The following is a 57,671-nucleotide window of genomic DNA, read 5'->3' as shown; positions in this document are numbered from 1 at the left end:
TGTCTATAAAAAACATTCGATTAGAAGTGATGCAGTTTTTGGAAAAAAACGTTGACAGCTTCGTTGAACAATATTTAATTCCGGTGGAAAAAATTTGGCAGCCGTCTGATTTCCTACCTAATTCTGAAGGAGAAAACTTCTTTGAGGAGGTAAAGGAACTACGCGAAATTGCTAAAGAATTACCATACGATTTCTGGGTAACGCTTGTAGGTGATACTATTACCGAAGAAGCTTTGCCAACATATGAGTCCTGGTTAATGGATGTAGAAGGAGTAGATCAAGTAGAGAACGGTGGTAATGGATGGTCTAAATGGATTAGACAATGGACCGGAGAAGAAAACCGTCACGGTGATCTTTTAAATAAATATTTGTATTTGTCTGGTCGTGTTAATATGCGTGAAATTGAAATGACAACACAGCATTTAATTAACGACGGTTTTGATATTGGAACTGGAACTGATCCGTACAAAAACTTTGTATACACCAGTTTTCAGGAATTAGCAACTTATGTTTCTCACAACCGCGTATCGCAGATCGCAAAGAAATTTGGAGATAATAAGCTGTCTAAAATGTGTAAAATGATTGCGGGTGATGAAATGCGTCATCACCATGCTTACAGCGAATTTGTAACTAGAATTTTTCAGGTTGACCCTAGCGAAATGATGCTTGCTTTTCAGTATATGATGAAGCAGAAAATCGTTATGCCGGCTCACTTCCTGAGAGAATCTGGTCAAAAAATCAGTTCTGCTTTTGAACAGTTTTCTGATTCTGCACAACGTATTGGGGTTTATACAGCTACTGATTATGTTGAAATTATGCAGAAATTAATCAATAAATGGGAAATTGATAAAATTTCAAATTTAACTGACGAAGCAGAGAAAGCACGTGATTACTTAATGAAATTACCGGCTCGTATGGCTAAAATTTCTGAGAGAATTGTAATTCCACAAGAGTCACATATCTTTAAATGGGTTGAACCGGCTAGATTGTAGATTTTTGATTTCAGAAAGTAGATTTTAGATCGATATTGTAATTGATGTTTGATATTGCAATTGAAAATTGATATTGAAAATATTGTTGATTGTTAGAGTTTTAAAGCTTTAGCAATCAACATTTTTTATTTAAACTATAAAAACTTCGGCGTAAATCATTTTGATGCTTTAAATCAACGTGTCATTTCACCACAAACCAAATGCATTTATGAATAATCCTGAACTAATAAATAAAACAATCGCTTTTGTAAAAGAAAAATTAAACGATGCAGAAGGCGGACATGACTGGTTTCATATAGAACGTGTTTATAAAAATGCACTTTTAATCGCAAACGATACAAACTGCGATCTTACTGTTGTCCAGCTAGGAGCATTACTTCATGATATAGCCGACAGCAAATTTCATAACGGCGATGAAACCATTGGGCCAAAAACAGCGCGTTTGTTTTTAGAATCAGAAAATGTTTCAGAAGACACTATTCAGCATGTGGTAAATATTATCGAAAACATCTCGTATAAAGGCGGAAATTTCGAAAAAAAGTTTACGTCTGTAGAATTAGATATTGTTCAGGATGCTGATCGCTTAGATGCTATTGGTGCCATTGGAGTTGCCAGAGCTTTTAATTATGGAGGATTTAAAAACAGAACGCTTTACAATCCCGAAATTGCTCCAATAACAAATATGACAAAAGAGGAGTATAAAAAGAACAACGCTCCAACAATTAATCATTTTTATGAAAAACTGCTGCTTTTAAAAGACAAAATGAATACTGAAAAAGGAAAAGAAATCGCTGCCGAAAGACATCGTTTCATGGAATTATTTCTTGCTCAGTTTTATGCTGAATGGGAAGGGGTGAAATAAGGAGTTTTCAGTCTCAGTTTTCTTTTGAACAAGAATAGGAACTTTGACTGTCTCACTTTTGGAATATCGAGAAATCTATTTATGCGTCATAAAGTAATTAATAATTACAGCACATAAAAAACCTAATGTAAACCATAATAATCTTGCTACTCTGTTATCTCTTACGATTTCCATTCTATCTTCTTCTGACATTTTTTTGCGGATTTAAATTTATCAAAAATACTGTCTTTATAATTGATAAAGAGGAAGTAAACGTTTTTAAAGCAGCAAAAAAAGACAAATTTCATTCGATTAAAATTTAAAAAGCTTCAAAGGAATTTCAAATTCCTTTGAAGCTTTTTAATAAATATTTAAAAACTTAGAGTCTTAGAATCTCACAAACTTAGTAACTTAAAAAGGATCTATGAACATCCGCAGTTTCCGTCTCCACAGTCTTTTTTCTTTTTAGATTTCCAGAAGAACTTTCTAACCAAAAAACCAACCGCAACTAGTAGTATGGCAAAGGCAATAATTTCTTGTATCATGATCTTTTACTTTAAAAATTGGTAAGCTATAAGCGCCGAAATGTAAGCCAGACCACTCATAAAAACAAGCTGCATAACAGGCCATTTCCATGAATTGGTTTCTTTTTTTGTAATGGCTAATGTACTGGCACACTGCATTGCAAAGGCGTAAAATAGTAATAACGAAATACCAGTCGCAAAGTTAAAGATCTTTTCACCCGTTTCTGGATTTACTTCTTTCTGCATTCTGCTTTTAATGGTCGATTCATTATCGCTGTCTCCAACACTGTAAATTGTGGCCAATGTTCCAACCAAAACTTCACGTGCAGCAAACGAACTGATAATGGCAATTCCTATTTTCCAGTCGTAACCCAAAGGAGAAATTACAGGCTCAATAGTTTTACCCATAATTCCAATATATGAATTCTCTATTTTTTGAGAAGCGACTTCATTTTCAAACTGAGTTTCATCTAAAGGCGTATTTGCAAATCTTTCTTTTACGATAGTCTCTGCGTCGTTAAATTCTTTTCCGGGTCCGAAAGAAGCCAAAAACCATAAAATAACCGATATTGCTAATATGATTTTACCTGCGCCTAAAACAAAAGCTTTGGTTTTTTCAACAACATTGATTCCAACATTCTTCAAAAGCGGTAATTTATAACTTGGCATTTCGACTACGAAATACGATTTTGAATTTAATTTTAAAACTTTATTTAGAATATAAGCAGAGATTATGGCCGCTAAAAATCCTAACAAGTACAACAGCATTAATGATAATCCCTGCAGATTTAAAAATCCAAGAACGCGTTTATTAGGAATTACCAGCGAAATCATAATTGCATAAACCGGTAATCTGGCAGAACAAGTTGTAAACGGAGTTACTAAAATGGTGATTAAACGTTCTTTCCAGTTTTCAATATTTCGTGTTGCCATAATCGCCGGAATTGCACAGGCAGTTCCTGAAATTAAAGGCACGACGCTTTTTCCGGAAAGACCAAACTTGCGCATAATTTTGTCCATTAAAAAAACAACACGACTCATATAACCGCTTTCTTCTAAAAGGGAAATAAACAAAAACAAGAAAGCAATCTGCGGAATAAAAATAATAACACCGCCAATTCCCGGAATAATTCCCTGCGAAAGCAAATCGGTTAAAATACCGCTAGGAAGCTGTTCTGCTGTCCAGCTGCTTAAAGAAGCAAAAGTACTGTCAATGAAATCCATAGGAATTGTTGACCAGCTGAAAATGGACTGGAAAATAACAAATAAGATTCCTAAGAAAATAGCGTAACCCCAAAATTTGTGGGTTAATATGCGGTCTAGTTTTGCTCTAAAATCAGTAGCAGCTTCCGTATTAACTTTTAAACCTTCTTTTAAAACATCATTTATAAACTGATATCTTTTTATGGTTTCTTTTTGCTGTAAGCGTTTTAATTCTGAATGTGATTTAGTAAAAGTGCTTCGAACTTCGTTTCGGTCCAGATTTGAAAAGTTAACATCCTGCGTAATAACCAGCCACAACTTGTACATTAACTGATTTGGAAATGCGTGCTGTAATTTTTCAAAATATTCAGGATCAATTACAGAAGCATTTAAGCAAGGTTCGTGCGTTATATTTTTATAAGAAACAATCAGCTCTTTTAATTCTTCAATTCCTAAACCTTTGCGCGAACTTACTAAAGCAATTTTAGTTTTTAGTTTTTCTTCCAGATACGGAATATCAAGGGTAATTCCTTTTCTTTCCATACGATCAGACATATTAATAACTAGAATCGTTGGAATTTCAAGGTCTTTTATCTGAGTGTAAATCAGTAAATTTCTTTTTAGATTTTCAACATCAGTTACTACAACAGCAACATCCGGATATAATTTGTCGTTTTTATTCAGCAAAAGTTCAATAACCACACTTTCGTCCATCGAACTTGCGTTTAAGCTGTATGTTCCGGGTAAGTCCAGAATATTAGCCTTAACGTTATGAGGTAATTTACAAAAACCGATTTTTTTCTCTACTGTAATTCCGGGATAATTTCCAACTTGTTGGTTTAAACCGGTTAACTGATTAAAAACAGAAGTTTTTCCTGTGTTTGGGTTTCCAATAAGGGCAACATTGATATTCTGAATGCTCATTATAAATTGTTTTGGATAAGTTCAACTTCAATTTCACGAGCAGTTTCAACACGAATAGCAACATGCGAACCATTTATGTCTAAATATAGAGGATCTCCAAAAGGAGCAATTTGAAGCAGTTCGACTAAGCTGCCAGGCAGACAACCCATTTCTAATAATTTTAAAGGAATTAAATCGATATCAAAATCTTTGATAATGGCTTTATCGCCTTTTTTCAGGGTATGGATTGTATTCTGCAAAGCTTATTTAGATTGAGTTTAGATTGCAAAAATAGGCAATAATTATTTATTTTAAAGCAATATTCGCTTTTCAAAATGCTAAATCTTTCTAAAAATAAGGGATTTTACTCTTTTGATAAGAATTCGATGTCTTCTAACAGGCGTTGAATTTCTTCTTTTTTGGTTCCGTCATAAAAACCGCGAACACGTCTTTTTTGATCTACCAAAACAAAATTCTCAGTATGCACCATATCATAAAGCTGATCCGGTCTTCCAAGTTTTACCGCCAGGTATGATTTTCTGGCCATAGTGTAAATCTCTTTTTTGTCGCCCGTAACCAAATTCCACTTGCTGTCAACCACGCCATATTTTACAGCATACGCTTTTAAAACCGAAACACTGTCGACTTCGGGAAAAACAGTATGAGAAAGCAGTTTTACTTTTGGGTTATTTAAAACCGCTTTTTGAACATCGGCCAGATTCGTTGACATTTTTGGGCAGATAGAACCGCAGGTTGTAAAGAAGAAATCAGCAACATAAATTTTGCCGTCATAATCTTTTTGAGTAATCGTATCGCCGTTTTGGTTTACAAACTTAAAATCTGAAATGGTATGATATTTACTTTTGTACTGAATGGTACTATCTACCAATTCCGGATTTACATCTGAGGGATTGTAAATAGGAAGTGTTTTTTGAGGTTTTAATGCCGAGTAAAATAAAGATATAGTGACTACAGAAAATACAATTAATACAATGAAGAATTTGCGGTATTTGTAAAGAAGCGATTTCATAAAAATAATTTGGCGCAAAAATACGAAAACGCCATTTTAAAAGGCACAATTATAACGCTTTTTAACAATGTGGAAGTTTAGAAAATATGAGTCTCAATCTCGATAAATAATTCAAGGAGATATACTTATTATTATTGCCATAATTTTAACATAGAGTTTCAAATATTAACAATATGTTTGTATTTACACTCAAAATCTATATATTAATGAAAAAACAACTAAGTAAACCTTTGTTTTGTGCCTTTTATGTAATGTTTTCACTTGCAGCAGTAAATGCACAAAGTAAACAAGAAAAAGAACCCGGCATTAATGTTTCGTATATGAATACGAAAATCAGCCCTACGGAGGATTTTTTTAAGTATGTAAACGGAACCTGGCTTGATCAGACAGAAATTCCAAGCGACAGAACTTCTTGGGGAAGTTTTAATGAATTGCGTCAGAAAACAGACGACAACGCATTGGCTATTTTAAAAGAGGCTTCAAAAGATCCAAAGTACAAATCAAATACAGATCAGGGTAAAGCCATTGCTTTATTCAACACCATTTTAGATACTGTTGGAAGAAACAAGCAAGGCGTAAAACCGCTTCAGCCGACATTAAAAAAAATTGATGCGATTAAAAACGTAGCCGATTTACAAAACTTCCTAACAGAGTCGCAATCTCAGGGCAGCAGTCTTGGATTCTTTGGAGTTTATGTAGGTGCCGATGCTAAAAACAGTAACAAAAACTCAGTAACATTAAATGTGGGAGGTTTAGGATTATCTGATAAGGATTATTACAATTCTGATGATAAAGATTCTAAAGAAAAACGTGAAAAGTATGAAGTTCACGTTGCCAGAATGTTACAATATATTGGCGAATCTCCAGCAAAAGCAAAAGAAAGCGCTAAACAAATTTTGGCTCTTGAAATCGAAATGTCTGCGCCAAGACTGGATCGTGTTGAAAGAAGAGACCGCAGAAAACAATACAATCCAACTGCGATTGCTGATTTAAAAAAGAATACACCGTCAATTCAGTGGGAAAAATATTTCACAGGAATTGGAATGACAAAGTTAGACACTGTAAATGTTGCACAGCCGCGTTACATGACCGCTTTGGAAAAAATATTTACAGAGAAAAAAGTTGAAGCCTGGAAAGAATATTTAAAATGGTCATTATTAAACCGTACGGCATCAACTTTAAGCACAGAAATTGAAAATGCTAATTTTGATTTCTACGGAAAAACATTAACAGGAGCTTTAAAACAACGTCCGCGTCAAGAAGTAGCGCTGCAAGTTATTAACGGAGCAACAGGTGAAGCACTTGGAAAACTGTATGTTGAGAAATTATTTCCGGCCGAAGCTAAAGAAAAAGCAAAGAAAATGATTTCTAATGTAATGCTGGCTTATGAAAACAGAATTAATGCATTGCCTTGGATGTCTGCAGAAACAAAGACAAAAGCAATTGAGAAATTAAAAAAACTAACCGTTAAAATAGGATATCCTGATAAATGGAAAGATTACTCAGCTTTAGTTCTTAAAAATGTAAACGAAGGCGGAACTTATTTTGATAATATGAAAAACATATCAAAATGGTCTTATGCTCAAAGTTTAGATAAATTAGGGAAACCAGTTGATAAAACAGAGTGGGGAATGTCTCCACAGACTGTAAATGCTTACTTTAATCCATCATATAACGAAATTGTATTTCCTGCTGCTATTTTACAGCCGCCGTTTTACAATTACCAGGCAGATGAAGCTGTAAATTACGGTGGAATTGGCGCTGTAATTGGACATGAAATTTCTCATGGTTTTGATGATTCGGGTGCAAGATATAATGCTGATGGAAATCTGGTTGACTGGTGGACAGCAGATGATTTAAAACAATTTACTGCACTTGGCGGTGAACTTGCTGCTCAATACAGCGCTCTTGAACCATTACCGGGAATTTTTGTTGATGGTAAATTTACTTTAGGAGAAAACATTGGAGATTTAGGCGGAATTAACGCTGCTTATGACGGACTTCAGTTATATTTAAAAGAAAACGGAAATCCGGGCTTAATTGACGGATTTACTCCAGAGCAGCGATTCTTTATTTCCTGGGCTACGGTTTGGAGAACAAAATCCAGAGATGAAGCCATTAAGAGTCAGGTAAAAACAGATCCGCACTCACCGGGAATGTACAGAGCAGTTGTTCCAATTCAGAATGTTGATGCTTTTTACAATGCTTTCGGAATTAAAAAAGGAGACAAAATGTATGTGGAACCAGATAAACGAGTTAAAATCTGGTAATCAATAAATTATAATACTAAAAAAGGCGCTTGATAAAAGCGCCTTTTTTTATTGCAACTAAATTGCGATATAAATTTCTACTTCTGCATCACTCGGATTTTGGGCTTTTTCTCCGTAAATTTCAAAATCGGCAGTAAAGGTTCTATGCATATCAGAGTTCCAAATTTTTAGCCATTCGTTAAAAACAATTCCCTCAGCAAGATTGCCTTTTGCTGTAAATTTTTGATAATGATTTCCTTCAATAGTTGTTCCAATCATTCCGTTCGGAATTTCATCCAGATTTTCTACGGCACAACCTAAAATTGTAGTGTAAGGTCGAGTATGGTCTTTCTCATAATCGGTATAAATGCAGTAAATGTCGTTGCTAATTTTGTTTGAAATTTTTGTGCTGATTTCTTCTTTTAGAAATTGATTCCAAAGCGCAGGAATGTCTTTACTCGATTGCTCATTTTCATTAGTCGTTCTTACTGAAATCCCAATTACACTAAATTTTTTAATGTCCATTTGTTTAAAATATTTGTTGAGTCGTAAAATTAAATATAAAAATCTTACAAAAACAATCTTGATATAATTATAAAGTACAAAAAAAAGACGCTTATAAAGCGCCGTTTTTTTATTTATATTAATAAGTCATTTATTTTAAATGACTGTAAATGTACGTTTCAATAGCTTCTAACTCTTCGTCAGACATTGCTTTTGTTACACCAAAATTAGTCTGCATTACCGAAAACTGACTTGGATCAACAATTGGATCTGCGTTTCCTTTTAAGAAAGTTACAATATCAGCATTTTTGTCTTTGTAGATTTTTGCGATTTCTTTTATGCTCGGTCCAATGATTTTTTGATCCGGCTGATGACATGCTGTGCAGTTTCCTTTTCCTTCAAAAAGCTGTTTTCCTAATGCTTGCGGAGTTGCCGCTTTCGCTGTTTCTCCTTCAGAATACGATTCTGTTGTTTGATCGGTATTTTCAGAAACTTCTTTTTTGCACGAAGCAAATGCTAAAACAGCAGACAAGAATAATACTTTTTTCATTTTTATTTGTTTAAAAGTATTGCCGCTTCTTTAGCAAAATAAGTAGAAATTAAACTTGCGCCGGCACGCTTGATACACATTAACTGCTCCATCATAATTTTGTCATTATCAAGCCATCCTCTTTCTGCAGCCGCTTTAATCATGGCATATTCTCCAGAAACATGATAAACCGTTACCGGAACATTTACCGCATTTTTAACTTCGCGAACAATATCAAGATACGCAATTCCCGGTTTTACCATAACCATATCTGCACCTTCTTCTACATCGTATAGAGTTTCTTTAATAGCCTCTATGCGGTTGGCATAATCCATTTGATACGTTTTTTTATCCTTTGGAACAACAACATCAGCTTCTTTTGGAGCAGAATCTAAAGCATCTCTAAACGGACCATAAAATGCCGAAGCATATTTAGCCGAATAACTCATAATTCCCACATTGTGAAATCCGGCAGCATCAAGACCTTCGCGAAGGCGCAAAACTCTTCCGTCCATCATGTCGCTTGGCGCCACAAAATCGGCTCCGGCTTCTGCATGCGAAACAGCCATTTTTATTAATGCTTCAACAGTACTGTCATTTTCTACATCACCGTTTTTGATGATTCCGTCGTGGCCATAAACAGAATATGGATCTAAAGCAACATCCGGCATTACAATCATTTCAGGGCAGGCTGCTTTAATGGCACGAATGGCTTGCTGCATTAAACCGTCTTTGTTCCAGGCTTCTTTTCCGGTATTGTCTTTTAAATTTTCGCTTACTTTTACATATATATTTACGGCGCGGATTCCTAAAGCAAAGATTTCTTTTACTTCTTCAACAGTCAAATCGATAGATCTGCGAAAGATTCCCGGCATTGAAGGAATTTCTGCTTTATAATTTTCTCCTTCTGCGATAAACATTGGAAACATAAAATCGGATGGACTTAAACTGGTTTCGCGGACTAATGAGCGGATTGATTCGTTTACTCTTAACCTTCTGCCTCTGTGTAATGGGAACATATCATTTTAGATTTTAGATTTTAGAATTCAGATTGATAAATCGTGGTTTCTAAAACCGTAGTTGTTTTTTATTTTTCTTGAAGATGTGTTACTTTTAATAAGTGGCGCAAAGTTAAAGAAAAATCAACAGAATAAGGTCTTTAGCTTGTTATAGAATCCGTTAATATTATCTAAAAATTTGATTGGAGTCATATTTAGAAATATATTTGTTTTGAAAATAAAAACCTACAAAATAAACAAATGAGAAAGTTTATTCATGATGACAGTTCAAAAAATATAAGTGATCATTGGCAAACTTGCCAGGAAAATAAAATTCCTTTTATAACTATTAAGAGAATTAATAAGTCTTATTTTCAGGTATTTTACGATATAACTAATACGAAAGCCGATTTAGATATTGTCTCAGATGAAATTAAAAGTATTTATTTAAGCTACACAAAGTTTTTTTTGATTCCATATTATGAATTTGATTCCTATTTAAATCAAAAATATTTCTTTTCTATGCTAGTGAAAGAAGGGCATGAAATTTTTTTTGCAGAAAAGCTTTTTGATTTTTTACTAAATGAATTATAGAGGGTTTTGTAAGCTGTCTCTTTGTAAATGAGATAGGTTTTTCAAATATTTCCATCTAAATTTGTAAAATGAAGAAAATTCTCGCTTTATGTCTTTGTCTCATCTTAACAAGCTGTTTTGAGATTACAGAAAGAATCAAACATCACGATGATCAAAGTGGTGAATATACGCTTATGGTTGATTTTTCGAAATCGTGGTTCAAGACCAAATCTGCCATTTGGCTGGAAGAAGTTGACGGTGTGAAAATCCCAAATGAAAAAGAAATCTCGGCAAAACTTAATGACTTTAAAGACAAAGCTTCTAAAATTGACGGAATAACAAATGTCTCTACAAAAACTGATTTTGACAATTATATATTTATTATCAAACTCAATTATGCCAATTTAAAAGCGCTTAATGCGGTTGTAAATACAATAAACAATCAGCGCGATCAGATTCACTTTAGCGGAAGTGACAAAACATTTGAAAGAATTGCCTCTTATCCTGTTCCTGAAAAAGTTGTAAACGACCCCAAGAAAAAGAAAGATCTGGAAGAAGCCAGCATTACTGCTATTTATACTTTTGATAAAGATGTTGCAGCAGTGAATAATGCACAAAGTAAAATTTCAAAAAATAAAAAAACCGTTTTTTTAAAACAAAGTATGTACAGCGTATTTAAAAAATCGACATTAATGAATAATACCATCCAATTAACGCCTTAATATATGAAGCAGTTTTACACTTTATTTTTAGTATTCGCCATGCATTTTTCTTTTGGTCAGATCAATCCGGAGAAATACGATTATTTTGTACAGTTTAATGGTAATCAGCTTTCTAAAAAAGTAAGCATTGATGCCATTTTAAATCATCCGATTATAACGAAATACACGAGCAAAAAACCTGATTTTGATTTTCGAAAATATACTTCGATAATTCAAATGGATCAGAAAATTACCATTCACGGAAATTTTTTAGACAGTATTCCGTATTATCAAATTACAATTCCAATAAAAGGCAGAGAAGCTGTTAAGCAGTATTTAATCGAGAAATTTAATGCAGATCAAAATGCAGGTTCCGGAGAAAAAGGAACTATTCAGGATTTTGGAAAATATTCAGTTTTTACACCAAAAGAAGTTAAAAGGTCATTAGTTTGGGATGATAAATATTTAGTAATATTTGAACTAACAAAACGACTTCCGGCTAAATTTAATGACATTACAAGTCCATTAATTATAACCGATTCTATTGCATCAACCGAAGTTTACGATGTAGGCGTTCCTGCTGAATATATTGAACCTGCAGCTGATACTATAAAACCTTCGGTTTTGTTTGATGCGCCAATGGCAGTTGAAGCACCACCAATTAATCATGATCCGACTGCAGAAGACTATTCGTATAACGATAATCCGTATGCTGAATATACTGCACAAGAAGCTGATTTTGACAAAAAGCAATCTGAAAAACAAAGCCAGATTATAAAATCATTATTTGAAAATGGTTTTACGCCCCCTGTTTCAACCAAAGTAACTCCAAGTGCAGATATTTCGTCGTGGCTTAATTATAGTTCAGTAATATCGACTTTGAATTCATCTTATTCATTAATGTCACTTATTGCGGGGTATAATAAATTTATGCCTTTAGATAAAAATTTCGCCGAATCGTTAAAAGGCATAAATCTGGATTTTTATTTTGATAATGATAATGCCCGAATTGAAGAAATTATTGAATATTCTGGAAAGGTTGCCGAGGTGGTGAGCAAAATAAGCAATAGAAAACCAAACAAGAATATTTTTAATTATTTCCCAAGTCAAAAACCGCTGGGTTATATGTCATATCATATTAACACAAAAGCGGCGCTGGAAAATTTCCCTTCGTTAATGTCTGATTTATTCCAAAGTCCAAAACTTTTAAAAGAAGATATTACCGTAATTACCGATTTAATTTCAACCATTGTCGATGAAGAAGCAACTGCCAAGCTTTTTGACGGCGATTTGAGCTTTTTCCTGCACGATGTAAAAGAAGTTGAGGTTACGGCCAAAAAATACGGCTATGATGAAAACTACGAAGAAAAAATAACAGAAGAGAAAGTAAAGAAAACCATTCCGCTGTTTTCTGTTATTTTTACCTCGACACATCCAACATTTGGAGATAAATTGTTGCAGTTAGGCGTCCGCAAAAAAGTATTGGTACAAAAAGGAAATGATTATGTTATAACCGATGTAAAAGAATACGGCGATATTTTTATTAGAAAAGATAAAGACGTAGTAATTATAGGCAATACGATTAACTATTTTAATACCGGAAGCGGTTCTTTTGTTAAAGAAGCAAAACAGGATTTGAGTAAAAACTATATGTTTGGAAAAATGAATATTGTACAATCTATTAACGCTTTTGGAAATGCTGGAAAAGCAAAACCAGAAGAACTCAACAAAATACTTAAAGTCTCAGAACAGTTTACGGATATTGTATTTGATTCTCCAAAAAAACTGATTGATAACAAACTGAAATTTGAATTGAGATTAAACGCTTCAAAATCAGATAAAAATATTATTTTACAGACTTTAGATCTGGCGCAGGAATTAACAGAGAAATAATTCAATTAAAAATCCCCGAATATACTTCGGGGATTTTTTTAATATGATTTTGAAGCTTTTATGTAATCGAAGCTTCGTAAATCTCTTTTATTGAATTTTCTAAGCGCGCATTAAATTCAGAATCGAGTTGTTGTGCGCTGAGTCCTTCTGATAATGCTCTGGAAAAACTCGCAATTAATCCGTGGTTTTCTGCCAGTTTCTGATTAGCTTCTTCACGAGAATATCCGCCGGAAAGCGCCACAACCCGCACAACATGCGGATCTGAAATTAAATCGCTGTAAAAATTATTTACAGTTGGAATAGAAAGTTTCAAAATTACTTTTACATCTTTATCTAAAGAGTTCAGCTGTTTTTTAATTTCTTCTTTTAGAATTTCTTCAGATTTTTGTTTGTCGGCGCTGTAAATATCAACTTCAGGTTCAATTATCGGAATAAGACCTTTTTGAAAGATTTGTAAACCAACAGCAAACTGTTGTCCAACAACTTCCTGAATTCCAATTGCGTTTGCTTCTTTAATAACAGAACGCATTTTGGTACCAAAGATTTTTCTTTCGACGGCGCGATCCAATAATTCATTTAAATTAGGAATTGCTTTCATTAACTGTACACCGTTTGCAGGATCAGCAAGACCTTTGTCTACTTTTAAAAACGGGATAATATGTTTTTTCTCCCAAAGATATTCACCAGTCCATTGTCCGTCGATTTTGCGGTCCATAGTGTTTTCAAACAAAATGGCACCCAGAATATACTGGCTGTCAAAAGCGGGACTTTTAATAATTCGGGTTCTCATTTCATGTACAAGCGTGTACATTTCTTCTTCATTTTTATATTGATTTTCCAGAACGCCATATTGTGATAATGCCTTTGGTGTACTGCCTCCGCTTTGATCAAGTGCCGCAATAAAGCCTTTTCCGGAATGCATGAGATTTAATTGTTCTATATTTTTCATATTCATGAATGTTAGTGTTTTATAAATCTTTCTAATTTAAGCATTTTTTCGGCTCAATGTTTATAAATTGTAAGATTTATCATAGTCCGATTTTCTCATTGACTTTGTCATAAACTTCTGCTACTTTTTTCGGAGGATCAAATCGGTAACCAATAGAGAGTTTTACAGTGGCGATATTATCATTTAATCTCGGGTCGACCTTTTCATCCTGAGCAAAACTCACGGTATTCAAACTTGCAAAACCAAAAAATCGATCGTTGTTGTAAGCTAATTTCAAATTAAAATCGGCCTGATATAAAGCTGAGGTATCTCCGTCGATATCGTTAATTCCGGCGCCCAAAGCAAGTCCCGCGCCAATTAAAACCCGATCACTAATTACAAAATTGTAATAGTAAGCCGGAGCAAGCGTAAATACATATAAATCTCCTGGTGAAGAATCCAGAGTATTCAAATCCAGATTGGTATAATAAAAAGAAAATGAGGGAATAAAACTTCCTGAACTTTTAGTCTGCCATTCGTTTTGATTCGTCAGGGTTTTAAAAGAGAATTTATCATTGAAAATATAAGAAGTCGATCCGCCTATTTTTGTGGTTCGCATGTTTGGAAGTTGCGCCGTTATATTATCATCGCTTATATAAAATCCTTTTTGGTTAATGAATGTAAAAGACTGCATCCATTTTTTATAATAAAAGCGAGTGTGGAAATTGAAGTTTTTAGATTTAGAATCGCCTTTGTTACCGCTTAGAAATTTCGGAGCAAATCCTAAAGTAATATCAATAATTCTGTAGCTTAAGCTAAAACCAATCTGTTCGCGCCGATTCGGAATTAGATTGACAAATATTTTAGGTTCCTGCGTGCCCGAAGCAATCTGAAAACTATTAGAAGTATCTAAATAATAAATGCTTGCCGTGATTTTGTCATTGTACGATTTAAAATACCGATTTTGCAAAGTATCGTTTTGAGCGAAACAGCCAAAAATGCCAGCGAAAAAAAATATATAAATTCGTTTTAAATCCATCTAAAAACATATTTAAACTGCAATTACTCCGGCGGAGCAAAATATTTATTGAAATAGAATTCCCTAAGATTTGACAAAGTTCCGGCGGAGCGACAGATTATACATCTACAAAAATATATTCATCTTTAAAATCAATATCAAACAATTTCAAAAACGCAATATATTCTTCTTTGAATGTTCTACTTTTATGATGCTCTTCTTGGTTCTCGATGTATTTAATAACATTCGATAATTGTGAATGTCCATAAGAAAATGCTCCAAAACCTTTCTGCCATTCAAATTTACCATTTATCCATTTTTGTTCATTTATAAATTTAGATGAACTTGATTTAATATCTCTTACTAAATCTGATAATGAAATATTTGGTTTTATACCAACTAAGATATGAATATGATCTGGCATTCCATTTATTGCAATTAGTTTTTGTTTTTGATTGGAGACAATGCCGGTGATGTATTTATAAATTTCATCTTTCCATTTTTTGGAAATTAAGTTTTGTCTTCCCTTTACAGCAAATACAATTTGAATATATAATTTAGAATAAGTGTCTGCCATTTTTTAATTAAAATTATTAATATGTAAAGCTAATTAATAATTTTAATTTGTAAGATAAATATTGTATTTATTGAGAATTTGGCCTCGCTGGGGTTTTTTAGTTGGGAGATAATGTTTTCTACATATATGTCGCTCCGCTGGAGCTTTTGGGGTGGGGTGATTATGTATTCTATAAATATTTTGCTCCTCTGGAGCAATCTTCAGTTGATTCATAATTTATTCTATAAATATTTGGCATTTCCGAAGCCATTTACGTTAGATTTAAATAAAAAATGCTCCCAGAGGAGCATTATATTTATAGATCATATTTGAAATGTCTAGATAAAGCTCCAGCGGAGCGACAAATTGGATGGGAACAATAATGTTTTTTAAAGATATTTCGCTCCGCTGGAGTTTCTGGGGCGTGTAATTTATTATTCTATAAATTATTTGGTTTCTCTAGAATCCATTGTAGTAATAGATTTAATTAAAAAAGCTTCAGAGAAGCTAAATATTTATAGCAATTTCGAAATATCTAGATAAAAAGCTCCAGCGGAGCGACACATTTTTGATGTATCGTGTAGGGCTTCTATAAAATTTCGCTCCTCTGGAGCTTTTTGGGTGGGGTGATAATGTATTCTATAAATATGTTTCTCCTCTGGAGCAATCTTCAGATGATTCATAATGTATTCTATAAATATTTGGCTTCTCCAAAGCCTATTTAACTACAGATTTAAATTAAAAAATGCTCCCAGAGGAGCATAATATTTATATATAATTTGAAACGTCTAGATAAAAGCTCCAGCGGAGCGACATATATTTAAAACTAAACCCATTCACGGGGATTTGCCAACGTATCAATCAATTTTTCTTCTTCACTTCCTGCTTCTGGATGATGATCGTAAACCCATTGAACATGCGGAGGCAGACTCATCAATATACTTTCAATTCTTCCGTTGGTTTTTAAACCGAATAATGTTCCCTTATCATGAACCAAATTGAATTCAACATAACGGCCGCGACGGATTTCCTGCCAGGTTCTTTGCTCTGGCGTATACGAAAGATTTTTTCTTCTTTCTACAATTGGAACATAGGCTTCAAGGAAACTGTTTCCAACTTCGGTTACGAAATTGTACCAATTTTCCATTGACATTTCATCAGTTGCTTTGCAATAATCAAAGAATAAACCGCCAAGACCGCGTGCTTCATTTCGGTGTGCATTCCAGAAATACGAATCACATTGTTTTTTATATTTTGGATAAAACTCAGGATTGTGTTTATCGCAAGCCGTTTTACAAGTTTGATGAAAGTGAATAGCATCTTCTTCAAACAAATAATAAGGCGTTAAATCCTGTCCGCCGCCAAACCATTGCTGAATTACATTTCCAGCCTCATCATACATTTCAAAATAGCGCCAATTTGCATGCACTGTAGGAACCATCGGGCTTTTTGGGTGAATTACTAAACTTAACCCGCAAGCAAAGAAATCGGCTTCACCAACGCCAAACATTTTTTGCATCGTTTCTGGAAGTTTTCCGTGAACAGCCGAAATGTTTACACCGCCTTTTTCGAATACATTTCCGTTTTCAATAACACGTGTTCTTCCGCCTCCGCCTTCTGGACGTTTCCATAAATCTTCACGGAATTTTGCAGTTCCGTCAACGGCTTCTAATCCAGCGCAGATTTGATCTTGTAAATTTTGTATGTATGCGTAAAATTTGTCTTTCATTGTTATTGTTTTTTGGCTTTCGCCGAAGTAATCTTAGTATTGATTCCAAAAGAAAAGACTTTACTTTCTTGTTGAATATATTGATAAACAGCGAGAGCTTTATCTTCAAAATTATAGTTTTCGTCTTTTGAAAATTCCGTTAAAATATCAGCAAATAATTCTAATTGATCCCAGTCAAAATGAAGATTCATTAATAAAGAAATTAAATCATCATTTGAAGAAGAATCTAAATTTTCAATGCTTAATCCGAATTCTTTCAGCTGATTTTCAATATCTAAATGACTCAAAGGCTGGGGCACAAAAATAAGAGTCCGTAACGTTTTTAGAACGTTATCGATTCTGATTTTTTCCTCATCTCTTAAACCTTTGTTGAGCATTTTTTAGAATTTGTTAGATTTAAATGTGGTTCGGCTGAAAACTACTTTTCCATTTTGAAAAGTATTTTCATCCCTTCCGAAATTTTTTATTGTTCGGTAAATGAAATATAAAACCGGTACCAAATAGTAAATGAATCCCATACAAATAGGGACATAGGGCTTTTCTATAAATAAACCGCTCGATTTAACCATTTGGAAATAATGGGATTTTTCTAAAAATTCATTTGTGAGTCCAAATGGCGGTACATATTCATTTCCAATAGCAAGAACCATAATTAAGAAAAAATAGAAAAGAGCTTTTGCTGCAGATTTTCCTATTTGTTTCATTCTCACATCAGGAGTTACATTTGAAAACGCAAATCGCATTCGGTTTAAAACCGTAAGCAGATAAATAAATACAATGTTAGTATTAATAACCGATTCGTTAAACGAATAAGCAAATGTTCCGTACAAAGGGAAAAACACCAAAAGAGACCATTTTTTTGGCATAACGGCCATAAAAACTCCTGAATGCACCATGATAAACTCAAAAGTCATTAAAACAGCCAAATCATTTATAAGACTTACCGGATGTAGTTCAGGATGTGTCCAGACCATAAGAAAGACATAAGCGTAATAAGCCTGAAATCCATATTCGATAAATGAAAATGGTGAATATTTATTGAAGTTTATATTTAGCATTTATGTCTTTTTCATTTCCTGCAAGGTTTTTAAAACCTTGTAGGTATTAATTAGTTGCTAATTTTTAAAAACAGCTATATCTGAAGTATAAACAATTTTATTCAAAAGTATAAGTTTCATTTAAAAGATTATCCTTTTGATTATGACAAAAAATAAAATTCTCCAGATCATCAAATAAATTCAAACCTTCATTTCTTTCTATTTTTGTTTGTTTATCAGATAAATAAGCCTGAAAAGACGAAAATTTAAAATTTCTAAAATCTAGATTAAAATGATGTTTTGGGTTTAAATGAATGTAAACGATCAATTGTTTGAGATAATTCTCATCTTTTAATTTTATTCTTTTAAAATGCTTTTCAAATAAGCTTCCAGTTCTATTAATCTGTTTATTAAATGCTTTAGCGTAAGAATTAAATAAGTTAGAAAATGCCTGAGTAACTTCTTTTTCTTCAACATTGAGACGAACAATTAGATGAAAATGATTGTTCATCAAACAATAAGCAAAAATTGAGATTTTATCTGCAGAATATTTAGCTAACTGTTTTAAAAAATATAGCTTGTTTCCATCATTTTCAAAAATAGTTGTGCCGTTAATACCCCGGTTATAAATATGATAATAACAATCTTTCTCTAGAACTTCTAACTTCATTTCTTTTTCATTTTCTGCTAGAGCTTCAAAACTTTGCAGATCCTCTATTATATAAATAAGTTAATTATACCTACAAGGTTTTGAAAACCTTGCAGGAAAACTAAACTGCAAATGAACACTAAAAATTATTGCCCGTATTCCTTCACAGCGTCAATAAACGCTTTTGCATGGTCTACTGGGATATTTGGTAAAATTCCGTGACCTAAATTTACAACATATTTATCTTTTCCAAACTCATCAATCATTTCATGAACCATTTTTTTGATGGTTGGAATTGGAGAAAGTAATCTTGACGGATCGAAATTTCCTTGTAAAGTTATGTTTCCGCCAGATAAGTAACGCGCATTTCTTGCAGAACAAGTCCAGTCAACTCCAAGAGCAGATGCACGGCTTTTACCCATTTCGCCAAGCGCAAACCAACAACCTTTTCCGAAAACTATTACCGGAGTAAGATCAGCTAAAGCTTCTACGATTTGGTTAATGTATTTCCATGAAAATTCCTGATAATCAACCGGAGAAAGCATTCCTCCCCAAGAGTCAAAAATTTGAACAGCATCAACACCAGCTTTTACTTTTTCTTTTAAGTATAAAATTGTAGTATCTGTAATTTTTTGTAACAAAGTGTGGGCAGCAGCCGGATTTGAAAAACAAAATCCTTTTGCCATATCAAAACTTTTAGAACCTCTTCCTTCAACAGCATAGCAGAAAATTGTCCATGGCGAACCTGCGAAACCAATTAACGGCACTTCGTCATTCAGCATTTCTTTAGTCAATTTAATGGCATCCATTACATAACCTAAACTTTCCTGAATATCCGGAACGTAAACTCTATGAACATCTGCCATTGAACGAATTGGATTTGGGATAAAAGGTCCGATATTTTCTTTCATTAAAACTTCGATTCCCATTGCCTGAGGTACAACTAAAATATCTGAAAATAAAATAGCAGCATCTGGAGCAATTCTACGAATTGGCTGTACTGTAATTTCAGCAGCTAATTCTGGAGTCTGACAACGTGTAAAGAAATCATATTTATCACGTAACTCGATAAATTCTGGCAAATATCTTCCGGCTTGACGCATCATCCAAACTGGCGGACGCTGAACTGTTTCTCCTTTTAATGCTTTTAAAAATAGGTCGTTTTTTAACATGAGTTTTTTATTTTAGCTGCAAAGTCCCAAAGTGACAGGGTTGCAAAGGTTTTTATTTATATTCGTTAATTACATCTGCGATTACATCTTCAACCGTAGGCTGTTCTGCAATAATGATGTTTTTGGTAATCTTTTCTAAAGCTTCTGCAGTGGTTTCTCCAATACAGAAACAGATTTCTTTTTTTATAGTATTCTCTTTCAGATAACTTTTAATACCAGATGGACTAAAAAATACCAAAGCATCAGGCTGTACATTTATTTTCTTAGGAGTTAAAGAAGTATCGTAAACCTGAATTTCGTTGAATTGTATTCCAGCTTCTTTCAAAGCTTCCGGAAGAGTATCTCTTCTTAAGTTGCCGCTAAAAAAAGTATAAGTTTCTTTGTTGTAAATAAGTGAAATGATTTCGGCTAAATCAGAAGCGTAGCCGGTATAAGCCATTACATTAAAACCATTATCGGTTAAAAGTGCTTTCGTTTTTAGCCCCACACAAAAAACGTTTTTGCTTTTCAGCTTTTCAGCTTCTGGGTGAGATAAAACGCTGTGAACGGCATTCTGACTGGTAAAAATCAGACTTTCGTTGAGGTTTTCTAATTTGAAATATTTATTTTCTGTTTTAATGAAATCGGCTTCGGTAACTTCGAGACCAATTTTTACCAGCTCTTGTTTTAAAAGCGGATGTAATATTTTAGTGGATACTATTTGAATTGGTTTTGCCATTATTTCTTCAAAGATTCTTTAATAGACTGCATCAATTCAGTTCCGCCGTTATTCAAAATTTCCTGAGCCGAGTTGAAACCTAATTTCTTCCATTCTGAAATATCAACGGTTTTGTCAATTTCCAGTTTTTGTTTTCCGTCGATAGAAAGTAAAACACCTTGAAAATGCAAAGTGTCTTCATCTTCATTATAACGAACCAAAGATCCGATTGGCGCGGTACATCCGCCTTCTAAAGTTCTTAAAAACTGACGTTCAATATAAGTACAAATCTCAGTTTCGATATGATTTAACTGCGAAAGCGCATCTAAAGTATAATTGTCATTTTCCATTGCCACAACCAACATCGCTCCTTGTGCCGGCGCCGGAATCATCCAATCGAGATTAATAACGTTTTCTGGTTTTAAGTTAATGCGCTCCAAGCCTGCAGCAGCAAAAACAGCTCCGTCCCAATTATTATCGTTTAATTTTTGCATACGTGTATTTACGTTTCCACGTAAATCAACTACGGTATGGTTCGGGTATTTATTGAACCATTGTGCCTGACGACGCAGACTTCCGGTTGCAATTGTACTTGGATTAGCAAAATCAGGATTTCCTTTGTGAACTAAAATATCCAAAACATTGGCTCTTTCTAAAACCGCCGCCTGAACAATTCCTTTTGGCAGAGCAGTCGGAACATCTTTCATCGAATGCACAGCAATGTCAATATCGCCGTTGATCATAGCAATGTCCAGCGTTTTTGTAAAAATTCCAGTAATGCCAAGTTCATAAAGTGGTTTGTCCAGAATAATATCGCCCTGAGATTTTACCGCTACAATTGAGGTTTTATAACCCAAATCGTTTAGTTGTTTCTCAACAGTATGTGCCTGCCAAAGCGCTAATTCGCTGTCACGCGTTCCTATCCTGATTGTTTTTTCTGCCATTTTTTTAAACCATTAAGATATTAAGAAAATTAAGCCAATCTTTGTCAAGAAAATTAAGCTTACAACGCCCTGAAACTTAATCATCTTAGGTTCAGCACAAAGCTTAATGTTTCTCAATCTCTAATGGTTCAATTCTTTAATTTCATTTTAATCAATTAATCTTGAGAAATATTCATTCACAAGAGGTTTCATTGATTTTGTTATGTTTGTTGTGTTGAAATTAATTAGTAAACCTTGAGGTCTTTGTAATAATTTCATATATGTTAATAATTGAGCTTCGTGTATCGGCAAAAGATTTTCAATTGCTTTTAATTCGACGACTACAGAATCATTAACTAATAAATCAACTCTCAAATCTGATTCAAATTCAAGAGCGTAATATTCAACTTTTACAGATAATTGTTGTTTAACATCATATCCGTTTTGTTCTAATTCATATTTAAGGCACTTTTCGTAAATGCTTTCTAAAAGTCCAGGTCCCAAAGCTTTATGCACTTTTATTGCAAAACCCGTAATTTCATAAGCCAACTGCGTAACCTCTTTCTTTGTCATAGAACTTATTGCTTTTTCACCATTAAGATATTAAGGTTCATTAAGCTTTGTGTTTAATTTTTAGTCAATTAAGTTTCAGAACTTTTAAGCTAAATTTTTTGGCAAAGTTTAGCTAAATTCTCTTGACAAAGATTGGCTTAATTTCCTTAATATCTTAATGGTAAAATTAAAAATTAAGATGCTTTTATTTTGAAGACTTTTTCGATCCATTCGATGCTTTCGTCAACCATCGTGTCGTCGTCTTTTAAATGATTTGCAAAATGAGTAGTGATTTTCTGAATGATTCTGTTACTGATGATTTCGGCTTGTTCTTCGTTGAAATCTGTAATTTTTCTGCTTTGAAAATCTAATTCCGACATTTTGATTGCGTTTAGTTTTTCTTTCAACGCATTGATTGTCGGAGCAAATTTTCTTCCTTTCATCCAGGTTGTGAATTCTTCCTTAACTTCTTCGATAATGGCTTCGGCTGCTGGAATGTGTAATTTTCTGTTTTCCAAAGTTTCATCTGTCAATTGAGACAAATAATCCATGTGGATTAACGTTACACCTTCTAATTCCTCAACGTTTTCATTCACGTTTTTCGGAATCGATAAATCCAGAATCAATAAAGGTTTTTTAAGATTTAGAATCGCTTTATCAACCGTTGGATTTTGCGCGCCTGTTGCTACAACTACAACATCGGCTTTTTGAAGTTCTAAGTGTAATTCCGAATAATCTTTAACAATCAGATTTAGTTTTCCAGCCAATTTCTCAGCTTTGTCTTTTGTTCTGTTGATTAAAGTGATATGTTCGTTTTTAGTATGCTTAACTAAATTTTCGCAAGTATTTCTTCCGATTTTTCCAGTTCCGAAAAGTAAGATGTTTTTATTACTGATATCGTCAACATTTTTAAGAATGTATTGAACCGATGCAAAAGAAACTGAAGTCGCACCAGAACTAATTTCTGTTTCTGTTTTGATTCTTTTGCTCGCCTGAATAACTGCATTTACCAGTCTTTCTGTAAAAGCATTGGTTAAACCCATTGATTTTGAGTGCGAAAAACTCGTTTTAATTTGTGAGATAATTTCAAAATCACCTAAGATCTGACTGTCTAAACCAGTTCCTACGCGAAACATATGATTAATAGCTTCCTGGTTTTTGTAAACAAAACCCACTTTTTGGAATGAGTCTACAGATCCGTTACTATTATCGCAAATCAGTTTTATTAATTGAAAAGGGTGCTCAGCAAAACCGTAGATTTCGGTTCTGTTGCAAGTTGACGTGACAATTAAACTTTCTATTCCTTCGTTTTTAGCTTGTTCCAGCAAACGTGTTTTCGCCACTGCATCCAAACTAAATTGACCTCTGACCTCAGCATCAGCTTTTTTATAACTCAGACCAACTGAGTAAAAATAAAGGTGTTTCGGTACGTTATTGTTTTCCATAAATTCACTTTCTAAAAAGTGCAACAAAATTATTACTATACCATTGATAAAAATAACGCTAAAAGTACTTTTTATGTCGCTGTATGTTTTTTTGATCCTAAATAGGTGTTTTTGAGTAAAAAAGGCTACTTTTGTAGCAAAATCAATTGGTTACAAGAGTTTTGTTTAGAGTGATTCTAAATAACATTTTGCTTTTGATTCGATTTTAGTTTTAAAAAAATATCGCTATGGGTTCTCAAGAAATTATAAAAATTGAAGACGACTTTACGCTGATCCGTTTTCAAAACGACAGTTCCGAAACATTCATTGCAGAGCATGAAATCGTTGGTACTGGTCTGATACAGTTTCACTTCGGTATAAAAGGCAATGCCAAATTCTTGTTCAATCAAGGTACTTATGCTTTAGAATTGAAAGAAGAAAAATCACTTCTTTTATACAATCCGCAAAAGGAATTACCGCTTCATTTAGAACTGGCTCCAAACTCGTGGGCGATCTCTGTAATTGTCTCTATTAAGAAATTTCACGCGTTGTTTTCGGCAGAAGCCAATTATATCACATTTCTGAGTCCAGACAATAAGGATAAGAAGTATTATAACGAAGGAAACATCAGTCCGTCAATGGCGATTGTGTTGAGTCAGTTGTTTCATTACAATCTTCATCCTTCAATCAAAAACCTTTATTACAAAGGAAAAGGATATGAATTGTTGAGTTTATATTTCAACAGAACCGAAGATCCAAATGCAGAACAATGTCCGTTTTTGATTGACGAAGACAATGTTTTAAAAATCAGAAGAGCCAAAGAAATTATCATCGCCAATATGGCTGAACCGCCCGGATTGCAAGAACTGGCAGACGAAATTGGGTTGAATTTGAAAAAACTCAAAATGGGTTTCAAACAAATTTACGGCGATACGGTTTACGGTTTCTTGTTCGATTACAAAATGGATTTCGCCAGAAAACTTTTAGACAGCGGATCTTATAATGTAAACGAAGTTGGACTGAAAATTGGTTACAGCACCGGAAGTCATTTTATAGCGGCCTTCAAGAAAAAGTTTGCCACAACTCCAAAGAAATATCTGATGTCGATTAATGCAAATGTTTAATTGAATGAAGATTGAGAATATGAAGATTGAGAATGAACATTTGCAAACGGTTAAGCAGTTAAAATCTGCTATTTTAGCTAGTAGATATCGTGTTGCTGTTTTAGCTAATAGAGAAATGCTGGGGTTATACTTTGCAATAGGAAAGTTAATTTCTGAAAAAACAAAGCAAGAAAAATGGGGAGCGAAAGTTATTGAAGTCTTGTCAAATGATCTACAAAATGAATTACCTGGGTTAAGAGGTTTTTCGGCATCCAATATCAAGAAAATGAAAATTTTCTATGAAAAGTGGATGAATCATTTTACAATTCGTTCATTAATAACGAACGAATTAAAAAGTGAAGAAAACATTGAGAATGAGTTAGTTGTAATTGGTTCGTCAGTGACGAACGAATTAGAAGAGGATTTCCATAAAGTTGGATTTACTCACCATTTTGAGATTTTGTCAAAAACAAAAACTTTAGTGGAACAGATTTTCTATATTCAAAAAACAGCTTCTGAGTTTTGGAGTATAACTACTTTACGATACCATATAAAGTCAAATTTATTCAAACAGCAAGGTCTCTTACCTAATAATTTTGCTAAAGTGATTACTCAAGACGACTTAAGAGCGAAAGCTTTAATGTCATTTAAAGATGAATATTTATTAGATTTTATTAATATAGAAGACCCGGAAGAAGAAAATGAAAGATTAATTGAGAATGAAATTGTTAGAAACATCAAAAAGTTTTTACTTTCTTTAGGAACAGATTTTGCTTTCATTGCCAATCAGTATCGCTTTATTTTAGATGATATCGAGTATTTTGTTGATTTGCTTTTCTATAATCGAAGAATGCAGTGCTTGGTAGCTTTCGATTTAAAAAAAGGAAAATTTATTCCAGAGTATTTAGGTAAAATGAATTTTTATCTTTCAGCATTAGATGAAATGGTAAAATTACCTCATGAAACTCCTTCAGTCGGTATTATTTTATGTAAGGAGAAAAATAATAAAGTTGTAGAATTTTCATTTAGAGATCTTAATAAAGCGATGGGAGTTTCGACTTATAAAACAGGAAATGTATTGCCAAATGAATATAAAGGGTTATTGCCAGATGCAGAAATGCTTAAAAGCTTAATGGATTAGGTTTAATCAATTTTATAAATAAGAACATAATAAAAAAGTAATAATTATCATATTTCGAATAAAGTACAGCGATTACTTTTGCCGAAATTTTTAAAAACAAATAAAAGGCTTCAAGCCTAAAGCAATAAAAAACAAGAATGAAAGGCGTATTATTAGTAAACTTAGGTTCTCCAGAAAGTCCAACTCCAAAAGATGTAAAACCTTATTTAGATGAATTTTTAATGGATAAATACGTGATTGATGTTCCGTATTTATTGAGAGCATTATTAGTTCGCGGTATTATTCTTAGAAAAAGACCGGAAGAATCGGCACATGCGTATGCAAAAATCTGGTGGGATGAAGGCTCTCCATTAGTAGTACTTTCTGAAAGAATGCAGAAAAAAGTGCAGCCTTTAGTAAATGTTCCAGTTGCGCTGGCAATGCGTTACGGAAGTATGACTATAGAAAAAGGACTTCAGGAATTAAAAGATAAAGGCGTTACAGAAGTGTTGCTTTTTCCTTTATATCCGCAATATGCAATGGCTTCGACTTTGACCATTTTAGTGAAAGCAGAAGAAATTCGTAAAAAGAAATTCCCTGAAATGACTTTTACAGATGTTCCTGCGTTTTACAATAAACCTGATTATATTAAAAACTTAGCAGATTCAATCAAAAAACATTTAGTTGGATTTGATTATGATCACTTATTGTTTTCGTATCATGGAATCCCTGAGCGTCATATTCGTAAAACTGACGTAACAAAATCACATTGTAAAATTGACGGTTCTTGTTGTAACACGCCATCTCCGGCACACGATTTCTGCTACCGTCACCAATGTTATGAGACAACAAGACAAGTCGTTAAATTATTAGGACTTCCAGAAGACAAATACAGTTTAACATTCCAATCTCGTTTGGCGGGAGATAAATGGTTAGAACCTTACACCGATGTTGAAATTGACAATATGCCAGCAAAAGGAATCAAGAAATTAGCGGTTGTAACTCCGGCTTTCGTTTCAGATTGTTTAGAAACTTTGGAAGAAATTGCGATGCGCGCCAAAGAAGATTTTGAAGCAAACGGTGGGGAAGAATTCTTGGCAATTCCGTGTTTGAATGATGATGACGAATGGTGTCAGACAGTTTCGAATTGGATTAACGATTGGGCAAAATAGAAAATAGAATAAAGAGTATAGAACAAAGACTTTAATAATGGAGTACTATAACTATTTAAAATCTCTGCATTTGATTTTTGTAATCACTTGGTTCGCGGGGCTGTTTTACATTGTACGCTTGTTTGTGTATCAAATAGAAGCCAATGAAAAATCTTCGCCAGAAAAAGAAATTCTGCAGGCACAATACAAAATTATGGCCTACCGTTTGTGGTACATTATTACGTGGCCGTCGGCGGTTTTGGCGAGTATTTTTGCTTTTTGGATGTTATTTTTTACAGAAGCAGGACACATTTGGATAAAAATGCCGTGGATGCACGTAAAATTATGTTTCGTTTTCCTTTTGTATTTATACCACGGAAAATGCCATCAGATTTTTAAACAACTTCAAAACGACGAAGTAAAATATACCAACAACTTCATGCGTTTATGGAACGAAGGCGCCACAATTATTTTGTTTGCCGTAGTTTTTTTAGTAGTTTTAAAAAGCGCCATCAACTGGATTTTCGGCGTAATCGGAATTATATTATTCTCGGTTTTAATCATGCTGGGATTCCGATTTTACAAGAGAATTAGAGAGAAGAAATAGTGGTCAGTGGTCAGGTTGTTAGTGATCAGTTTACAATTGTTATCGCTAAAAGAATTGATCTGATATACTTTATGTACACATTAGAGAAAACTGAATACTAAAAAACTGAATACTGAACACTAAAAAATTATGCTGAACAACTTCAAAATGACAATGCTTTCACTTCGTACCAGGATTTTCCTGTCGATGATTGTATTGATTGTTGTGGCATCTTTTTTATTGGCTTCGATTTCGATTATTCAGTTTAAGACTGAAGCCAAAGAATACCATCAAGAACGTCTCGAACGAAAAGAAAATGCGGTAAAAGAACACATCAATTATGTGCTTTCAACAACCACTTATCCGCTGAAAACCCAGAATTTGGATTTGATTTTTAAAGACAAAATCCACGAACTGGCGCAGATTCACAAAATCGAAATCAATATTTTCAGCCTTGACGGAAAACTGCTCAAATCTTCCAAAGAGTCTTTTGCGGTTGATAAAGTTGCTCCGCCAATTCCAGAATACATTCTAAAACTCGTTCGTTCTTCTATCGAAAAGCGTTTTGTAGACATTAAAACCATCGACGGAGTTAAAAACCGATCTTCATACAGTTTAATAAAAGACGAAAAATTCAAACCACTCGGAATTCTGAATCTTCCTTATTTAGAAGATGACGGTTATTACGACAATGAGTTGAACACTTTCCTGATCCGTTTAAGTCAGGTGTATTCTTTTATGCTGATTGTGGCTTTCGCGTTAGCGTATTTCCTTTCAACTTATATCACAAAATCACTAAAAACCATTTCCGATCGTTTGGAAGAAACCAATCTGGATCAGAAAAATGAGAAAATTGTTTTAGAAGCCAATAGTAAAGAAGTCAACTTCCTGATTAAAGCTTATAACGGAATGGTCGACAAACTCGAAAGCAGTGCGATCAAATTGGCGCAAAGCGAACGTGAAGAAGCTTGGCGCGAAATGGCGAAACAAGTCGCACACGAAATCAAAAATCCGCTGACACCGATGCGTTTGACGGTTCAGAGTTTTCAACGAAAGTTTGATCCGAACGATCCAAATGTCAAACAAAAGATGAATGATTATTCTGAAACCTTAATTCAACAGATTGATACGATGACTTCTGTGGCTTCGGCTTTTTCGAACTTTGCTTCGATGCCGGCTCAGCAGAACGAAACGCTGAATGTTGTTGAAGTTGTAGAATTGGCTTTGGATATTTTCAACGAAGATTATATTTCTTTTGAAAGTGAAGAAGAAGAAATTATCTCCAAAATGGATCGTACGCAGTTAATTCGTGTCATTACCAATTTAGTTAAAAATGCGACTCAGGCGATTCCAGAAAGTCAGTTTCAAAAATCAATTATTGTTACTGTAAAACGTCGAAACGATAATGTTGAAATCGCCGTAAAAGACAACGGAATCGGAATTCAGAAACAAGATACAAGTAGAATTTTCGAACCAAAATTTACTACCAAAACCAGCGGTATGGGACTCGGACTCGGAATTATAAAAAACATCATAGAAAATTACAAAGGAACAATTACCTTTGAGTCAACTTACGGAAAAGGAACTACTTTTAGAGTTTCTTTACCAATAACCAACTCTTAAAATTAGTGTTATGAGCTACGAAAATATTTTAGTTGCTATTGAAGAAAGAATCGCAACAATCACCATAAACAGACCCGCAAAACTAAATGCTTTAAACAAAGCTACGATTAGCGATTTAAGCAAAGCTGTTTCCGCATTGGGAAGCGATGAAAATGTTCGTGTCATTATTATAACTGGAACAGGCGAAAAAGCTTTTGTTGCCGGAGCCGACATTTCTGAATTTGCTAATTACAATGTTGTTGAAGGAGCACAATTAGCAGCCGAAGGACAAGAGGCTTTATTCGATTTTATCGAAAACCTAAGAAAACCAGTTATTGCAGCTGTTAACGGTTTTGCTCTTGGCGGAGGTTTAGAGTTGGCAATGGCATGTCATTTCAGAATAGCTTCAGATAATGCTAAAATGGGACTTCCAGAAGTAACTTTAGGATTAATTCCTGGTTACGGTGGAACACAGCGTTTACCACAATTGGTTGGAAAAGGCCGTGCGATGGAAATGATTATGACCGCTGCTATGATTTCTGCCGAAGAAGCAGAAAAATTCGGTTTGGTAAATCACGTAGTTTCTCAAGCAGAATTATTGTCATTTACGACCGTAATTGCTCAAAAAATAATCAAAAATGCTCCGTTTGCAATTGGAAAAGCCATAAAATCAATCAACGCCAACTTTAAAGATGGCAAAAACGGATTTGAAACTGAAATTAAATCTTTCGGAGAATGCTTCGGAACTGCTGATTTTAAAGAAGGAACAACGGCATTCTTAGAAAAAAGAAAAGCAGAATTTACAGGAAAATAAATTTTTCTTAACCGCAAAGTTCGCAAGGGATTACGCAAAGCACGCAAAGTTTTTTAAATTTCATTGTGTCCTTTGCGTAAATCTTTGCGAACTTTGCGGTTTAATATACACAAAGAGAGAAAAACTTAGCAGCTTAGTACCTCAGAACCTTAGCACCTTTAAAAAAAATGTACGAACCAATATTTGCCCTTTTTTGTGAACGAGTTAAAGAAAGCATCCAGTCTGGAACTTTCGCAAAACTGACTTTGGCTAAAACTATGGGCGATACCGATTTAAAAAACGTTTATTTCCGTTTGGTTTTAAACGAAGACAATACGTATTCTATTTCGCTTACTTTTCGCTATAAAACAGAAGAAATCGAAAGCGTTCATACTTTAGAAGAAGCGTTATTGATTTTGGGTTCACACATTAAAAAACCATTTTTAACCGCATTGTTATTTACAACCAATGATGACGTAACTTTTAAAGTAAACAAAAAGAATGCTGGAAGTATCATTGAACAAGCGCCGACATTTAAAAACGCATCGCCGGTAATGTTAGAAATGATTGAGAAGGGTATTGTTTAATGATGAATCGTTCCTACGGAACTCTATTTTTTTAATGTATATATCTCTCAACGGATTAAAATCCGTTGCTACAATATAACCGTTTCTACGAAAATTTATTTGAAATTTGAATTTAGGAAAGAGTCGTAGACTCGATATATTTTGTAGGGACGGATTTCAATCCGTCCACAAATAACGGCAAAAGATAAAGAGCCATTGGCTCGATACATTTTATAAGGGCAGATTTTAATCCGTCCTAAATTGATTATATAAATTTTGTGAATCTCTGCGAAACCTCTTTGCGAATCTCCGCGAAATAACCTCTTAAACCAGCTTTACAAACAAATTAGAAGCAATTTTATTCGAAATAGACAATTCCCTTTCATCAACTTTAATTTTAACCGATAAATCGAATGATTCGCGGGAAAGGAATTCGATTTTAGAACCCAAAGCAATTCCTTGTTTATCCAGATATTTCAAAAACTCCGAAGAAGTATCTTTTACACCAACACAAACACCAATCTGACCTTCGTTTAATTCAGAAAGCAATTGTTTTTCAATTTTAACAATACGTCCATTTGCATCTGGAATCGGGTCACCGTGCGGATCTTCTGTTGGATTTCCAAGAAAATCATCCAAACGGTTTATCAATTGTTCCGATTTGATATGTTCCAATTGTTCTGCAATATCGTGAACCTCATCCCAGCTGAAGTTTAGTTTTTCCACCAAAAAAACTTCCCACAAACGGTGTTTTCTCACAATCATTTTAGCGGCAAGCTTTCCGTTTTCAGTTAGTGAAACACCTTGATATTTTTTATAATTCACCAAATCCTTTTCAGAAAGTTTTTTAAGCATATCCGTTACCGATGAAGCTTTTGTCTCCATCATTTCCGCAATCGCATTAGTACTCACTTCCGAATCAGCAGCGGCCGTCAGGTGATATATAGATTTTAAGTAGTTTTCTTCTGAAAAGGTCATTCTTCTTTAAGGTTCTGAGGTTCTAAGATTCTGAGGTTCTAAGGTTTTCTTTTAGGTTTGAAAAAAAAACCTTAGAACCTTAGCCTCTCAGTAGCTTAGCGCCTCTCATTTAACAATCAACAAAGGTATTGAAATTTTATGTCTCAATTTGTCTACCGTTGTGCCAAAAAGAATATCTTTTAGTCCAGTGTGGCCGTGGGTTCCCATAACCAAGATATCGAAATTTCCATCGTTTATAATTTTCGGAATTACTTTGTTGGGTTTACCAAAACCGAGTTCTGTTTGAATCTTGAAACCTTTTTCGGTTAGCATATCTTTATATTGCAGTAAAAGCTTTTCGTCGATTGTAGTTTCGTGATCGTGAACATGAACACCGTACATCAATGCCCCGACAGTTTCTACAATATGGATTAAAGTATATTGAGCTTCAATTCCGCCTAATTCAAATGCTTTGTTTAAAGCGACTTCATCGGCATTCGAGAAATCAACAGAAATAGCTATATTTTTAATACTTTGACTTTCTTTTGGAGAAAATTTAAGTTTTAGATTATGTGGAGAGTGATTGACTGTTTTCAATTTTGCTTTTGCAATGAAAGGTTTAAAGATGATATAAAGTAATAAACCGGCAAGCCCTATCGCCAAGGGTACTACAGTTAACCACAAGATTATCGGATTATCTGAAGTTTCCAGCCAAGAAGTAATTTCGTCATAAACCAATTTGGCATTCAATGAAACGATGATCGAAGCAATGATCCAAGAAACCACCTGAGTCGTTTTTGAAATATGAAAACCGTTCATTTTCGATTTATCACTTACAAAATGGATCAGCGGAATAATTGCAAAACCAAGCTGCAGACTCAAAATAACCTGACTTAAGATTAATAATTTTCCGGTAACGCTTTCACCATAAATCAAAATCACGATAACGGCAGGGATAATCGCAATCAACCGAGTGATAATTCTACGAACCCAAGGTTGAATTCTAAAATGTAAATAACCTTCCATTACGATTTGCCCGGCAAGAGTTCCTGTAACGGTAGAACTTTGTCCCGCTGCGATAAGTGCAATGGCAAATAAAGCCGGCGCCCATTTTGTCCCTAAAAGCGGTTGGAGAAATTTATGTGCATCCTGAATTTCCGCGACTTCGTACATTCCATTTTTATGAAAGGTTGCTGCAGCGAGAATCAGAATCGCTGCATTCACAAAAAAGGCTAGATTAAGTGCTATTGTCGAATCGATGAAGTTGTATTTTAAAGCTTGTTTGATTCCCGCTGGAGTTCGGTCAAATTTTCTGGTTTGCACCAAAGAAGAATGCAGATAAAGATTGTGCGGCATAACCGTTGCTCCAATAATTCCGATTGCAATATACAAAGCTGCTGAATTTGGAATTGACGGAATCAAACCTTCCAAAACCTTATGCATTTCTGGTTCGGCAAAAATCATTTCGAAAATAAAAGAAAAGCCTATAATCGCAACCAAAGCAATAATGAAGGCTTCCATCTTGCGAATTCCTTTATTGATCAGGAAAAGTAGTAAAAATGTATCTAGAACGGTAATTAAAACTGCTTCGAGAAGTGGAATTCCGAAAAGAAGATTAATTCCGATTGCCATTCCGAGAACTTCAGCAAGATCACAGGCAGCAATCGCAATTTCGGCAAGGAAATATAAAACGTAGTTGATGTATTTAGAATAGGTTTCTCGAGAAGCCTGTGCCAAATCTCGCTGCGTTACAATTCCGAGTCTTGCACTTAAGCTTTGTAACAGCAAAGCCATTAAGTTACTCATCAATAAAACCCAGACAAGAGTATAACCAAACTGACTTCCGCCGGCAATGTCTGTCGCCCAGTTTCCTGGATCCATATAACCAACGCTGACTAAATATGCCGGGCCTAAAAAGGCTAAAATTTTTCTAAATCCTGTTTTTTTATGTTCTGTTGAGACAGATTCGTGTACCTCTTCTAAAGATTTACCCATTGTAAAAGTATTGTTTTCACAAATATATAGAAAAATTATATTCGCGAAACAATATTTTTAGACGAGTCTAAAAGTTAAATGTTAGAATTTAAACATTTCGGGCATAATCCCGAAAGCGTAAAGTTGATCTCATTTACTTTATAATTATGCGGCATAATGTAACTTGGTTTTACACTTTCCAGACACGTAATTTCATGACAGTTTTCACAGCTGAAATGAGCATGATTATGAATGTGTACACGCTGATGCGAATGATTGCATTTTGCATATTTTACCGTTCCGTCTAGATTCGAAATTTTGTGAACAATATCTTCGTTTACGAGACGATCAAGAATTCTATAAATAGTAACGCGATCGCAGACATCGTTCAATTGTTTTTGAATTTCGGTGTGAGACAGCGCAGTTTTAGATTTGTCAAAAACCTCTAAAACGGCCGTCCTTGCTGTGGTGTTACGTGTAGTTTTCATTTTATTTTGAATTAAAAAATTAACGCAACAATGTTGCAATTGATTTTATTGTGTATATTTGCAACAAAATTGCATTAAACAAATGTACAGATAATGAAGAAAATAACCTCATCCTTTTACGATATTTTAGGAATTTCAAGCGCCACTATTTGTCTTGTTCATTGTTTGATTTTTCCACTTTTAACAATCCTTCCTTTGGGCTTAAGTCATAATCCAATTATCGATTTACTATTTGCTTCGATAGGCTTATTTGCTGTTTTCAAAATTACGAAAAAATCAACTCTTTTGGTTTCTTCAATTTTGATAGTTTCAATGGGATTAATCTGGATTAGTATTTTGACAGATCTTCTTTTAGAAATACATCTCGATCTTATTTATTTTGGAGGAATCGGAATGATTATCGGGCATTTGATTAATTACAAATTACACAGAAAACAAAATCATTAAAAGCATTAGTTATGGAACAAAAGAATTTTGATGTAATTATCATCGGCGGAAGCTACAGCGGATTATCTGCCGGAATGAGTTTAGGACGTGCTCTGCGTCAGGTTTTAATTATCGACAGTGGACTGCCTTGCAACAGACAAACACCGTATTCTCATAATTTTATTACACAAGATGGTGAAAAGCCCGCTGTAATTTCTGCGAAAGCCAAACTTCAGGTAGAATTGTATAAAACGGTGCAGTTTTATAACGGACTTGCGGTAAAAGCACTCAAAACAGAAAATGGTTTTGAAATCACAACCGAATCTGGAGATGTTTTCACGGCTCGAAAAGTATTATTTGCAACTGGCGTAAAAGATTTGCTTCCAGAAATAAAAGGGTTTGCAGATTGCTGGGGGATTTCGGTTTTGCATTGTCCGTATTGTCATGGTTACGAAGTTAAAAATGAAAAAACAGCGATTATTGCAAATGGAGAAATGGGATTTGAATTTGCCAAACTGATTTCAAACTGGACAAAAGACCTGAGATTATGCACTAACGGAAAATCAGAACTAACATCAGAACAGACCGAAATCCTGAAGAAAAAAGGCGTTTTGATTTTAGAAGAAGAAATAGAGGCTTTCGAACACAATTTGGGTTATGTTTCAAATATCATTTTCAAAAATGGAGAAAAAATAGATGTAAAAGCTATTTACGCCAGAGTTCCGTTTGAACAGCATTGTTCGCTTCCAAAAGATTTAGGCTGTGAAATAAACGAACAAGGCTATTTGAAAGTCGATTTTATGCAGAAAACCAACATTCCGGGAATTTATGCAAGCGGAGATGCAACAACTCAAATGCGTTCTGTGGCTTTGGCGGTTTCTACAGGATCTTTCGCGGGAGCGGTAATTAATAAGGAGCTTATCGACGAGGATTTTTTATAGTTTTTTAAACCATATAAGTCATATAAGTTCATTTAAACTAAAAATAAATTTACTTATATGACTTATATGGTTTGTTTTTTTAAATCTAACATATTGAATTCAATCCGTTTGAAAATTTTTGATTTTAGAATAATCATTTGTCAAATTTAATTTTTAGATTTGTCTAAATTTAATTTTATAATAATGAAATATTTATTTTTGACAATATTAATACTCACTGCTAAAAACATTTACTCTCAAAACATTTCTGGAAAAGTAGCATCATCAACTCCTATTGTTCAAGAAATTAAAGTTTCTTTGTTAAATACCAACTTTAAAACTCAAACCGATTCTTTAGGATTTTATAAATTGGAAAATGTTCCGAATGGGAATTATAAAATCGTTGTGACCTCGACTGGATTCAAATCTGTAACCCAAAGAATTTCAGTACTCGAAAATGAAAATTTAAATCTTGATTTTGAATTACAGGAAGACAACAACGAATTGAACGAAGTTGTGGTTTCAGGAACTTTAAAACCTGTAAAACGATTAGAAAGTGCCGTTCCGGTTGAGGTTTATTCTCCAACCTTTTTCAAGAAAAACCCAACGCCGAGTATTTATGATGCGCTTCAAAACATAAATGGCGTTCGTCCGCAGTTGAATTGTGGTGTCTGTAATACTGGAGATATTCATATAAACGGATTGGAAGGTCCATACACTTTGGTTATGATCGACGGAATGCCAATTGTGAGCAGTCTTTCGACGGTTTATGGTTTATCTGGAATTCCGAATTCTTTGGTTGAAAGAATCGAGATTGTAAAAGGCCCTGCTTCGTCTCTTTACGGAAGTGAAGCTGTCGGCGGTTTAATCAATATTATTACTAAAAACCCAACCAATGCGCCGACTTTTTCTGCGGATTATTTTACGACTTCTTATTTTGAAAGTAATCTCGATTTGGGTGCGAAGTTTAATGTCGGCAAAAAAGCAATATCGCTTATTGGTGTAAACTACTTTAATTACGATCAGGTTATCGATAAAGACCATGATAATTTTACCGATGTCACGCTTTCTGAACGTATTTCGGTTTTCAATAAATGGAGTTTTCAACGAAATCACAATCGCCTTTTTACCATTGCGGCACGCGGAATGTACGAAGACCGCTGGGGCGGAGACATTCGTTGGGAAAAGAAATATCGAGGCGGAGACGAAATCTACGGAGAAAGCATTTATACGAAAAGAGCCGAATTGATCGGAAGTTATCAATTACCTTTTGAAGAAAAACTAATGCTTTCGTTCTCAGGAAACGTACATTATCAAGACAGTCGATACGGAACAACTTCTTATATCGCCAATCAGAAAATTGGATTTTTGCAATTGACTTGGGATAAAAAGATTGGAAGAAACGATCTTTTGGCTGGAATCGCAAGCCGTTATACATATTACGATGATAATACACCCACAACAAAAGAAGCTGAAAACACTTGGCTTCCTGGGATTTTTGTTCAAGACGAAATTACATTTTCTCCAAAAAGTCAGGTTTTGTTAGGAATGCGATATGATTACAACTCCATTCACGGATCAATTTTTACACCACGATTTGCATATCGATTTAAAGCTAATGAAAACACGATTTTCCGACTAAATGCTGGAACAGGATTTAGAGTTGTGAATTTGTTTACTGAAGATCACGCCGCGCTTACAGGCTCACGCGATGTTGTGATTGCTAACAATCTGAATCCAGAGAAATCGGTAAATGTAAATTTGAATTATATTCAGAAAATCAATTTCGGAAATGGCACTTTTATGGGAATCGAGACTACGGCTTTTTACACGAGATTCAGTAATAAGATAATTTCAGATTACGAATCAGATCCAAATAAAATCATTTATGATAATATTGATGGTTATGCATTGAGTCAGGGAATCAGTACGAATGTTGATTTAAATTTTCCTTCGGGATTAAAATTTATTTTGGGTGCGACGGTTTTAGACAATAAAAATGTGCAGGACGGCATTTCTGAAAGACCTTTTTTAACAGAAAACTTTACGGGAACTTGGAGTATTTCGTATAAAATCCAACCTTGGAATTTGTCGTTAGATTATACAGGAAATGTTTATAGTCCTATGAAATTGCCTTTGCTGAGCGAAACCGATCCGAGAAGTCCGAAATCGCCTTGGTACAGTATTCAGAATATTCAGTTTACGTATTCTGGGTGGAAGGATTTTGAAGTTTACGGCGGCGTTAAAAATTTGCTGAACTTTACACCAAAACAAAATAATCCGTTTTTGATTTCGAGAACGAATGATCCATTTGATAAAAATGTGCAATATGATTCGGCTGGAAAAGTTTTGGTTACGCCTGATAATCCGTACGGTTTGACTTTTGATACGACTTATGTTTATGGACAAAACCAGACTATTCGAGGATTTTTGGGATTGCGATATACTTTTAGATAAAGATTCGTTTGCCACGTATTACACGAATTTTTTTGCCACAGATTTCACAGATTAAAAGGATTTTATTTATTGCTGTGTTACCCTGAGCAGAGTCGAAAAACGTTCCAATTGGACGTGGCTTCGACTCCGCCCAGCCTGGCATAGAAAATTTGTGCAATTTGTGGCAAAAAAATCCTTTTAATCTGTGAAATCTGTGGCAAACAACAACAATAAAAACAAATGAAAAAGCTATTTCTACTCATTCTTTTCTCGGGAATAACTTCAACAGGATTCTGCCAGTTAAAAGGCAGGACTTTTGAAGAAGTAGACAGCTTACAGCAAATTCAAAAACGAAAAATCATCGTTTTTATTCATACCGATTGGTGTCAGTTTTGCCAGCGAATGAAAGCGACAACTTTTAAAAATCAGGAAATTATCGAGAAACTGAGTTCTGATTTTTACTTTATTGATTTTAATGCCGAGGAAAAACGAGACATTACTTTTCAAAACCAAACATTCAAATACAAACCAACGGGAAATAATGTCGGCGTTCATGAACTGGCTTTACAGTTGGGAACCATCAACAAACAAATTACTTATCCTGTTTTGTGTGTTTTGAATGAAAAGAATGAGATTATTTTTCAGTACAATTTTTATCTCAGCCAAAAGGATTTTAAACAGCTTTTGGAGAAACTAAAAGAATAAAATTCCTATTTTTGAGAATGAATTCTTCGCAAATCCCACATTTCGATTACATCTTTACAGGAACCGGGCTGGCATCTTTAATGACGGTTTATAAAATGATTTTATCTGGAAAATTTACTGATAAATCAATTTTACTGCTTGATCAGGATGCAAAGAAAACCAATGACAGAACCTGGTGTTTTTGGGAAAAAGAAAAATCAGTTTGGGATTCTGTTATTTCTAAAAAATGGGATTCTGCTTTGTTTGCTAATGCAAATTTTAAACGAGATCTTGAAATAAATCCATATACTTATAATAAAATCAGCGGATTAGATTTCTACACTTTTGTTTTTGATGAAATCTCAAAATCTCAAAATATTACTTTCTTAAACGAAAAAGTAACCGACATTAATGAACTCGAAACACATGTTTTTGTTGGAACCTTAGAAAACCGATACACTTGTAATTTTCTTTTAAACAGTATTTATACAAAGGCTTTCGCCGAAAATCAGAGCAAATTTCCCGTTTTGCAGCAACATTTTGTGGGTTGGTTTATAAAATCGGAAAATGAAGTTTTTAATCCCGATGAAGCCACTTTCATGGATTTTTCGGTAGAGCAAAAAGGGAATACGAGATTTATGTATGTTTTACCGACTTCTAAAACCGAAGCTTTGGTAGAATATACTTTGTTTTCGGAAAAACTGCTTCCGATTGAAGAATACGAAAATGAAATTGAGCTTTATCTTCAAAAACTGGACGCATCACAATTTGAAATTATCGAAAAAGAGCAAGGAAGTATTCCAATGACTTGTTTTCCGTTTTGGAAAAAGAATACGAAGCGTGTTTTAAGTATCGGCACGGCCGGTGGATGGACAAAGGCAAGTACGGGTTATACTTTTAAAAATTCAGATAAAAAATCTTCCGAGTTAATTGAGTTTCTTCAAAAAGATAATTTCGAAATGAAAGACTTTCATAAAAAATCCAGATTTTGGTTTTACGATTTACTGCTTCTGGATATTCTGTATCGTTATAACGAGCTAGGAAGTTCGATTTTTTCTTCATTATTCAAAAAAGGAAATCCGAAACTGATTTTTAAGTTTTTAGATGAAGAAACTACTTTTCTTGAAGATGTTAAAGTTATTTTAAAATGTCCCAAAATTCCATTTTTAAAAGCGTTATTTAGAGTGATTTTTCTTTCAAACAAATTCAACTCAAAAACATAGCCTTTGAAAAACATTACTTTAGGAATCAGCTTCTTTTTTACACTCTTCTCTTTCGGACAGGTTTCTTTCAACAAAGCACAAGATGCAATTGTAGAAGAATATTTAACCAATTGTGCCGAAAAACACGATTACAATATAGAAATGGCCAAATGGCAGGCCTGTCTTGATGAAGGTTTAAAAAAAGACAGTACTATCGCTCAATTATGGCAGTTAAAAGCGATGCCGTATTTTAAATGCAAAAAGTACGAAATCGGAATGCCTTATCTGGACAAAGCAGTTCTTTACAATAAGCAGGAATGGCTTCCTTATCGAGGATTTATAAAATGTATTTTTGCCAAAACATACAAAAGCGCCATCGCCGATTTTGAGGAATGTATCAAACTGTATGGAAACAGTTATGTTATGGATCATACCTATAACTTTTATACCGGACTTTGCTATTTACAGCTCAACGAATATGAAAAAGCGGAAAAGTGTTTTGATGATTATGTAAACGACATCTATAAAAACAGAAGTCAATTGGAACATCCTACAGCCTATTTTTATCAGGCAATTGCGAAATATGAACTCCAAAAGTTAGACGAAGCAATTGCAATTTTTGATAAAGCACTAAAAATCTATCCTCAATTTTCTGATGTAAAGTTTTATAAGGGAATCTGCTGGTATAAAAAAGGCAGACCAAAAGAAGAAATTATGGCTTTAATAAATGAAGGGAAAGAAGATGCTAAAAAAGGATTTACTATCAATGAAGACAATACGGTTTATGAAACTTATCCGTATCAAAAGAAAAAATAATAAGTAAGGCAATCTGCGTCATATTTTTCTTCTGACTATTTTTAAATTATTCTCATATACCATTTTGAGAACATCTTTTTATTTATCGAAAAAAAGCATTAACGTCTTTAAATTTAAACTGTTTAATGGAAATTAATGCTTTGTTTCGTTTAGGTAAAAATGTCTTATTGTTATATTTTTAATGCTTTTAGTGGACTTAAAATAAAGTAACACTATTTAGATTTGTTAATTCCGTAATAATATAAAACTAGTTTCTTTTTTAAAAAGATAAAATAGGATTATTATCATCGGCTATTTACGATAATGAGTAATATTTATAGGTTACATGGGAATTAGCAAGCGCTTAGATTTTGATATGGAAACAAAATCTATTGGGAAGATTTGTAAAGCACTAGGACATCCAACACGAATTCAGATCATGACTCTTTTATGGAGAAGGAATAACCGGACTTGCGGTGAAATAGTTGAATTAATACCTCTGGCACAATCTACAATATCAAAGCATTTATTAGAATTGAAAAAAGCTAATCTTGTAAATGTTAAAAACGAAGGAAAGAAAACAATTTATTCAATAGGGCTCGATAATATTCAAATATTAAAAAAATACATAACGAGTTATCTTTCTACAATTGAAATTCCAGAACACAATAAAAAAACCATTTTAACCACCAGGCATCAGGTTAAGGGCAGAAACAGTCATTTGAAAAAGTATAATTATCAATTTCCACATAAAAACATAAAGGAGAATCTGGGTGATTAAATAGCTTTCATCTTAAAAGACAGGTTTTATTCGAAATATATTATTTAACTATAACAAAACTTTATACTTCAAATTAAGTAGTTGCGAGTAAACTTTGTAACTTTGCAAATCAAAAGTAAAATTTAAAAGAATAAAAATATGTATCCACAAGAAATGGTGAAACCAATGGAAGCTGAATTAACAGCTGCAGGTTTTCAAGATTTACATAGTGCTGAAGCTGTTGAGAATGCTATCAAAGCTGAAGGTACCACTTTAGTTGTTGTAAATTCTGTTTGCGGTTGCGCTGCAAGAAATGCACGTCCGGGAGCTAAAATGAGTTTAGAGGGAGCTAAAAAACCGGATCACTTAATCACTGTTTTTGCAGGAGTTGACAAAGAAGCTGTTGATGCTGCAAGACAACACATGTTTCCTTTTCCTCCATCTTCGCCATCTATGGCTTTGTTTAAAAACGGAGAATTGGTTCACATGTTAGAGCGTCACCACATCGAAGGACGTCCAGCTGAAATGATCGCTGAGAACTTGCAAGATGCGTTTAACGAGTTTTGTTAATTTTTTTTAAGCTTCTAAGTTGCTGAGGTACTAAGTTTCTAAGTTTTAGGGACAGAGGTTCAAAGTAACAAAGCGACAAAGATTTAGAAAAGCACCATTTGGTGCTTTTTTTATGCACTAAAGCTAAAAAAACCTTTGTCACTTTGTTACTTTGCAACTTTGAGCCTTTTTACCTATTTTTGCAAAAAAATATATTCTAAACTTAAAAACTGTTTATAGCATGCAACTGTATAACACTTTAAGCGCAGAAGAAAGAGCCATCATGATCGATGATGCAGGTAAACAACGTCTTACGTTGTCTTTCTATGCGTATGCCAAAATTCAAGATCCAAAAAAATTTCGCGACGATTTATTTATTGCCTGGAACGCACTCGATGCACTTGGCCGAATTTATGTTGCCACAGAAGGAATAAATGCTCAAATGAGTATTCCGGAAGAAAATCTGGAAGCTTTTAGAGCGACTTTAGAAGTTTACGATTTTATGAAAGGCATTCGTTTGAATGAAGCCGTAGAACATGATGATCATTCGTTTTTAAAATTAACGATCAAAGTACGTGACAAAATAGTTGCAGATGGTCTTAACGATGAAACTTTTGATGTAACTAATATTGGCGTTCATTTAAAAGCCAAAGAATTCAACGATATATTGGATGATCCAAACACAATTGTAGTAGATTTTAGAAATCACTACGAAAGTGAAGTAGGACATTTTAAAGGCGCCATTACTCCAGATGTTGAAACTTTTAGAGAGAGTTTGCCAATTATCAACGAACAGCTTAAAGATCATAAAGACGATAAAAACCTCGTAATGTATTGCACAGGCGGGATCCGTTGCGAAAAGGCGAGCGCATACTTTAAACATCAAGGTTTCAAAAACGTGTACCAGCTGGAAGGTGGAATCATCAATTACAAAAAACAACTTGAAGAAGAAGGTTTAGAAAGTAAATTCATCGGAAAGAACTTCGTATTTGATAATCGTCTGGGCGAAAGAATTACAGACGATATTATTTCGCAATGCCACCAATGCGGAAAACCTTGTGATAATCACACGAATTGCGAGAACGACGGTTGTCACTTATTGTTTATTCAATGTGATGAATGTAAAGCAGCAATGGAAAACTGTTGTTCTACAGAATGTCTGGAAATTATCCACATGCCTTTGGTTGACCAGGTTCGTTTAAGAACCGGAAAACAAGTTGGAAATAAAGTGTTCAGAAAAGGAAAATCTGAAAACCTGAAATTCAAACATTCAGGCGAACTGCCGGAAACGGCTTTGGCAACAGCACAAAAAGCAGCGGATATTCGTCAGAAAATAAAAATCAAAAAAGTGTTACTTGGAAAAGCAGAACATTACTACGTTAAAGCGCAAGTAGCACAATTTACTATAGAAAACCACGAACTTAATGCTGGAGACAAAATCTTAATTTCCGGGCCAACAACTGGAGATCAGGAAATGGTTTTAGAAAAATTAGTAGTAAACGGAGCAGAAACTCAATCTGCTAAAATTGGTGATAAGGTTACTTTTGAAGTTCCTTTCCGTATTCGTTTGTCAGATAAATTATATAAAATTGTAAATTAACATTCAACGTTACAGAATACTACATAACCCACGGTTTAAACTGTGGGTTATTTTTTTTAAATAAATTGCTGCGAATAGTTTTTAAAATATAAACCATGATTTAAATCATAAAATGTAATCTACGACCATATTATTTTTGCCGATTGTTAAGACTAGATTCGAAAAACGAATATAACCAATGGTTTAAGCCTTGGAAACACAAAGCAAAAACAATGACACTTACCAACAAAATCGAACTAATGGCTCCAGCAGGGAGCTTTGATTCGTTACAAGCTGCACTTGATAACGGAGCCGATTCTATTTACTTTGGTGTTGAACAGCTGAACATGCGTGCACGTTCGACAGTAAATTTTACGATCGAAGATTTACCAGAGATTGCTAAACGCTGCGAAACCAAAAATGTTCGAAGCTATTTGACATTAAACACCATAATTTACGATCACGATTTATCGGTTGTAAAAACATTATTAATTAAAGCCAAAGAAGCTAATATTACAGCTGTAATTGCGTCTGACCAAGCTGTAATTGCAATGGCGAGGTCTATTGCAATGGAAGTGCATATTTCGACACAGTTGAATATTACCAATATTGAAACAATCAGATTCTATAGTTTATTTGCTGATACAATGGTTTTAAGTCGTGAATTAAGTTTACGTCAGGTCAAGAAAATCACTGAACAAATTGAAAAAGAACAAATCAAAGGGCCAAACGGAAATTTAGTCGAAATTGAAATTTTTGGTCATGGCGCTTTGTGTATGGCGGTTTCAGGTAAATGTTATTTGAGTCTGCATTCACATAATTCATCTGCCAATCGAGGTGCATGTAAGCAAAACTGCCGAAAAAAATATACTGTTATAGATCAGGAAACTGGTTTTGAAATCGAATTGGATAATGAATACATGATGTCGCCAAAAGATTTATGTACAATCGATTTCTTAGATCAGGTTATAGATTCTGGAATTCAGGTTTTAAAATTAGAAGGACGTGGACGCGCACCGGAATATGTGGCAACCGTCACTAAAACCTATCGCGAAGCTATTGACGCCTATTATAAAGGAACTTTCTCAAAAGAAAAAACAACAGTTTGGATGGAAGCTTTAAACACGGTTTATAATCGCGGCTTTTGGTCTGGATATTATTTGGGTCAAGAACTAGGGGAGTGGAGCGATATTCCAGGTTCTGCAGCGACTCAGAAAAAGGTTTATGTGGGGAAAGGAACTCATTATTTCCCAAAAGCAGAAGTTGGACAATTTAAAATTGAAGCTTACGATATTAAAGTCGGCGATAAAATTCTCGTTACAGGTCCAAGTAGAGGCGCTCAGGAAATGATTATTGAAGAAATGTTTGTGAACGATATTGCTGGAGAAAAAGCAACAAAAGGTGACGATTGCAGTTTGAAACTTCCATTTAGAATCAGAATGTCAGACAAACTATATAAAATTGTAGAAGCGTAATGGTTATTATCACTTTGCAAAGAGACAAATGCATTGGCTGTAATTATTGTGTCGAAATGGATCCGGTTCACTTTCAAATGTCAAAAAAAGACGGAAAATCGGTTTTGTTACATTCGCAGAACGCAAAAGGATTTTTTACTTTAAAATCGCCAAATCATGCGATTGTAGAGAGTTGCGAATTGGCGGCAAAAGCTTGTCCGGTTAAGATTATTACGGTTAAGGAAACTTAATTAAGACTATTAATAATCTGATATTAATTCTTAATCTATATAATGATTTCCATGATATTTTTTTCTTGCCTGTTTTATATAATAACAAAATATCAGGCCTTCTAAATCCATATTTTCGGAATTAATTTTATTCTCAATTCATTCGTCAACGTCTGCTATAGTTGAATCAGCATTTAAATTTTCTGTCAAATCTTTTGCCGGAAATTCTTTTAGAACATGTTATTACAATTATCCCACATTCTTCATAGAATTTTATTTTTTCAAAAGTTTCATTATCAATTGAACAGGAAAAATATGTTTTATGATAATTTCGGGCAACAAGACTTATAATTTCTTCTTCTTTTTGTATTTCCAGCCACGCATCTGTACCCATTATGAAATATAATGGAGCACCTCCATCCATTGAACAATCTATTAATTCTTCAATTTCATTATTAAATAGATTAATAATAAGTTTGTCTCCCAGACAAATACAATACGGCTATTTTTTCATTTTCTTCAAAATTAATTTATTACGTTTTCTATTGAAGATATTACTGCTTTATAAAAATTAAGACTTCTTTCCGCTAGTATCATACCTTTTAAATGATTTTCATACAAGTGATCATCAAGATTATAAATTCTATTGTTTAAAGGATTAACTAATAATAATCGATTAAATAATTCTTCATCAATATTTTGGTTTGTTATAGTTTTAAAAATTCCTTTTTTCCAGCATGAATTGTCTGTGATGATAGGAGGAGTGAGCAATTCTCTCGATATATTTTCAATATTACAGGATAAAGAATTGTATTTAGATTTGAAAAAACATACAAGTAATGCATTTTTAAATGGACCGATTTTCATTCTTTCAGAAAAAACCTGGCCAAAATAATAACCGTCTGTTGTTTTTAAATAAAATAAATCTCCTTTTCGAGGCCATTTACTTGATTTTTCTTCGTTGTACAAAACAGTTGTTTTTTTGTCTTCCATTTTCATAAATTATAACATAATGAAATTACTCCTCATCATAGTTGTTTATTTCATTTTCAATGATTTGAAAACCTTGACTTTTTTGTATTAATAAACGTCTAATTCGTGAACCATAAAACCCGTTTTTTTAGCAGATTTACCAAAGATTTTTTCTGTATTAAAATTTTCTGATTTCGTTTTTAAATTATTTATTAGAATTTTATATTCTAAATTTCATCAAACAGAACTTTTTGGTAACGATTTAAATAGACATTTTCTTCAATACTTTCGCCATTTGAAATCTGTTCTGCAATTCTCTGTTGAAACTCAATTTCTTCTTTTAAAAGATTGTTCCAGTATTCACGTTTTTCGGAGAAATTTTCATAATAATCCAGAATATCAATCAGTAATAAAAAATTGTAAAGAGCATATTCTGATTTTTGAGACGCATGTATGCAGTTCTCAAATCCGCTGATAATGTTGATTTCCATTGGTTCGAGTTCTTCAAAATTGTCTGCATATTCGTCAATTTCAGCATTATAGTTTTTTAATGCATCTTTAAAATATTGAAGATTATTATTTTCTAAATCACTAAGTGTTTTATCTTCTTCAATTTCAATTTTTAAATGATGTTTGATACATTCTTTAGCATTGGGCAATAGAAAAAATAGCCTGATAAAAGCTTTGCTAATACTTTTTCTTTGACTTAGATCAAGCTGCAATAATTTATTTTCTAAAAAAGCAGTATGCTTCGAGATTACAGATACAATATCAAACATCATTTTATGTTTTTTAAGTTTAACTTTTACTATTTGTGAATTATTTTAATGAATATCTTTTTTGTTGTTTTCCTTTTTGGTTTCAAATTGTCATATCACTCAAAAAATACTTTAAAACAATCTTAATTTATTTAATAATTGCTGATCTTTTTTTGCTAAAGGTCTTATTTGTTCGGCCTTTTTTAAACTTTCAATTGCTCGATTTATATTTATCAGCTTAGATTTTTCTGTTTTGTCAGTATTTGATTTTGCTATGAATTTATTGGCCTGATCTATAAGTTTTTGATATGTTTTCCAGTCTTTTGGTGTAAGATGAGCAAATGGATCAATTTTTTGAGGCCTTGGTTTTATATAATCTACGGCAAAATCAATTTCTTCCTGTGTTGCAACTTTAGAATTGAAAGCCTCAAAATTTGCAAAATTATCAGCATTATTTTCAAACCATAATTTTGCTTTTTCAGAAAAGAAAGTATAACCCACACCCTCACTATTGAAAATGTCATTTTCTGTCCATGAGTTTTCAATAATAAAAAGATCTTGATTGCTTGAAACATTTCTTTCTCTTCGGCCTGTTAGTGTTTTATTGTCCAGTTTTAAGCACCAAATTTTTTCCATTTTTTCGACAGTTTCCGGACTATGTTTTTGTCCAAAAATATAATTTTCCGGATCGCCTCCATTTGGGAATACTTTAGGATTATCTCCATTTAAATCCCATTTTGTCCAATCTAAATTGACAATTTTATGGAAAAAAGTTTTTTGATATTCAAAACCTTTTAGATCCGACTTTTCTAATTTTTGTTTCAACGTGTCGGAAATTAAAATCATTCTTGCCCAAGTATAAATTGGTGGAACAAATGGACCTGTACGGTCTATCAAAATTTTTGATTCATCTTTTTGGTCAGGATATGCAAAGCCTACAAGCAGAGCATCGCCATAATCACCCCAAGGCATTTTTTTGTTCCTAAAAATGAAAAAATTCATATTGCTTTATTGTATGATGACTCTTAAAAACATAACATCCTTTGAAAACTACCCTTTCAGAATTTTACTTTTTTCACTTTCAAATTCTTCCGAAGTCAAAATACCGGCATCCAGAAGTTCTTTTAAATCCATTAACGCTTTTTTCTTTGCCTCCATTGAGTTTGAAGAATCTGTATTTGATGCTTGAACTGGTTGTGCTGTTTGAATTGGATTTACAACAGTTCCCGAAGGAGCGTATTTCAGGATTAGTTCTGTAATTTCATTGAAACCTTTTACGTTTGAGTAATCAATCGCTTTTTGTTCTTTTACGTTTACGATTGAAGCATCGGCTTTGTTGTCTAAGAGATATTTTACAACATCTTTTTTGCCATTGGCTGCGCTGTAATGCAATGGTGTATTTCCAGACTCGTCCTGAATGTTAATATCTGCTCCGGCTTCAATAAGTAATTTTACCATGCTCAGATTTCCTTTTTTTGTCGCTACATGCAAAAGAGTTTCTCCGCCATAGCTGTAAGAGCTGTTTAGTGTAAAACTAGATTCGTTGGCAATGCTGGATGCACTTGTAATCCAGTCCAGATAATCATTCATTGATGAAGTATCGCCAGCAGCAGGTTTGCTGTAATTAACATCGACTCCATTTTCTAGAAACAAAGCCACAATTTCTTTTTGATTATTTGCGCAAGCGTACCAAATAGGCGAGTAGCCATTGTTGTTTGATGTAAATACATCGGCTCCTCTTTCTACTAATAATTTAGCAAGTATTCTGTTGGTTTCGTAACAAGCAATTAAAAGTGCGTTTTCGCCAGAATGATTTACGTGATTTACATCTGCGCCATTATCAAGAAGCAATGTTACCATAGGAATTGATTTGGTATAACAGGCGAATAATAAGGGAGTATTTCCTTGTTTATCTGTTATATTAATATCGGCACCTTTGTCTAAAAGCAGTTGAATAATTTCTCTGTTTAGTTTTGTTGAAGCTAGTATTAGTGGACTTTCTCCGTTGTTATTCAGTAAATTAACATCTATTCCTGCTTCAAGCAACTTTGTTGCAATTTCGACTTGAGCAGTTTGAGCTACCAGATGCAGCAGGCTATTTCCGTATTTATCATTCTTAGTAATTTCTGCCCCGTTTTCTAAAAGATATAAAGCAGTTTGTTTCTGTTTTTGAAGACAGGCAAAGTATAAAGGTGTTTCTCCCTGATGATCTTCATAATTAATATCGGCGCCTTCTTCGGTTAAAATTTTTACAATATCCAGATAACCTCTGTGTGCAGCATAATGAAGTGCAGTTCTTCCTCTTTCGTCAGTATATTTTACATCGACTTCTTTATTTTGAAGCAGTAATTCGGCTATTTTTCTGTTCCCGTTTTCGCAGGCCACTATAAATGACATTGACATGTATAAAGTTTTTTAAGTAAATAATCAGTTTTATTGTTTCATTAAAAGTTCAACCGTTTTTATTTTAAGGTTGTCTCCAGATGCCAGCATTAATGCCGTTTCATCTTTATCGTTTGTAATCGAGATATCGGCACCCTGATCTAATAATAGTTTTACTTTTCTGTATGTTTCTTTTGCCATTTCGGCATCATAGTTCACATTATATGCACAGACTTTGTGTAAAAGAGTGTTGCCCTGATTGTCTTGTTCGTTTACATCTAAAGAAACATTCTCTAAAACAGATTTTAAAATACCTGATTTCTTCTCAACAATATAATCAATACCTGATTTTGGATTTCCATAATATTGCGCGCAGTGATTTAAATCGGCTCCATCTGACAATAATCTTTGTAATGAATTCAGATCGTATTCAGAATCCGACATCATTCGAATATACTCTGTAAGTAAAGTTTTTCCGTTTTTATTTATAGTATTAAAATTGGCTGATGATGATTCTGCTAAAAGTTCATACATCGGTATAGAAAACTGTTCGGCCGCAGCGTAATAAAAAGCACTGTTTTCCTGATTATCAGTTTCATTAGGATCCGCACCATTTTCTAATAAGAACTGCAAGACGTCTTTTCTGTTTCTTTTTACAGCGAGAATTATTGGAGTTGTCCCCACTATATTCTTTTCGTTAATATCAACACCGTTATCAAGAAGTATTGATATGTATTCTTTGACTTTTTCAGTTTCTAAGCCGTACGTATTTAATATTTTATGAATGAAATTTTCTCCGGCATTATTTTTAAACTGAGTACTGCATCCGGAATCTTCTATAAGCGATTTTATAATTTTTGGAGAAACACCTTTTTCAAAAAAATAACCTAGTAGTGTTTGATCGCTGATTTCATCATTAACATTGTCAATTCTTGACATTAATTCTTTAAAAAAAGATAACGATTCATCATCATCTTTTACAGATCTGGTCAGTGAATTAAAAAATGATCTTTCAAAACTGTCCAATTCGTAAATATCAGTTTCAATAAACCCCGCTTTTATTAATCTGTCGAAAAAGTCAATTTCTTTAGCTTCAAAAATTATAGAAGTAATTTGAGAAAAATTGTTTTTAAGATACTGATCGTTAAATTTCTCTCCGTTGTTCAGGCATTCTCTTGCCTCATCAAATTTTTTTTGAAATAGAAAACTTTCAATTTGGTTTTGTGCTTGCATTTTGAAATATATTTTTAGAAATAAGGAATAAGTTTTATACAGTTTGTTTGAAATGACTGGGTTTTCAAACGGCGCTGTAAGATAAAACATAAAAATCGCAAATATATTTCAGTATAAAAAGTAAAAGTGACTATTTACGGCATAAAACGAACATAATAAGCCATTTTAGAAAAATTATAACATTTAGAAATGATGAAAGACATAAAAAATAATTTAAGAACCATAAGTTTCGGCTTTAACTTTACTCAAATCTGAAATCATGATTTGGTAATTTTCATGCTTTTGTACTTGATTAAGAAAATGTAGAGAAGAAAGTGTTTTTTCTTTTACATCTTCTAAAATATAACCGTTTACTTTTAAGTTCGTAAAGCCAATAGCTACAATTGCATTATGGTCGTGAATTATAAAATGTAAATTTTTGTTATCTTTCTTTTCATCATAATTATAACTTTCAATATTAATTTGATCAATGAGCTGAATAAGATAAAAATTGTTAGAATCATCTTTCCGTAAAAAATTTTCAGCTTCCATCATGGCATCAAATCCGGCATCATTTCCAAACGGAGAATAAAAATCACTTATACTGAAATAAAAATCATTTTTAAAGTAATCATTGAAGGAAGGATGCACAGTTTCTTGATTTATACCAATTTCTGTGTCATAAAAATGTTGTTTAATATATCTGGTAATATCTTCCCATTGTTCTAAATTGGGTAAATGACCTTCATAATAGTTTTTAAAAATAGCTAAACAATCTGCCTGAGAAACATTTTCAATCCCGTATTGCGAGAAACCATTTTCGAATTCCAGTCTTATTTCAAGAGTAAACAGGTTTTTATCAGTAATTATTCCCTGTAAATAAATTGCATCATTATTGGAAGGCTTATTATTTAGAATAATAAAATCGTCATTTTTTTTAGATTTAAGGATTTCGTATTCAATAATATCAAAACTTTTAACTATGATTTCTTTTTCATTTCTGCTTGTTATGATTGAAAATTTCATTTTTATATTTTAGATATTTTAAATTGTTTTTTAATGAAGGAATTGAGATAATTTTTCAAAACTAGGTTTATTTGTTTTGAGTCACAAAATTTGAATCTTAAAAAACCACAATTTTTTATTTAACACCCCTTTAGAATAATCTATAAATGGCAAAATAAAAAAAATACTATCTTTACCGATCAAACGTTTATGAACTTAAGCTGCATTCTGGCAGCACTACATATATAATTATGGCATGTACAAGTTGTTCAACCTCAGATGGCGGCGCGCCTAAGGGTTGTAAAAATAATGGGAGTTGCGGCACCGATAGCTGCAATAAATTAACGGTTTTTGACTGGCTTTCGAACATGAGCCCGTCTAATGGAGAGGCGATTTTTGATTGTGTTGAGGTTCGTTTTAAAAACGGACGCAAAGAATTTTTTAGAAATTCAGAGAAATTAACTTTAAGTATTGGCGATATTGTAGCAACTGTTGCTTCGCCTGGACATGATATTGGAATTGTTACTTTGACAGGAGAATTGGTTAAAATTCAAATGAAGAAAAAAGGAGTTAATCCGGATAGTAACGAAGTGCCAAAAATTTACAGAAAAGCATCTCAAAAAGATATTGATATCTGGTCTACAGCACGTGACCGTGAAGAACCCATGAAAGTTCGCGCACGAGAACTGGCGATTCAGCATAAACTGGAAATGAAAATTTCAGACATTGAATTTCAGGGAGACGGATCGAAAGCAACGTTTTATTATACGGCAAACGACAGAGTCGATTTTAGACTTTTAATTAAAGATTTTGCTAAAGAATTCAGTACCAGAGTCGAAATGAAACAAGTTGGTTTCCGTCAGGAAGCGGCTCGTTTGGGCGGAATTGGTTCTTGCGGACGTGAGCTTTGCTGTTCGACATGGCTTACAGATTTTAGAAGTGTCAATACATCGGCAGCGCGTTACCAGCAATTATCACTTAATCCGCAAAAATTAGCCGGACAATGCGGTAAATTAAAATGCTGTCTAAACTATGAATTAGATACTTACATGGACGCATTAAAAGATTTTCCGGATTACGATACTAAACTTGTGACCGAAAAAGGAGATGCTGTCTGCCAAAAACAAGATATTTTTAAAGGCTTAATGTGGTTTGCTTACACAAATAATTTTGCAAACTGGCACGTTTTAAAAATCGATCAGGTAAAAGAAATTATATCTGAAAACAAACAAAAAAACAAAGTTTCTTCTTTAGAAGATTTTGCGATCGAAGTTACATCAGAGCCTGAAAAAGACTTTAATAACGCAATGGGTCAGGAGAGTCTTACTCGTTTCGATCAGCCAAAAAGAAAGAAAAAGCCAAATCGCAAAAAGAAACAAAATGCTGAAAGTGCAGTTGTTGAAGCACCGGTAAAAACAAAACAGGCAAATAACAACAACAATAACAAGCCTGCGGGAGGAAACCCAAACCAGCAGAATAAACAGAACCCAAATAAACCAAATCATAAGAACAAGCACAAAAATTCGAATAATTCAAACAATCCGAATAAGCAGAATTCAAATGATAATAAACCAGCTGAACCTAGAAAACCTATAATTATCACAAAAAATGAGAATAAAAAATAGCGGGATTCTTCTTTTGGCAGCGATACTTCTTTTTTCGTGCGATAAAAAAAGAGTATTCGATGAGTACAAATCTGTGGGAAGTGCCTGGCACAAAGACAGCGTTGTAACCTTTGACCTGCCAGTTTTAGACTCTACCAAAAAGTACAATTTGTTTGTAAATTTGAGAGATAACAACAATTATCCTTTCAATAATTTATTTTTAATTGTGGCTATTGAAACACCAAGTGGTTTTACAAAAGTAGATACTTTAGAATACCAAATGGCAAACCCAGACGGTACATTAATGGGAAATGGTTTTACTGATATTAAAGAAAGTAAACTATACTACAAAGAAGATGTGAAGTTTAAAGGGAAATACAAAGTTCATATTAAACAAGCTGTGAGAGAATCTGGTAAAATTCCTGGAGTCGAGGCTTTAGAAGGTATTACAGATGTAGGTTTTAGAATAGAACAAAAAGATTAGAAAGATTAGAAAAATAGTTATGGCTGCTAAAAAAAACAATCAATCCAAAACCGTAAAGGATATTAATTACTACAAAAAGAAATTCTGGAGAATCTTTGCCTATTTTCTATTAGGAATTCTGGCTTTCTTTTTATTTGCTTCATGGGGGCTTTTCGGATCAATGCCTTCTTTTGAAGATTTAGAAAATCCGGATTCAAATCTGGCTACAGAAGTCATATCTTCTGACGGAGTTGTGCTAGGTAAATATTTCAAAACCAATAGATCTCAATTAAAATATTCAGACCTTCCTAAAAATTTAGTAGAAGCTCTAGTAGCTACCGAAGATGCTCGTTTCTACGAACATTCCGGAATTGATGGACGCGGAACTTTAAGAGCCGTTTTTAGTTTAGGAACAAATGGAGGAGCAAGTACATTAACACAACAGCTGGCAAAACAGTTGTTTCATGGTGAAGGTTCTCGTTTTCTTCCATTCAGGATTTTGCAAAAAGTAAAAGAGTGGATTATTGCCATTCGTTTGGAAAGACAATATACCAAAAATGAAATTTTGGCAATGTATTGCAACGTTTACGATTTTGGAAATTATTCTGTGGGAGTAAGCTCTGCGGCACAAACCTATTTTTCAAAAGAGCCAAAAGATTTAACTATTGACGAATCAGCAATGCTGGTTGGAATGTTCAAAAACTCAGGATTATACAATCCAATTAGAAATCCGGAAGGAGTTAAAAACCGTCGTAATGTGGTTCTTGGTCAAATGGTTAAAGCAAAAATGATCTCAGAAGCTGAAAAAGAAAAATTACAAGCTTTACCAATCGCATTAAAATTTAAGTTAGAAAGCCACCGTGAAGGAACAGCAACTTATTTTAGAGAATATCTTCGTGATTACTTGAAAAAATGGGTAACTGAAAATAAAAAACCTGACGGATCAGATTATGATATTTACAAAGATGGTTTAAGAATTTATACAACCATCGATTCAAGAATGCAGAATTATGCAGAAGAAGCAGTTTCTGCACATATGCAAAACCTTCAGCAGCAGTTTTTTATTGAACAGAAAAACAATAAAAATGCGCCTTTCGTAAATATTACTCAGAAAGAAACGGATAGAATTATGATGCAGGCCATGAAAAATTCTGTTCGCTGGGCTCAGATGAAAGAAACGGATAAGAGCGAAGAAGATATTATTGCTTCTTTTAAAATAAAAACCAGAATGCGTGTATTTACCTGGAAAGGCGAGCGTGATACTGTCATGACACCTATGGATTCTATTCGTTACTACAAACACTTCTTGCAATCTGGTTTAATGGCAATGGAACCTCAAACAGGTAACATTAAAGCTTGGGTTGGAGGAATCAATTACAAATATTTTCAATACGATCACGTAGGTCAGGGAGCAAGACAAGTAGGTTCTACATTTAAGCCTTTCGTTTACGCAACGGCAATTGAAGAGCTTAATATGTCTCCTTGCGATTCTATTCTTGATGGGCCTTTTATGATTCATAAAGGTCGACACCACGTAACGGCAGACTGGGAGCCAAGAAACTCTGATTACAGATATAGAGGAATGGTTACTTTAAAACAAGCTTTGGCGGCTTCGATCAATACCGTTTCTGCTAAATTAATTGATAGAACAAGTCCGGAAGCCGTTGTAGAATTAACTAAAAAATTAGGAGTAAAAACAGAAATTCCGGTACAGCCTTCAATCGCATTAGGAGCTGTAGATATTACAGTAGAAGATATGGTTGCAGCCTATAGTACATTTGCTAACCAGGGAGTTTATGTAAAACCACAGTTTTTAAGCAGAATTGAAAACAAAAGCGGTGAGGTGATTTATGAGCCAATTCCAGAAACTCATGACGTTTTAAATAAAGACATTGCCTTTGCAGTAATAAAATTACTTCAAGGAGTAACAGAAAGTGGATCTGGTGTGCGTTTACGTACACAAGGAGGTGGAAGCGGAGATAATCGCTGGACAGGTTATCCATATATGTTTACAAACCCAATTGCAGGTAAAACAGGTACAACACAAAATCAATCTGACGGTTGGTTTATGGGAATGGTTCCGAACTTAGTAACTGGAGTTTGGGTTGGATGTGAAGATCGTTCGGCACGATTTAAAAGTTTGACTTATGGACAGGGAGCAACTGCAGCATTACCTGTTTGGGGATATTTCATGAAAAAATGTTATGCAGATAAAAATCTTCAAATTTCTAAAGGGGAATTTGAGCGTCCTAAAAACCTTTCAATAAAAGTAGATTGTTATCAAAGACCTGCTATTGTAAAAGATACGACACAAACAGAACAAAATACAGACGAATTTGAGTTATAAACTTAAATTCAGTTTCTAAATAAAACATCCTTTTGTCTTTTTCCTGATTTGGAAACTGCAAAAGGATGTTTTTTTATGCCTAATTTTATTTTTACGAAATCGTTATAATTCAATCTAAAAATCTTATTTTTATCAAAAATATACAGTAATAAAGTTCATTTGTTATGATAACAAAAAAAGTTAATAATGTTCAGGAAGCAATTACAGGCATTGAAACCGGAATGACAATTATGTTTGGTGGTTTTGGTTTATGCGGTATTCCCGAAAACACAATTGCTGCATTGGTAAACACCACAATTTCAGATTTAACTTGTATTTCCAATAATGCAGGTGTAGATGATTTTGGTTTGGGATTGCTTTTGCAGAAAAAACAAATCAAAAAAATGATTTCTTCTTATGTAGGTGAAAATGCTGAGTTTGAGCGTCAGATGCTTTCAGGAGAATTAGAAGTCGAACTTACACCACAAGGAACTTTAGCAGAACGTTGCCGAGCTGCTCAGGCAGGAATTCCGGCATTTTTTACACCAGCAGGTTACGGAACAGAAGTTGCCGAAGGAAAAGAAGTTCGCGAATTCAACGGTAAAATGCATATTATGGAAGAAGCTTTTAAAGCCGATTTTGCGATTGTGAAAGCATGGAAAGGTGACGAAGCCGGAAACTTAATCTTCAAAGGCACTGCGAGAAACTTTAATGCTTGTATGGCGGGAGCCGGAAAAATTACAATTGCTGAAGTTGAAGAATTAGTTCCGGTTGGAACTTTAGATCCAAATCAAATTCATATTCCGGGAATTATGGTGCAGAGAATTTTTCAGGGAGAAAAGTTTGAAAAAAGAATTGAACAACGCACAGTACGCCAAAAAAATTAGATAATTGAGATAATTTGTCAATTAGATAGTTTTTACAATTATCTAATTATCAAATTGACTAATTGACACATTAATAGATATGTTAACAAAAGAAGATATAGCAAAACGAATTGCAAAGGAAGTTAAAGACCGTTATTTTGTAAATCTCGGAATCGGAATCCCAACTTTGGTGGCAAATTATGTTAGAGAAGATATTGCAGTAGAGTTTCAAAGTGAAAACGGAGTTCTCGGAATGGGGCCTTTTCCTTTTGCTGGTGAAGAAGATGCCGATATCATCAATGCGGGAAAACAGACTATTACGACATTGCCGGGCGCAAGTTTCTTTGATTCGGCTTTTAGTTTTGGAATGATCCGCAGCCAGAAAGTAGACCTGACTATTCTGGGAGCAATGGAAGTTTCTGAAAACGGAGATATTGCAAACTGGAAGATTCCGGGCAAAATGGTAAAAGGAATGGGAGGCGCAATGGATTTAGTAGCTTCCGCCGAAAATATCATTGTCGCAATGATGCATGTTAATAAAGCAGGTGAATCTAAAATTCTTAAAAAATGTACTTTGCCACTAACTGGCGTAGGATGCGTAAAAAAGGTTGTAACAGAACTTGCGGTTCTGGAAGTAACAGAAAAAGGTTTTAAGCTCTTAGAACGAGCGCCAGGTGTCTCTGTTGACCACATTGTTGCTTCTACAGAAGCAGATTTGATAATTGAAGGTGAAATTCCCGAAATGGACATTTAAAAAACGCAAAAATTATAAAAAAATGAAAGCCGGCTTATAAGCTGGCTTTTTTTGTAAGAATAAATTAAAAATATATGTTAAAAAAGAGCTCTTTTTAAATTTTTGTGCTGTTTTTCAGTTGTTTAAATGTTTAAACTATACAAAATTTCGCACTTTTATTTGAGAATTTTATATGGTTTGTTAAATAAAAGTGAATTTAAAGTAAAAATTGTTGCATTTTGTCGATTAACGGCAAATTTCATCGATAATCTAACAAAATTAAAATACTTTTATTTAAAATTTAAGTATTTACTTACTTTAATTGATTTGTTTGTAATTATTTAACCAAA

The 57,671-nt window shown here is 33.7% G+C and carries 58 protein-coding genes (1 of these 58 cut by a window edge); 29 read left to right on the top strand and 29 right to left on the bottom strand.

Annotated elements, in window-relative coordinates:
• Positions 1–992, top strand: partial view of an acyl-ACP desaturase gene (locus ABD859_RS05230; protein ID WP_012023054.1) — the 3' portion only. Its footprint begins 1 nt before the window's first position; 992 of the gene's 993 nt are visible here — the last part of the coding sequence; the start codon is cut by the window's left edge — 2 of its three bases fall inside, at positions 1–2; its stop codon occupies positions 990–992.
• A gap of 208 nt (positions 993–1,200) precedes the next feature.
• Positions 1,201–1,854 (top strand): HD domain-containing protein, encoded by a 654-nt coding sequence (locus tag ABD859_RS05225; protein WP_345141238.1) that lies wholly within the window; start codon positions 1,201–1,203, stop codon positions 1,852–1,854.
• A gap of 401 nt (positions 1,855–2,255) precedes the next feature.
• Here the strand turns inward: ABD859_RS05225 and ABD859_RS05220 are convergent, their stop codons facing one another.
• The 4 genes from ABD859_RS05220 to ABD859_RS05205 form a co-directional block, all read right to left on the bottom strand.
• Positions 2,256–2,378, bottom strand: a complete 123-nt coding sequence (locus ABD859_RS05220) for a FeoB-associated Cys-rich membrane protein (protein ID WP_425554230.1) — start codon at positions 2,376–2,378, stop codon at positions 2,256–2,258.
• A gap of 6 nt (positions 2,379–2,384) precedes the next feature.
• Complete coding sequence (gene feoB, locus ABD859_RS05215; RefSeq protein ID WP_345141236.1) at positions 2,385–4,484, bottom strand: ferrous iron transport protein B; 2,100 nt, start codon at positions 4,482–4,484, stop codon at positions 2,385–2,387.
• Positions 4,484–4,723 carry a FeoA family protein gene (locus tag ABD859_RS05210; protein WP_012023048.1) on the bottom strand — a complete coding sequence of 80 codons (240 nt, stop codon included), beginning with the start codon at positions 4,721–4,723 and terminating at the stop codon, positions 4,484–4,486. Before ABD859_RS05210 ends, feoB begins: the two co-directional genes overlap by 1 nt.
• 104 nt (positions 4,724–4,827) lie before the next feature.
• A complete protein-coding gene (locus ABD859_RS05205) occupies positions 4,828–5,493 on the bottom strand; it encodes an SCO family protein (protein WP_345141229.1) in 666 nt (221 codons plus the stop codon).
• A 206-nt stretch (positions 5,494–5,699) separates the two neighbouring features.
• Here ABD859_RS05205 and ABD859_RS05200 point away from each other — a divergent pair, with 206 nt between their 5' ends.
• The gene (locus tag ABD859_RS05200; RefSeq protein WP_345141226.1) at positions 5,700–7,763 is read left to right on the top strand and encodes a M13 family metallopeptidase; all 2,064 of its coding nucleotides are present in this window, start codon (positions 5,700–5,702) and stop codon (positions 7,761–7,763) included.
• A 57-nt stretch (positions 7,764–7,820) separates the two neighbouring features.
• Here ABD859_RS05200 and ABD859_RS05195 read toward each other — a convergent pair whose 3' ends face one another.
• The 3 genes from ABD859_RS05195 to hemB all read right to left on the bottom strand — a co-directional run bounded on the left by ABD859_RS05195 (position 7,821) and on the right by hemB (position 9,794).
• On the bottom strand, positions 7,821–8,267 hold the full coding sequence (locus tag ABD859_RS05195; protein WP_345141223.1) for a GyrI-like domain-containing protein: 447 nt from the start codon (positions 8,265–8,267) through the stop codon (positions 7,821–7,823).
• A gap of 130 nt (positions 8,268–8,397) precedes the next feature.
• On the bottom strand, positions 8,398–8,796 hold the full coding sequence (locus ABD859_RS05190; RefSeq protein WP_345141220.1) for a c-type cytochrome: 399 nt from the start codon (positions 8,794–8,796) through the stop codon (positions 8,398–8,400).
• A gap of 2 nt (positions 8,797–8,798) precedes the next feature.
• Positions 8,799–9,794: a porphobilinogen synthase gene (gene hemB, locus ABD859_RS05185; RefSeq protein ID WP_345141218.1), complete on the bottom strand. Its 996-nt coding sequence runs from the start codon at positions 9,792–9,794 to the stop codon at positions 8,799–8,801.
• Positions 9,795–10,034: 240 nt separating this feature from the next.
• On the opposite strand from hemB, the gene ABD859_RS05180 reads away from it, so the two are divergent.
• The 3 genes from ABD859_RS05180 (at position 10,035) to ABD859_RS05170 (ending at position 12,940) form a co-directional block, all read left to right on the top strand.
• Positions 10,035–10,367 carry a hypothetical protein gene (locus tag ABD859_RS05180; RefSeq protein ID WP_345141215.1) on the top strand — a complete coding sequence of 111 codons (333 nt, stop codon included), beginning with the start codon at positions 10,035–10,037 and terminating at the stop codon, positions 10,365–10,367.
• 68 nt (positions 10,368–10,435) lie between these two features.
• Positions 10,436–11,068, top strand: a complete 633-nt coding sequence (locus tag ABD859_RS05175; RefSeq protein ID WP_345141212.1) for a hypothetical protein — start codon at positions 10,436–10,438, stop codon at positions 11,066–11,068.
• A 3-nt stretch (positions 11,069–11,071) separates the two neighbouring features.
• Positions 11,072–12,940 carry a hypothetical protein gene (locus ABD859_RS05170; protein WP_345141209.1) on the top strand — a complete coding sequence of 623 codons (1,869 nt, stop codon included), beginning with the start codon at positions 11,072–11,074 and terminating at the stop codon, positions 12,938–12,940.
• A gap of 58 nt (positions 12,941–12,998) precedes the next feature.
• Here ABD859_RS05170 and ABD859_RS05165 read toward each other — a convergent pair whose 3' ends face one another.
• The 12 genes from ABD859_RS05165 to hemA all read right to left on the bottom strand — a co-directional run bounded on the left by ABD859_RS05165 (position 12,999) and on the right by hemA (position 23,646).
• Positions 12,999–13,895 (bottom strand): fructose bisphosphate aldolase, encoded by an 897-nt coding sequence (locus ABD859_RS05165; protein ID WP_425554229.1) that lies wholly within the window; start codon positions 13,893–13,895, stop codon positions 12,999–13,001.
• Between the two features lie 73 nt (positions 13,896–13,968).
• The gene (locus ABD859_RS05160; RefSeq protein ID WP_345141203.1) at positions 13,969–14,838 is read right to left on the bottom strand and encodes a DUF4421 family protein; all 870 of its coding nucleotides are present in this window, start codon (positions 14,836–14,838) and stop codon (positions 13,969–13,971) included.
• A gap of 166 nt (positions 14,839–15,004) precedes the next feature.
• Positions 15,005–15,463 carry an IS200/IS605 family transposase gene (gene tnpA / locus ABD859_RS05155; RefSeq protein WP_345141200.1) on the bottom strand — a complete coding sequence of 153 codons (459 nt, stop codon included), beginning with the start codon at positions 15,461–15,463 and terminating at the stop codon, positions 15,005–15,007.
• Positions 15,464–16,268: 805 nt separating this feature from the next.
• A complete protein-coding gene (hemF, locus tag ABD859_RS05150; protein ID WP_345141197.1) occupies positions 16,269–17,171 on the bottom strand; it encodes an oxygen-dependent coproporphyrinogen oxidase in 903 nt (300 codons plus the stop codon).
• A 2-nt stretch (positions 17,172–17,173) separates the two neighbouring features.
• Positions 17,174–17,548, bottom strand: coding sequence for a hypothetical protein (locus ABD859_RS05145; protein ID WP_345141194.1), 375 nt, complete (start codon positions 17,546–17,548; stop codon positions 17,174–17,176).
• A 3-nt stretch (positions 17,549–17,551) separates the two neighbouring features.
• Positions 17,552–18,229 carry a hypothetical protein gene (locus ABD859_RS05140; protein WP_345141191.1) on the bottom strand — a complete coding sequence of 226 codons (678 nt, stop codon included), beginning with the start codon at positions 18,227–18,229 and terminating at the stop codon, positions 17,552–17,554.
• A gap of 97 nt (positions 18,230–18,326) precedes the next feature.
• On the bottom strand, positions 18,327–18,878 hold the full coding sequence (locus tag ABD859_RS05135) for a transposase (RefSeq protein ID WP_345141188.1): 552 nt from the start codon (positions 18,876–18,878) through the stop codon (positions 18,327–18,329).
• A 125-nt stretch (positions 18,879–19,003) separates the two neighbouring features.
• Positions 19,004–20,029, bottom strand: coding sequence for a uroporphyrinogen decarboxylase (hemE, locus tag ABD859_RS05130; RefSeq protein ID WP_073410233.1), 1,026 nt, complete (start codon positions 20,027–20,029; stop codon positions 19,004–19,006).
• Positions 20,030–20,081: 52 nt separating this feature from the next.
• Positions 20,082–20,747, bottom strand: a complete 666-nt coding sequence (locus tag ABD859_RS05125; RefSeq protein ID WP_345141184.1) for a uroporphyrinogen-III synthase — start codon at positions 20,745–20,747, stop codon at positions 20,082–20,084.
• Positions 20,747–21,670, bottom strand: coding sequence for a hydroxymethylbilane synthase (gene hemC, locus ABD859_RS05120; protein ID WP_345141181.1), 924 nt, complete (start codon positions 21,668–21,670; stop codon positions 20,747–20,749). Before hemC ends, ABD859_RS05125 begins: the two co-directional genes overlap by 1 nt.
• Positions 21,671–21,817: 147 nt before the next feature.
• On the bottom strand, positions 21,818–22,222 hold the full coding sequence (locus ABD859_RS05115) for a GxxExxY protein (protein ID WP_345141178.1): 405 nt from the start codon (positions 22,220–22,222) through the stop codon (positions 21,818–21,820).
• A gap of 173 nt (positions 22,223–22,395) precedes the next feature.
• Positions 22,396–23,646: a glutamyl-tRNA reductase gene (gene hemA / locus ABD859_RS05110; RefSeq protein ID WP_345141175.1), complete on the bottom strand. Its 1,251-nt coding sequence runs from the start codon at positions 23,644–23,646 to the stop codon at positions 22,396–22,398.
• A 227-nt stretch (positions 23,647–23,873) separates the two neighbouring features.
• Here hemA and ABD859_RS05105 point away from each other — a divergent pair, with 227 nt between their 5' ends.
• The 7 genes from ABD859_RS05105 to ABD859_RS05075 all read left to right on the top strand — a co-directional run bounded on the left by ABD859_RS05105 (position 23,874) and on the right by ABD859_RS05075 (position 30,567).
• A complete protein-coding gene (locus tag ABD859_RS05105) occupies positions 23,874–24,749 on the top strand; it encodes a helix-turn-helix domain-containing protein (RefSeq protein ID WP_345141172.1) in 876 nt (291 codons plus the stop codon).
• A 4-nt stretch (positions 24,750–24,753) separates the two neighbouring features.
• Entirely contained in the window at positions 24,754–25,869 is a 1,116-nt protein-coding gene (locus tag ABD859_RS05100; protein WP_345141170.1) for a PDDEXK nuclease domain-containing protein, read from the top strand.
• Positions 25,870–26,006: 137 nt separating this feature from the next.
• Positions 26,007–27,020: a ferrochelatase gene (hemH, locus tag ABD859_RS05095; protein ID WP_345141167.1), complete on the top strand. Its 1,014-nt coding sequence runs from the start codon at positions 26,007–26,009 to the stop codon at positions 27,018–27,020.
• A 37-nt stretch (positions 27,021–27,057) separates the two neighbouring features.
• Entirely contained in the window at positions 27,058–27,606 is a 549-nt protein-coding gene (locus ABD859_RS05090) for a CopD family protein (RefSeq protein WP_345141165.1), read from the top strand.
• 186 nt (positions 27,607–27,792) lie between these two features.
• Positions 27,793–29,208, top strand: coding sequence for an ATP-binding protein (locus tag ABD859_RS05085; RefSeq protein WP_345143861.1), 1,416 nt, complete (start codon positions 27,793–27,795; stop codon positions 29,206–29,208).
• A 10-nt stretch (positions 29,209–29,218) separates the two neighbouring features.
• Positions 29,219–30,001 carry an enoyl-CoA hydratase/isomerase family protein gene (locus ABD859_RS05080; protein WP_345141163.1) on the top strand — a complete coding sequence of 261 codons (783 nt, stop codon included), beginning with the start codon at positions 29,219–29,221 and terminating at the stop codon, positions 29,999–30,001.
• A 167-nt stretch (positions 30,002–30,168) separates the two neighbouring features.
• Positions 30,169–30,567 (top strand): hypothetical protein, encoded by a 399-nt coding sequence (locus ABD859_RS05075; protein WP_345141161.1) that lies wholly within the window; start codon positions 30,169–30,171, stop codon positions 30,565–30,567.
• 303 nt (positions 30,568–30,870) lie between these two features.
• Here ABD859_RS05075 and ABD859_RS05070 read toward each other — a convergent pair whose 3' ends face one another.
• The 3 genes from ABD859_RS05070 to ABD859_RS05060 all read right to left on the bottom strand — a co-directional run bounded on the left by ABD859_RS05070 (position 30,871) and on the right by ABD859_RS05060 (position 33,965).
• Positions 30,871–31,524: a metal-dependent transcriptional regulator gene (locus tag ABD859_RS05070; protein ID WP_345141158.1), complete on the bottom strand. Its 654-nt coding sequence runs from the start codon at positions 31,522–31,524 to the stop codon at positions 30,871–30,873.
• A 105-nt stretch (positions 31,525–31,629) separates the two neighbouring features.
• On the bottom strand, positions 31,630–33,498 hold the full coding sequence (locus ABD859_RS05065) for an Nramp family divalent metal transporter (RefSeq protein ID WP_345141155.1): 1,869 nt from the start codon (positions 33,496–33,498) through the stop codon (positions 31,630–31,632).
• A gap of 74 nt (positions 33,499–33,572) precedes the next feature.
• On the bottom strand, positions 33,573–33,965 hold the full coding sequence (locus ABD859_RS05060; protein WP_345141152.1) for a Fur family transcriptional regulator: 393 nt from the start codon (positions 33,963–33,965) through the stop codon (positions 33,573–33,575).
• A gap of 93 nt (positions 33,966–34,058) precedes the next feature.
• Between ABD859_RS05060 and ABD859_RS05055 the strand changes: the two genes are divergently transcribed.
• The 11 genes from ABD859_RS05055 (at position 34,059) to ABD859_RS05005 (ending at position 45,021) form a co-directional block, all read left to right on the top strand.
• Positions 34,059–34,412, top strand: coding sequence for a MerC domain-containing protein (locus ABD859_RS05055; protein WP_345141149.1), 354 nt, complete (start codon positions 34,059–34,061; stop codon positions 34,410–34,412).
• Positions 34,413–34,423: 11 nt separating this feature from the next.
• Complete coding sequence (locus ABD859_RS05050) at positions 34,424–35,332, top strand: NAD(P)/FAD-dependent oxidoreductase (protein WP_345141146.1); 909 nt, start codon at positions 34,424–34,426, stop codon at positions 35,330–35,332.
• A 183-nt stretch (positions 35,333–35,515) separates the two neighbouring features.
• Complete coding sequence (locus tag ABD859_RS05045; RefSeq protein ID WP_345141143.1) at positions 35,516–37,768, top strand: TonB-dependent receptor; 2,253 nt, start codon at positions 35,516–35,518, stop codon at positions 37,766–37,768.
• A 219-nt stretch (positions 37,769–37,987) separates the two neighbouring features.
• The gene (locus tag ABD859_RS05040) at positions 37,988–38,452 is read left to right on the top strand and encodes a thioredoxin family protein (RefSeq protein WP_345141140.1); all 465 of its coding nucleotides are present in this window, start codon (positions 37,988–37,990) and stop codon (positions 38,450–38,452) included.
• 17 nt (positions 38,453–38,469) lie between these two features.
• Positions 38,470–39,654, top strand: coding sequence for a lycopene cyclase family protein (locus tag ABD859_RS05035; protein ID WP_345141137.1), 1,185 nt, complete (start codon positions 38,470–38,472; stop codon positions 39,652–39,654).
• A gap of 3 nt (positions 39,655–39,657) precedes the next feature.
• Positions 39,658–40,449 (top strand): tetratricopeptide repeat protein, encoded by a 792-nt coding sequence (locus tag ABD859_RS05030; RefSeq protein ID WP_345141134.1) that lies wholly within the window; start codon positions 39,658–39,660, stop codon positions 40,447–40,449.
• A 355-nt stretch (positions 40,450–40,804) separates the two neighbouring features.
• Entirely contained in the window at positions 40,805–41,209 is a 405-nt protein-coding gene (locus ABD859_RS05025; RefSeq protein WP_345141131.1) for an ArsR/SmtB family transcription factor, read from the top strand.
• A gap of 138 nt (positions 41,210–41,347) precedes the next feature.
• A complete protein-coding gene (locus ABD859_RS05020) occupies positions 41,348–41,758 on the top strand; it encodes a BrxA/BrxB family bacilliredoxin (protein ID WP_345141128.1) in 411 nt (136 codons plus the stop codon).
• 220 nt (positions 41,759–41,978) lie between these two features.
• Entirely contained in the window at positions 41,979–43,337 is a 1,359-nt protein-coding gene (gene trhO / locus ABD859_RS05015) for an oxygen-dependent tRNA uridine(34) hydroxylase TrhO (RefSeq protein WP_345141125.1), read from the top strand.
• Positions 43,338–43,549: 212 nt separating this feature from the next.
• Positions 43,550–44,791, top strand: coding sequence for a peptidase U32 family protein (locus tag ABD859_RS05010; protein WP_345141122.1), 1,242 nt, complete (start codon positions 43,550–43,552; stop codon positions 44,789–44,791).
• On the top strand, positions 44,791–45,021 hold the full coding sequence (locus ABD859_RS05005) for a ferredoxin (protein WP_039118414.1): 231 nt from the start codon (positions 44,791–44,793) through the stop codon (positions 45,019–45,021). The genes ABD859_RS05010 and ABD859_RS05005 overlap by 1 nt, the downstream gene beginning before the upstream one ends.
• A gap of 166 nt (positions 45,022–45,187) precedes the next feature.
• Here ABD859_RS05005 and ABD859_RS05000 read toward each other — a convergent pair whose 3' ends face one another.
• The 7 genes from ABD859_RS05000 to ABD859_RS04970 form a co-directional block, all read right to left on the bottom strand.
• Positions 45,188–45,424 (bottom strand): hypothetical protein, encoded by a 237-nt coding sequence (locus ABD859_RS05000; protein ID WP_345141119.1) that lies wholly within the window; start codon positions 45,422–45,424, stop codon positions 45,188–45,190.
• 101 nt (positions 45,425–45,525) lie between these two features.
• On the bottom strand, positions 45,526–45,993 hold the full coding sequence (locus ABD859_RS04995) for an Imm26 family immunity protein (RefSeq protein WP_345141116.1): 468 nt from the start codon (positions 45,991–45,993) through the stop codon (positions 45,526–45,528).
• A 206-nt stretch (positions 45,994–46,199) separates the two neighbouring features.
• Positions 46,200–46,754 carry a hypothetical protein gene (locus ABD859_RS04990; RefSeq protein WP_345141112.1) on the bottom strand — a complete coding sequence of 185 codons (555 nt, stop codon included), beginning with the start codon at positions 46,752–46,754 and terminating at the stop codon, positions 46,200–46,202.
• A gap of 108 nt (positions 46,755–46,862) precedes the next feature.
• Positions 46,863–47,732: a hypothetical protein gene (locus tag ABD859_RS04985; protein ID WP_345141109.1), complete on the bottom strand. Its 870-nt coding sequence runs from the start codon at positions 47,730–47,732 to the stop codon at positions 46,863–46,865.
• 48 nt (positions 47,733–47,780) lie between these two features.
• A complete protein-coding gene (locus ABD859_RS04980; RefSeq protein ID WP_345141106.1) occupies positions 47,781–49,133 on the bottom strand; it encodes an ankyrin repeat domain-containing protein in 1,353 nt (450 codons plus the stop codon).
• A gap of 30 nt (positions 49,134–49,163) precedes the next feature.
• Positions 49,164–50,345, bottom strand: a complete 1,182-nt coding sequence (locus ABD859_RS04975; RefSeq protein WP_345141103.1) for an ankyrin repeat domain-containing protein — start codon at positions 50,343–50,345, stop codon at positions 49,164–49,166.
• Between the two features lie 213 nt (positions 50,346–50,558).
• Positions 50,559–51,350: a hypothetical protein gene (locus tag ABD859_RS04970; protein WP_345141100.1), complete on the bottom strand. Its 792-nt coding sequence runs from the start codon at positions 51,348–51,350 to the stop codon at positions 50,559–50,561.
• A 230-nt stretch (positions 51,351–51,580) separates the two neighbouring features.
• Between ABD859_RS04970 and ABD859_RS04965 the strand changes: the two genes are divergently transcribed.
• The 5 genes from ABD859_RS04965 (at position 51,581) to ABD859_RS04945 (ending at position 57,342) form a co-directional block, all read left to right on the top strand.
• Positions 51,581–52,954, top strand: coding sequence for a PSP1 domain-containing protein (locus ABD859_RS04965; RefSeq protein ID WP_345141097.1), 1,374 nt, complete (start codon positions 51,581–51,583; stop codon positions 52,952–52,954).
• Complete coding sequence (locus ABD859_RS04960) at positions 52,938–53,417, top strand: gliding motility lipoprotein GldH (protein ID WP_012022977.1); 480 nt, start codon at positions 52,938–52,940, stop codon at positions 53,415–53,417. Before ABD859_RS04965 ends, ABD859_RS04960 begins: the two co-directional genes overlap by 17 nt.
• Positions 53,418–53,436: 19 nt before the next feature.
• Positions 53,437–55,743 carry a penicillin-binding protein 1A gene (locus ABD859_RS04955; RefSeq protein ID WP_345141092.1) on the top strand — a complete coding sequence of 769 codons (2,307 nt, stop codon included), beginning with the start codon at positions 53,437–53,439 and terminating at the stop codon, positions 55,741–55,743.
• A gap of 164 nt (positions 55,744–55,907) precedes the next feature.
• On the top strand, positions 55,908–56,609 hold the full coding sequence (locus ABD859_RS04950; protein ID WP_345141089.1) for a CoA transferase subunit A: 702 nt from the start codon (positions 55,908–55,910) through the stop codon (positions 56,607–56,609).
• 79 nt (positions 56,610–56,688) lie between these two features.
• Positions 56,689–57,342 carry a 3-oxoacid CoA-transferase subunit B gene (locus ABD859_RS04945; RefSeq protein WP_345141086.1) on the top strand — a complete coding sequence of 218 codons (654 nt, stop codon included), beginning with the start codon at positions 56,689–56,691 and terminating at the stop codon, positions 57,340–57,342.
• Positions 57,343–57,671 lie beyond the last annotated feature (329 nt).

The sequence above is a fragment of the Flavobacterium ginsengiterrae genome, assembly GCF_039539785.1.
GTDB lineage: Bacteria > Bacteroidota > Bacteroidia > Flavobacteriales > Flavobacteriaceae > Flavobacterium > Flavobacterium ginsengiterrae.
This window is presented reverse-complemented; position numbering and strand designations above follow the sequence as displayed.

What these genes read in the sequence shown, in the direction of transcription:
- ABD859_RS05225 (WP_345141238.1), top strand. Translation starts at nt 1,201, where the DNA reads ATGAATAATCCTGAACTAATAAATAAAACAATCGCTTTTGTAAAAGAA.
- ABD859_RS05220 (WP_425554230.1), bottom strand. Translation starts at nt 2,378, where the DNA reads ATGATACAAGAAATTATTGCCTTTGCCATACTACTAGTTGCGGTTGGT.
- feoB (WP_345141236.1), bottom strand. Translation starts at nt 4,484, where the DNA reads ATGAGCATTCAGAATATCAATGTTGCCCTTATTGGAAACCCAAACACA.
- ABD859_RS05205 (WP_345141229.1), bottom strand. Translation starts at nt 5,493, where the DNA reads ATGAAATCGCTTCTTTACAAATACCGCAAATTCTTCATTGTATTAATT.
- ABD859_RS05200 (WP_345141226.1), top strand. Translation starts at nt 5,700, where the DNA reads ATGAAAAAACAACTAAGTAAACCTTTGTTTTGTGCCTTTTATGTAATG.
- ABD859_RS05195 (WP_345141223.1), bottom strand. Translation starts at nt 8,267, where the DNA reads ATGGACATTAAAAAATTTAGTGTAATTGGGATTTCAGTAAGAACGACT.
- ABD859_RS05190 (WP_345141220.1), bottom strand. Translation starts at nt 8,796, where the DNA reads ATGAAAAAAGTATTATTCTTGTCTGCTGTTTTAGCATTTGCTTCGTGC.
- hemB (WP_345141218.1), bottom strand. Translation starts at nt 9,794, where the DNA reads ATGTTCCCATTACACAGAGGCAGAAGGTTAAGAGTAAACGAATCAATC.
- ABD859_RS05180 (WP_345141215.1), top strand. Translation starts at nt 10,035, where the DNA reads ATGAGAAAGTTTATTCATGATGACAGTTCAAAAAATATAAGTGATCAT.
- ABD859_RS05175 (WP_345141212.1), top strand. Translation starts at nt 10,436, where the DNA reads ATGAAGAAAATTCTCGCTTTATGTCTTTGTCTCATCTTAACAAGCTGT.
- ABD859_RS05170 (WP_345141209.1), top strand. Translation starts at nt 11,072, where the DNA reads ATGAAGCAGTTTTACACTTTATTTTTAGTATTCGCCATGCATTTTTCT.
- ABD859_RS05165 (WP_425554229.1), bottom strand. Translation starts at nt 13,895, where the DNA reads ATGAATATGAAAAATATAGAACAATTAAATCTCATGCATTCCGGAAAA.
- tnpA (WP_345141200.1), bottom strand. Translation starts at nt 15,463, where the DNA reads ATGGCAGACACTTATTCTAAATTATATATTCAAATTGTATTTGCTGTA.
- hemF (WP_345141197.1), bottom strand. Translation starts at nt 17,171, where the DNA reads ATGAAAGACAAATTTTACGCATACATACAAAATTTACAAGATCAAATC.
- ABD859_RS05145 (WP_345141194.1), bottom strand. Translation starts at nt 17,548, where the DNA reads ATGCTCAACAAAGGTTTAAGAGATGAGGAAAAAATCAGAATCGATAAC.
- ABD859_RS05140 (WP_345141191.1), bottom strand. Translation starts at nt 18,229, where the DNA reads ATGCTAAATATAAACTTCAATAAATATTCACCATTTTCATTTATCGAA.
- ABD859_RS05135 (WP_345141188.1), bottom strand. Translation starts at nt 18,878, where the DNA reads ATGAAGTTAGAAGTTCTAGAGAAAGATTGTTATTATCATATTTATAAC.
- hemE (WP_073410233.1), bottom strand. Translation starts at nt 20,029, where the DNA reads ATGTTAAAAAACGACCTATTTTTAAAAGCATTAAAAGGAGAAACAGTT.
- ABD859_RS05125 (WP_345141184.1), bottom strand. Translation starts at nt 20,747, where the DNA reads ATGGCAAAACCAATTCAAATAGTATCCACTAAAATATTACATCCGCTT.
- hemC (WP_345141181.1), bottom strand. Translation starts at nt 21,670, where the DNA reads ATGGCAGAAAAAACAATCAGGATAGGAACGCGTGACAGCGAATTAGCG.
- ABD859_RS05115 (WP_345141178.1), bottom strand. Translation starts at nt 22,222, where the DNA reads ATGACAAAGAAAGAGGTTACGCAGTTGGCTTATGAAATTACGGGTTTT.
- hemA (WP_345141175.1), bottom strand. Translation starts at nt 23,646, where the DNA reads ATGGAAAACAATAACGTACCGAAACACCTTTATTTTTACTCAGTTGGT.
- ABD859_RS05105 (WP_345141172.1), top strand. Translation starts at nt 23,874, where the DNA reads ATGGGTTCTCAAGAAATTATAAAAATTGAAGACGACTTTACGCTGATC.
- ABD859_RS05100 (WP_345141170.1), top strand. Translation starts at nt 24,754, where the DNA reads ATGAAGATTGAGAATATGAAGATTGAGAATGAACATTTGCAAACGGTT.
- hemH (WP_345141167.1), top strand. Translation starts at nt 26,007, where the DNA reads ATGAAAGGCGTATTATTAGTAAACTTAGGTTCTCCAGAAAGTCCAACT.
- ABD859_RS05090 (WP_345141165.1), top strand. Translation starts at nt 27,058, where the DNA reads ATGGAGTACTATAACTATTTAAAATCTCTGCATTTGATTTTTGTAATC.
- ABD859_RS05085 (WP_345143861.1), top strand. Translation starts at nt 27,793, where the DNA reads ATGATTGTATTGATTGTTGTGGCATCTTTTTTATTGGCTTCGATTTCG.
- ABD859_RS05080 (WP_345141163.1), top strand. Translation starts at nt 29,219, where the DNA reads ATGAGCTACGAAAATATTTTAGTTGCTATTGAAGAAAGAATCGCAACA.
- ABD859_RS05075 (WP_345141161.1), top strand. Translation starts at nt 30,169, where the DNA reads ATGTACGAACCAATATTTGCCCTTTTTTGTGAACGAGTTAAAGAAAGC.
- ABD859_RS05070 (WP_345141158.1), bottom strand. Translation starts at nt 31,524, where the DNA reads ATGACCTTTTCAGAAGAAAACTACTTAAAATCTATATATCACCTGACG.
- ABD859_RS05065 (WP_345141155.1), bottom strand. Translation starts at nt 33,498, where the DNA reads ATGGGTAAATCTTTAGAAGAGGTACACGAATCTGTCTCAACAGAACAT.
- ABD859_RS05060 (WP_345141152.1), bottom strand. Translation starts at nt 33,965, where the DNA reads ATGAAAACTACACGTAACACCACAGCAAGGACGGCCGTTTTAGAGGTT.
- ABD859_RS05055 (WP_345141149.1), top strand. Translation starts at nt 34,059, where the DNA reads ATGAAGAAAATAACCTCATCCTTTTACGATATTTTAGGAATTTCAAGC.
- ABD859_RS05050 (WP_345141146.1), top strand. Translation starts at nt 34,424, where the DNA reads ATGGAACAAAAGAATTTTGATGTAATTATCATCGGCGGAAGCTACAGC.
- ABD859_RS05045 (WP_345141143.1), top strand. Translation starts at nt 35,516, where the DNA reads ATGAAATATTTATTTTTGACAATATTAATACTCACTGCTAAAAACATT.
- ABD859_RS05040 (WP_345141140.1), top strand. Translation starts at nt 37,988, where the DNA reads ATGAAAAAGCTATTTCTACTCATTCTTTTCTCGGGAATAACTTCAACA.
- ABD859_RS05035 (WP_345141137.1), top strand. Translation starts at nt 38,470, where the DNA reads ATGAATTCTTCGCAAATCCCACATTTCGATTACATCTTTACAGGAACC.
- ABD859_RS05025 (WP_345141131.1), top strand. Translation starts at nt 40,805, where the DNA reads ATGGAAACAAAATCTATTGGGAAGATTTGTAAAGCACTAGGACATCCA.
- ABD859_RS05020 (WP_345141128.1), top strand. Translation starts at nt 41,348, where the DNA reads ATGTATCCACAAGAAATGGTGAAACCAATGGAAGCTGAATTAACAGCT.
- trhO (WP_345141125.1), top strand. Translation starts at nt 41,979, where the DNA reads ATGCAACTGTATAACACTTTAAGCGCAGAAGAAAGAGCCATCATGATC.
- ABD859_RS05010 (WP_345141122.1), top strand. Translation starts at nt 43,550, where the DNA reads ATGACACTTACCAACAAAATCGAACTAATGGCTCCAGCAGGGAGCTTT.
- ABD859_RS05005 (WP_039118414.1), top strand. Translation starts at nt 44,791, where the DNA reads ATGGTTATTATCACTTTGCAAAGAGACAAATGCATTGGCTGTAATTAT.
- ABD859_RS05000 (WP_345141119.1), bottom strand. Translation starts at nt 45,424, where the DNA reads ATGGATGGAGGTGCTCCATTATATTTCATAATGGGTACAGATGCGTGG.
- ABD859_RS04995 (WP_345141116.1), bottom strand. Translation starts at nt 45,993, where the DNA reads ATGGAAGACAAAAAAACAACTGTTTTGTACAACGAAGAAAAATCAAGT.
- ABD859_RS04990 (WP_345141112.1), bottom strand. Translation starts at nt 46,754, where the DNA reads ATGATGTTTGATATTGTATCTGTAATCTCGAAGCATACTGCTTTTTTA.
- ABD859_RS04985 (WP_345141109.1), bottom strand. Translation starts at nt 47,732, where the DNA reads ATGAATTTTTTCATTTTTAGGAACAAAAAAATGCCTTGGGGTGATTAT.
- ABD859_RS04980 (WP_345141106.1), bottom strand. Translation starts at nt 49,133, where the DNA reads ATGTCAATGTCATTTATAGTGGCCTGCGAAAACGGGAACAGAAAAATA.
- ABD859_RS04975 (WP_345141103.1), bottom strand. Translation starts at nt 50,345, where the DNA reads ATGCAAGCACAAAACCAAATTGAAAGTTTTCTATTTCAAAAAAAATTT.
- ABD859_RS04970 (WP_345141100.1), bottom strand. Translation starts at nt 51,350, where the DNA reads ATGAAATTTTCAATCATAACAAGCAGAAATGAAAAAGAAATCATAGTT.
- ABD859_RS04965 (WP_345141097.1), top strand. Translation starts at nt 51,581, where the DNA reads ATGGCATGTACAAGTTGTTCAACCTCAGATGGCGGCGCGCCTAAGGGT.
- ABD859_RS04960 (WP_012022977.1), top strand. Translation starts at nt 52,938, where the DNA reads ATGAGAATAAAAAATAGCGGGATTCTTCTTTTGGCAGCGATACTTCTT.
- ABD859_RS04955 (WP_345141092.1), top strand. Translation starts at nt 53,437, where the DNA reads ATGGCTGCTAAAAAAAACAATCAATCCAAAACCGTAAAGGATATTAAT.
- ABD859_RS04950 (WP_345141089.1), top strand. Translation starts at nt 55,908, where the DNA reads ATGATAACAAAAAAAGTTAATAATGTTCAGGAAGCAATTACAGGCATT.
- ABD859_RS04945 (WP_345141086.1), top strand. Translation starts at nt 56,689, where the DNA reads ATGTTAACAAAAGAAGATATAGCAAAACGAATTGCAAAGGAAGTTAAA.